Here is a 57,671-nt window from a genome sequence, read left to right on the forward strand (position 1 = left end):
TGATAAATGTGCATATAAAAAAGAGGACGTTGGGTTAAGACTTTTCCGAAATGAGGGTATCAACAAATTTCAGCAGGGTTATTCACGGTAATTGTTAATTTTGTTTAATTTTTTTCTCCAGTTCTTTTAAAATGTTTTGTAGCGAGGGATCTTTTTTCGATTCTTTGGCGATTTTTTCATGGGCATGAATTACGGTGGTGTGATCTCTTCCACCGAACTGCTCTCCTATTTTGGGCAGGGAAAGGTCCGTCAGTTTCCTTGATAGGTACATTGCTATTTGTCGTGGATAAGCCACTGCCCGGGTTCTTTTTTTGGTTTTTAATTCTTCTTGCCTTATATTAAAATATTGAGCTACGACTTCTTGAATTGATTGAACGGTTATAGGTTTGGGTTTCGGTGCCGGAAGAATATCTTTCAATGCTTCGGCTGCCAGTTCCGGTGTTATTTCTTGGTTATTTAAAGAACTTATGGCTATAACTCTAATTAAGGCGCCTTCTAGTTCTCTGATGTTGGATTGTATACGATTTGCTATAAAGGAAATGGTTTCGTCCGGTATTGTATATCCTTCCAGTTGGGCTTTTTTCCTAAGGATGGCTATGCGGGTCTCCAGGTCCGGTGGCTGAATGTCGGTAATCAAACCCCACTCAAAGCGGGACCGTAACCTGTCTTCCAAGGTTGGTATTTCCTTGGGAGGTCGATCGCTGGAAATGATTAGTTGTTTATTTGCTTCATAAAGGGTATTAAATGTGTGGAAAAATTCTTCCTGAGTTCGTTCTTTGCCGGCAAGAAATTGTATATCATCTATTAATAATATGTCCATGCTGCGGTATTTGGTTCGAAATTCCACCATTTGATCGTCTTTAATGGCATTAATAAGGTCGTTGGTAAATTTCTCCGACGTTACATAGGCCACGGTTAAACTGGGGTTATTTTCCCGGATAAAATGCCCGATTGCGTGCATCAGGTGAGTTTTGCCCAGTCCCACTCCGCCGTAAATGAAAAGGGGGTTGTATGCCCTGGCAGGCGATTCGGCGACTGCCAGGCAGGCCGCGTGGGCAAATCTGTTACTATTTCCCACCACAAAGGTTTCAAAAGTATACTTGGGATTGAGGTAAGAGTTAATAAGATCATCTAGATTGGCCGGGTTGAAAGCCTTTTTGTGAAAAGGAAGGGAGCTGGTGGGAAGCTGCTCTCCTTCCAATAAAAACTTCAGTTCAATCTCTTTATTTAATATTTCTTGCAAAGTACTTTTTATTAAGGGAGCGTATCTATTATTCAGCCAATCCCGGGAAAAATGATTGGGCACTTCTATGTAAAGGACGTTATCAAGGAAGGCCAAGGGGTGCATGGACATTATCCACGTATTGAAGGAATGAACATTAAGTTTATTTTTTAAGTAAGCTACGGTATTTTGCCAGGCCTGACGTATATTATGGTCAAGCAACTTACTAACCTCCAAGTTATAATTTTATTGCTTGTTTAACAATAAATTCACAAAGCTATAACAAGTTATCAACAATTTTATCCACAGTCTGTGAATAATTGTCCACCAGTGGATAAATGATATCAGATTTTACAGGGGTTATCAACAGCGTTTTTCCCAGTGTGCATTGTAACGCTATAAACAGGTTATTTCTTGACGGGGAGTTGTTAATAATATATAATAGTTACCGTATACACCTAGTATTTTCCAGTGTTTAAGTTGAGGAGGTGTGCTCTTGAAACGGACGTATCAACCTAAGAGACGCAAAAGAAAAAAGTTGCACGGGTTTTTAAAGCGGATGTCAACGAAATCCGGGAGAAATATTATAAAAAATAGAAGAAGAAAAGGTAGAAAGAGGTTGACTGCTTAAGGCCGCTTTATTGGGAGTGGCCTTTTGTTAATTGTAAAGAAGGCTTTTCGTGCATAATTCCGCTTGATAACAATTGTAGGTTAGGTTACCATGGCCCAATTAAAAACAATTAAGAGGAATAAAGAGTATAAGAGGATCTTTCAAGAGGGCATATCTGTGGCCGACAATAAGTTTGTTTTAATTGCCAGAAAAAGTAGCAGCGATGGTTTAAGGTTTGGTTTTTCCATAAGTAAAAAGATTGGTAAGGCAGTTGTCCGGAACAGATTAAAGCGTTTATTAAAGGAAGTATGCCGGCTAAACCAGAATATTTTTATATCCGGTTATGATTATGTAATTGTCGCCCGCAAGGGAAGTGCAGGTACCGACTTTTATGAGGTGAAGGAGAGGATAGACAAACTGGCCCGCCGGTTAAAGAAAAAGTTTTCTTAAAGGTGTGGTGATTAAATGCGTCGTATTTTAATACTGCTGGTGTTGTTTTACAGAAAAGTGATTTCTCCCATGATGTTACCGCGGTGCCGTTATTGTCCTACTTGTTCGGAATATGCCTTGCAGGCGATAAGTAAATATGGTGTATTGAAAGGTTCGTGGTTGGCATTGAAGCGAATTTCCAGGTGTCATCCATTTTCCCCCGGAGGATATGATCCCCTTGTTTAAGTAGTTAAGGAGGCGATGGTTTGGGTAGCTTGTTTCAGTCTTTGGTTGATGCAATGACGCAGCTTATTCACTGGCTTTATGGCTTAACTGTTAGTTTGGGAATTCCCAGTTATGCTTTGGCCATTGTTCTTCTAACTTTATTAATTAAAATTGTATTATTTCCCCTTACCCAGAAGCAAATGGTGTCAATGCGTAAAATGCAGCAAATTCAGCCCAAAATAAAGGAAATTCAGGAAAAATACAGGAAAAAGGACCCTCAGAAAATGCAGCAGAAAATGATGGAGCTGTACAGGGAACATAATGTAAATCCCATGGCCGGTTGTCTCCCTGTTTTAATTCAAATGCCCATTTTGATAGCCCTTTTTCGTGCCTTAAGTAATAAAAACTTTAATTTTATAAATGATCAGCATGCCGGGTTCTTCTGGATAGAAAAACTGAATATGGTTGACCCGTATTTTATTTTGCCTGTTTTAGCCGCCATTACAACATATATGCAAACAAGGTTAACTACTTCGCCTACCGACCAGACGCAGCGTATTATGTTGTATACCATGCCCATATTTATCGGGTGGATTAGTACCACTGTGCCGTCCGGATTGGTGTTATACTGGATTGTTTTTAATATATTGGGATATGCCCAGCAGCTCCTTGTTAATAAGCAGACAGAGGAGGCGAAGGAAGGTGTGGCGGAAAAGTGACGGAAGTGGAGAAGACCGGTAAAACTATCGAGGAGGCAGTGGAAAGTGCGCTGGCAGAGTTAGGTGTGTCCAGGGAGGAAGTTGAGGTTGATGTTTTGGAAAAGCCGAGCAGGGGATTTCTTGGTTTAATTGGGGCCAAGCCGGGAAAGGTCAGGGTAAAGGTTATTGAAAAACCTGTCCGAAAAGCCCAGCAGCTATTGGAGCGGATTTTTGAGATAATGGGTTTAACAGTAAAAATGGACGTGGTGGAAAATGACCAGGGGTTATTAATAAGTATGCAGGGACCTGATTTGGGTATTTTAATTGGTAGGAGAGGCGAAACTTTGGATGCGTTGCAGTACCTGGTAAACCTTTCCGCCAACAAGAATCAGGAAAACAGGCAGAGAATTATTTTGGATGTTGAGGGCTATCGTAAGAGACGGGAAGAAACTTTGCGGAAATTAGCCATAAAAATGGCCAATAAAGCCAGACAAAAGGGACGTAGCATTGTTTTGGAGCCTATGAACTCCATGGAGAGGAGAATTATTCATACTACTTTGCAGGGCAGGAGTGATATTTATACTTTCAGTGAAGGAGAGGAGCCGAACCGTAAAATAGTTATTTCCCCCAGGAAATAGTGAAAAATTAAGGTTTTAGGTTATAAAATAACCCAGCCCAGAGTGTACTGTGGCTGGGTTTTTTAAAAAGTTTGGAGGGAAGAATGTGATTGAAGATACCATTGCGGCCATATCCACTCCCCTGGGTGAAGGTGGTATAGGTATTGTTCGAGTAAGTGGAAACGAAGCTTTTAAAATAGCAAAACGTATATTTAAACCGGCAAGGGGTGGTGACTGGACCAGGGGTAAGGGGCACAGGCTTATATACGGGTATGTATATGATCCCGACGGCGGTAAGGTGGTTGATGAAATTCTTCTGGGGGTAATGCGTGCCCCGCATACCTATACCAGGGAAGACGTGGTGGAATTTAACTGTCATGGTGGAATAGTTCCTTTGCGCAAGACTTTGGAACTGGTGCTTAAATACGGTGCCAGGCTGGCCGAGCCGGGGGAATTTACGAAGCGTGCCTTTTTAAATGGACGTTTAGATCTTGCCCAGGCGGAGTCCATTATTGATATTATTAGAGCTAAAACCGATGCGGGGCTGAATGTGGCCTTGGGCCAACTTAGAGGGAGATTATCTGCAGCTGTTGGAGAACTACAGGATGAATTACTGGACGTGCTGGCTAATGTTGAAGTTAGTATAGATTTTCCCGAAAATGATGTTGGTGAAGCTTCATGGGAGGAGTTAGGGCAGAGGATTGCAGTTGTTGTTAATAAGCTGGAAAAATTGCTTAAAGAAGCCGATGTTGGGAAGGTTTACCGGGAAGGTATACATACCGTTATTGTAGGAAAGCCAAATGTGGGGAAGTCTTCCTTGCTTAATGCCTTGCTCAGGGACCGCAGGGCTATTGTTACAGAAATTCCCGGGACGACGCGGGATATAATTGAGGAAGTTTTAAATATGCGGGGGATACCCGTACGTTTGGTTGATACGGCTGGGTTGCGGGAAACTGACGATGTGGTAGAACGTATCGGAGTGGAGCGGTCCCGGCAATTGATAAAACAGGCTGACCTTATATTGTTTGTTCTTGATGTTTGTGACGGCATTGAAAGTGAAGACCGGGAAATTATTGATTTAGTCAGGAACATGAGGGGAATTGTTGTTTTAAATAAAATTGATATTTGTGAAAGCAGGAATTTAAAGTCCCGGGTAAATGAGTTATTGCCTCAATGGCCGGTGGTAGAAATTTCTGCCTTAAAGGAGGAAGGCCTTTCCCGGCTGGAAGATACCATTGAAGAAGTAGTACTTGGGGGAGGGATAGCTGCCTCAGATAACGTTTTGGTAAGTAATGTACGGCATAAGGAAGCGTTGTTGAGGGCTGAGCAATATTTAAGTGACGTAATAAATGGAATGGAAGAGGGAATTCCGGCGGATTTACTGGCCGTGGATATAAGGGGCGCTTGGGAGGCCCTGGGCGAAATAACCGGTAAAACTGTTTCCGAAGACCTGGTGGATAAAATTTTTGCTGATTTCTGCGTGGGGAAGTAAAATAAATTTTATATTTTTTGGCGGGATTTAAAGGGATTAATATACCGTTCTGGGATTTGGATTTTTCAGGGAGGTGAGGTTTGTGAGGTACAATGCCGGTGAATATGACGTGGTTGTTATTGGTGCCGGGCACGCGGGGTGTGAGGCCGGTCTGGCAGCTGCAAGGATGGGTTGTAAGACCCTGGTTACCACTTTAAACCTTGATAATGTCGCCCTTATGCCATGTAACCCGGCCATGGGCGGGCCGGCCAAGGGCCAGTTGGTTCGAGAAATTGATGCCCTTGGCGGTGAAATAGGACTGAATACAGACCGTGTGGCCATACAAATGCGCATGTTGAATACTGCCAAGGGCCCCGCCGTGCGTGCTTTAAGGGCCCAGGCAGACAAAAAAAGGTACCAGGCCAGTATGAAAAGTGTGCTGGAAAACCAGCCGGGATTGGATTTAAAGCAGGTTTTGGTGGAGTCCATAGAGGTTACCAATGACCGGGTAGCTGCTGTAGTGGGAAGCACCGGTGCCGTTTTTAAGTGCCGGGCCGTGGTTATTACTACAGGTACATATTTGCGGGGCAGGATTATCATTGGGGACGTTTCTTTTGCCGGGGGCCCCAACGGCCAGTTTCCTTCCATAAAGCTCGCTTCCTGTCTCAGGGAACTGGGCTTTAAAATGGGCAGGTTTAAAACGGGCACTCCGGCCAGGGTGGACCGCAACAGTATTGACTTCAGCAAAATGGAAATTCAGCCCGGCGATGATAAGATTTATAATTTTTCTTATGTATCGCCGAAGAGGCCGAGAAGCCAGGTTCCCTGCTGGCTTACTTACACCAATGAAAGAACACATGAGATTATCCGTGAAAATTTGCACCGCTCTCCTCTTTATACCGGGAAAATTGAAGGGCGGGGCCCGAGGTACTGTCCTTCCATAGAGGATAAAGTGGTTCGTTTTGCCGATAAGCCTGCCCACCAGGTTTTTGTTGAGCCGGAGGGGCTGGATACTACGGAAATGTACGTGCAGGGCATGTCCAGCAGCCTGCCGGAAGATGTGCAGTTGAAAATGCTCCGGACTATTCCCGGTTTGGAAAGGGTTGAAATTATGCGTCCCGGCTACGCTATTGAATATGATTATATAGATCCAACGGAATTAAAACTGTCTCTAGAGACAAAAAAGATAAAGGGACTTTTTACCGCCGGCCAGATTAACGGGACTTCCGGCTACGAAGAGGCTGCAGCCCAGGGGATCATAGCAGGTATTAACGCGGTAAAATATATCAGAGATGAGGAACCCTTTATAGTTTCCCGTTCCGAGGGCTATATCGGCGTGCTTATAGATGATTTGGTTACCAAAGGTACCAATGAACCGTACCGGCTTTTAACTTCCCGGGCGGAGTACAGGCTTTTGCTGCGGCACGACAATGCTGACCTGAGATTTACTGAAAAAGGCCGGCAGCTGGGTCTGATTTCCGATGAGAGGTACAGGTATTTCTTGGAGAAGAAGAAACAGGTGGAAGATGAAGTGGAGCGCCTGGGGAGGACCATGGTTCCCGTTAATGAAGAGGTAAAAAGAACTTTAAAAAATTTGGGGACTGCCGAAATAAAGAAACCTACATCCCTGGCGGGATTGCTGCGGAGGCCTGAATTGAGTTATGACGATATTTTAAAGCTTCCCGGCGAGCATCCTTCCCTTTCGGACGAGGTTAAAGAAGAAGTGGAAATTCAAATCAAGTACGAAGGATATATTAAAAAACAAATGTCTCAGGTGGAAAAATTCGAGAAGCTGGAAAAAAAGCGTATTCCTGAAGATATTGATTACGATTCCATTAAGGGCTTGGCTACCGAGGCGAAGCAAAAATTAAAAGAAATAAGACCCAGTTCCGTGGGACAGGCGGCCAGGATTTCCGGCGTCAACCCGGCGGATATATCGGTTTTACTGGTTTATCTGGAGCAGGTGAGACGTGGTGCCAGGAATGGACATGCCCGGTGAAATGATTTTTTATTTAAAAAAAGGCGCGGGCGAGCTGGGACTTAGTTTATCTCCCCGGCAGGTGGATTTATTTATTGAATATTACAGGTTACTGCTTGAGCATAATGAAAAGGCCAACCTTACCGGTATAACAGCACAAAAGGATGTGGCCCTGAAACACTTTGTTGATTCCCTTTGTTGTGGTATTGTTGAAGATTTTTCAGGTTTTAAAACCGTTGTGGATGTAGGTTCCGGCGCTGGTTTTCCCGGCCTTCCTCTAAAAATAGCTTATCCCCAAATACAGCTATTTCTTTTAGATTCTCAGAAGAAAAGAATAGAATTTTTAAGAAAGGTTGTCAGGGCACTATCTTTGGTTGGGGTTGAGATTTTCCATGAGCGGGCTGAGAATTTCGGAACTGATAGGGGTAACAGGGAGAGATACGACATATGTGTAAGCCGGGCTGTAGCTCCCCTGGGAACGCTGGCGGAACTGTGCCTGCCTCTTGTCAGAGTTGGCGGTAATTTTCTGGCCCTTAAGGGCCCGGGTGTTGAGGATGAAATTAACAAAGCCGGTAACGCCATTGATGTATTGGGGGGGAAAATCAGGTGTATTCAGAAATTTAATTTACCTGTTAGCGGAGATGGAAGAAGCATAGTTGTTATTGAGAAAAGTGCTCTCACCCCGGCCAGGTATCCCAGAAAGCCCGGGATTCCGGCCAAGCGCCCGCTTTAAATATTTATTTGGTTTTTTAAACCAGTAAGTAAGCTCACTTATGAAGGACTTCCACAATGATTGTGGAATTATTTTTTGTACATATAAGGTTTTTGGGGTGAGGTGCTGTTTAGTGAGTAAAATAATCGCTGTTGCCAATCAGAAAGGGGGAGTTGGTAAAACTACCACCGCCGTAAATTTAGCCGCCTGGCTTTCCCTTATGAAATACAGAGTACTTTTGGTTGATGTAGATCCACAGGGTAATGCCACCAGTGGTGTTGGGATTAATAAAGATTCACTGGAAAGTTGTATTTACGATATTATCATTGAGGGTTCTGATATAAACGATGTAATTTTACGCGGGGTAATGGATAATTTGGATGTGGTCCCCTCCAGTATTGAATTGGCCGGTGCTGAAGTTGAACTGGTGGGGCGGAAGGATAGGGAACTGGTTTTAAGGAGGGCCCTGGAATCTGTCCGGGAGAAATATAGTTATATAATTATTGATTGTCCTCCTTCCCTGGGGCTGTTAACTATTAATGCTTTAGCGGCGGCGGACTCAGTGCTGGTTCCTATCCAGTGTGAATATTATGCCCTGGAAGGTGTAGGGCAACTTATGAATACCATTCGCCTGGTACAACAGGGATTGAATAAGAATCTGCGCTTGCAGGGTGTTGTTTTAACTATGTTTGATGGCCGTACGAACCTTTCTATTCAGGTTGTTGATGAAGTTAAAAAATATTTTAAGGGAAAGGTTTACCGCAGTATTATTCCCAGAAATGTGCGGCTGAGTGAAGCTCCCAGTCACGGCAAGCCCATTATGCTTTATGATAAGCGGTCGCGGGGTGCTGAGGTATATCAGGAACTGGCCAGGGAAGTGATTGGCATTGGGTAGCAAAAAGAGGGGCCTTGGCCGGGGCTTGGGTGCGCTGATTCCCACCGGGCCGGAAGAAGAAAAATCCGGCGGTGAATTAAAAGAAATAAGGGTAAAGGATATAATACCAAATCCGGAACAACCAAGGATGTTTATTGATCGTGAAAAATTGCAGGAATTGATTGAATCAATTAAGGAACATGGTGTTGTTCAGCCGGTGGTTGTGCGGCCGGTTGGCGATGATAAGTATGAGCTTATTGCCGGGGAAAGAAGGTGGCGGGCGTGTAAGGAACTTGGTATGGAGTATATTCCGGCCCTGGTTAAGGAATATGATGATCTTCAGGCTTCAGCCGTTGCCCTTATCGAAAATATTCAGCGGGAAAATCTTAATGCCTTGGAGGAGGCCCAGGCTTACAGCCGTTTGATGAATGAATTTGGCTTAACGCAGGAGGACGTTTCCCGCAGGCTTGGAAAGAGCAGGCCCTTCATTGCCAATATGGTGAGACTTTTAACTCTTCCGGAAGAAGTAAGGGAAATGGTAAGGGAAGGTTCCATATCTGCAGGGCATGCCCGGGCCCTGGTGGCGTTAAGAAATAAGGATTTACAGATGGCTGCCGCTTTAAAAATTGTAAGGCGCCATCTTAATGTCAGGCAAACGGAACAAATGGTAAAGAGGATGCTGGAGGAAAGGGAAAATAATGATGCCCCCAAAAAAACCAGGGACCCCGAATTGAAGGATTCGGAAGAAATAATAGAAAAAAATTTAAGGGTTAAAGTATCTATTAAAAAAGGAAAAGGTGGCAAGGGAAAAATTATTATAAATTTCACCAGCGAGGAAGATTTTAACAGGTTGGTGGAATTTTTAGCTGGAAAAAATGTTTCACGTGAAACAATTTAAATGTTTCACGTGAAACATTTTTTATTGGGGTGATCGTGCCGGTTAAAATCTTAGACTGCAGCAACCAATTGGGTAACAAAAAGGCTTCCGGAAAATATCTTCAGAAGCCTTAATTATTTTTTAAAAAGTTTTCCGCCTCTGTTAAAGCAACCCTATATACTTCTTTTAAGGAAACGTTGTACCGTTTAGCTGCTTTCTTGCAATCTTCGAATTCAGGAGCGTATTGTACCGGCCGGCTGTCATCTCCCAGCGTTGCAATTTTAATATTTATATCTCCATATGGAGTAGGTAGCTTAATTACTTTGCGACGGGCTACAATTCGGGATTCCCTTCTGTAACGCACCCCGAGGGTTGTACTTTCTTTGAAAAGTATGTTTATAAATTCCCTGTCCTTGCCGGGAGGGCATAAAACCTTGACCTGGATTCCCCACCGTCCCTTTTTCATAATCACATTTTGAATATAGACATCCAGCGCGCCGGCTTTAAGTAAAGTTTCCTGCAAGTAGGGAACAAGTTCCGGGTTCATATCGTCAATATTGCATTCCAGTACATCAATTTCTTCCCTAATTCCCGGCAAATTAAGTTCACTGGTGCCCAGCATAACCCGTAATGCATTGGGGATACCCAGGTCGTTGCTGCCAATTCCATATCCTATTTTTTCCACCCACATCTCTGGAACCTTAAAATCGTTAACCAGGGTTTTAACAATGGCTGCACCGGTGGGGGTGACCAGTTCACCGTCCACGGGGCCCCAGCGCACGGGAAGTCCCTTTATCAATTCCGCAGTGGCCGGTGCGGGAACCGGTAGCATTCCGTGTTCACACTTTATATACCCTCCGCCCATGGGCAGAGTATTGCAATAAATTTTGTCCGGCTGTAATATATGGATAGCTATGGCAGCACCGACAACATCCAATATTGAATCAACGGCACCAACTTCGTGAAAGTGAATTTTATCTACGGATGTTCCGTGCACCTTTGCTTCGGCGCGGGCCAGGTTGTCAAATGTTTTTAATGCTGTTTTCTTTATTCCGTCAGGTAAGGTGCTTTCTTTAATAATGCGTTCTATATCCCTTAGGTGCCGCCGGGGCTGGTTTTCCTTTACTTTAATTTCTACCCGGGTTCCTGTCAGGCCGCAACTTTTGGCAGGAATAATCCTGAAATCGTACCCGCCCAAATCAAGCAAATTTAATTTATCCAGTAATTCATTCCTGTCCAAGCCTGCATCCAGTAAGGCTGATAAAAACATATCCCCGCTTATACCGGCAAAACAATCAATAAATAAAACCTTCATTTTCCCACCTTCAACATATAAATAGAACGGGCTAAAGCAGCCGCGCCAAAGCCATTATCGATATTTACCACTCCTACTCCCATGGCGCAGCTGTTTAACATGGACAACAGCGCAGCCAGCCCTCCAAAATTGGCGCCGTACCCGACGCTGGTGGGTACCGCTATTACCGGCTTGTCCGTCAATCCCCCCACCACACTGGCAAGGGCCCCTTCCATTCCGGCCACAACGATAATTACCATGGCATTATGCAATAACTGCTGGTTATTCAATAAGCGGTGAATTCCCGCCACCCCTACGTCGTAAAGCCGCTTGACGGGGCAACCCATTATCTCAGCACATACCGCTGCCTCTTCGGCAACGGGTAAATCAGCGGTACCTGCACTGACCACCAGTATATAATTGTGGTTGCTTTTTACGGGAACGTGTCCCTGCACAATACAGCGGGCCATGGAGTGATATTCAGCTTCAGGACATCTTTTTTTAACGGCGTCAAATACTTCTTTATTAGCCCTGGTGGCAAGAACTGCTCCGTGGTGTAAAGATAATTCATAAAATATTTTCGCCACCTGCTCGGGGCTCTTGCCCTGGCAAAAAATCACCTCCGGAAAGCCCGTGCGGAAGTGGCGGTGGTGATCAATTTTTGCAAATTGTAGATCCTGATAAGGGAAAAATTCCAACTTGGTTAAAGCTTCTTCCACATCGACATTTCCTGCGGCAACTTGTTTTAATAAGTTCCTTAAAAAGGTTCTGTTCAAAAGTATTATCACCGTCCTTTCAACCGCCGGAGGATCCCTTTTAAGCATGGCAATTTCCCGGCAAACTTTATTATAACGTAAAACTTTTTTCAAATATAGAATTCTTTTCGCTGAAATATCCATGAGCAAAAAGTTAAGCAAAAAGGGACATTATAGTAAAAGTTGACTCATATGCGAATACTAGTAAAAAAGGGGAGATTATGATGTTTGCCAACAGAAAAGAAGCAGGGGCCAAACTGGCCAAAAAACTGCTGAGAAAAAATATTAAAAAAGGCATAATTATGGCCATTCCCCGGGGCGGTGTAGTGGTGGCGGCAGAAATAGGAAGGGAACTGAACTTGCCGGTGGATTTAATAATTCCACGCAAGATAGGGGCCCCCATAAACCCCGAAATGGCGGTGGGGGCGGTAACCCAGGACGGTACGGCCATATTCGATCACAATGTTTTGGGAAAATTGGGTTTAAAAGAAAAGGACTTGAAGGATACGGTGAACGAGGAAATAAAGGAAATAAAGCGCCGCATGATAAAGTACCGGGGCAGCGAAGAATACCCTGATTATTCAGGCAAAGAAATTATCCTGGTGGATGACGGCGTGGCCACAGGCTCTACAGTTCTGGCCGCCATAAAATCCCTGTACAAGCTTTTTAAGCCGGAGCGCCTTATTTTGGCCGTTCCCGTAGCACCGCCGGAAGTAATGGCCAGGTTAAAGAAGGAAGTGGACGAGGCCGTATGCCTGGTAGAGCCGGAAAATTTTTACGCCGTAGGACAATTTTACGATGATTTTAGACAAGTTAAGGATGAAGACGTTATAGAACTTCTAAATTCTGCAGCGAAAGTAAACTAGCCAGGAAATGCTTTTACGCGCCGGGATGATTGGGGAGAGGATTTCACTTGTCGTTTATAACCAAATTTGTATAAACCGTTTAAATTTGCGGTAAGCTAAAAATAACGATATCTCAAATCGAGGAGGATAACACGTGAAAAGAAAAATAGCAGTGGACGAATCCCTCTTAAACGTGAAGAAAAAGTTAACTCAGGAAGGTTATGACGTGGTAGGCGCTGCTGAATATGAAGGGGCAGATGCAATTGTAGTAACAGGCCTGGATAATAACATGATGAATATGCAAGAAACCGACACCAAGGCACCCGTTATAGATGCCAGCGGCAAGAGTCCGGAAGAAATAGTTTCAGAAGTAAAAAGTAAATTAGAAATTTAAAGGGCCCGGAAAAATAACTCCCGGACCCTTTAAATTTTAAACCTCCGTTACCTCATTTTGCAAATAAACTGCCAGGGTATTATGAAATCCTTTAACAATCATATCTGCCATCCGCATTACCAGGTTCAGCCTGGTATTTTGCAAAACCAGGTATTCCATGAATCCACCCACATTAACTATGCCGGTAATGTGAATGTGACCCACAGGAGGGAGATTTTTATTAACTCCGGCCCCCGGCTGCAGAGAGCCGTCACCAATGGTTATGCAACCTACATTTTCCAAACTCCCAAGGCATGCGTCTACGGCAATAATAAAAGGGTCCCTAAAATTTTCTTGAATCTCTTTTAGAGTTTCTCTAATATTGTTGGCGTGAACAGGTTTGTCCAGTGTACCGTATACCTTAAAAAACTTCTGCCCTGAGGACAGCATTTTGGTGCCCACCAGGGGGCCCAGGCAATCCCCGGTGGAACGGTCAGTACCAATACATAATAAAATTACGGGGCGATTCTGCAAAATTTTGTAGCTTTCCAGGCGCCTGGCCAATTCCAGGCTGAAATTACTGACCGCCATGGGCTCCTCTATATGAATACGCGTCTTTTTGGGCAACAGCAGTTGATTTTCAACATGGTTGATTATACTCATATTTATTCCTCCCGGCAAAAACAAAACTAATATATTTATTTCCAAATGTGCCTGGAATTATTCTAAAAGTCTTATTATTTAACTAATAAACATAAAAATATATCAACGGCTATCAACGGCCAGTTGAACAGTAATCAGGGGGGTGATTCACTGAGGCCAGTAAAATCCGGATCTCTATATTTCAAGGTAATTGCCACCTATATAGGTTCCATAATCGGGGCCGGATTTGCTTCCGGGCAGGAAATTATGCAGTTTTTTATTATGTACGGAGATAAGGCTATGTATGGGGTGCTAATAAGCAGCATTTTATTTGCTTATCTGGGTGCCCTTGTTTTATATCTTTCCAGCAAACTAAAAACCAGCGGTTATGAGAGATTATTTTCTTATGTACTGGGAACCAGAATAAGTAAATATATGGATTTTATAAGCCTGGTCATGCTGGTGGGAGGACTGGGAATAATGCTGGCAGGCAGCGGGGCTATCTTTTCCGAACACCTGGGTCAATCCAAATATGTGGGAATTACATTAGCTGCCGCCATAACCTGCCTGGTAATTTTGGGCGGGTTACAGGGAGTTCTCATGGCCAATGCCTTTTTGGTACCTGTTAAGGTAACGGTAATAATAGCTGTTTGCATTTGGGCAATAATGCATGCCGGTCCCCTTCCACAGGATTTTTTTCAAAATGTTTCAGCAAATAAAGTAGCCGGGCACTGGATGTGGTCGGCGGTGCTTTATGTTTCATATAATATGATTGTGCCCGTTGCCGTGTTATCGTCCCTGGGGCAGGCCATAAGCGAGAAAGAAGGTATATTGAGTGGAATAACCGGTGGAATAGGCCTCGGTATAACTGCCGGCATAATAACCCTGGCAGGTCTTGTCTTCTACCCGGCAATAATTCATTACCAGGTGCCCCTTCTTTACCTTGCCCAGCAGGCAGGAGAACACTGGCAGAAGTTCCTGGGTTTTTTAATTTGGCTTGCCATTTTAACAACGGCCATAGCTGATGCCCATGGTTTTGCAAGCAGGCTGGCACCGTTGAACAGTAAAAAATACAAAATAATCGGCGTGGGAATTACCTTACTAACCATACCCCTGGCAGGGGTGGAATTTCCAAAACTTGTAAAAAATCTTTACCCGCTGTTCGGGTATGCAGGGCTGGTGCTTGTTTTTGCTCTCTTAATTACACCGGTATACAGGCGTTTTTTTGTACATTAACCTGTATCATGCAGGTTTTTTATTTTTCAGGGTGAATAACATTTAAAAACATATTACCTGCAAAATTCGGGAGAGGCGTTATATGAATTGGCTGGACTGGATATTCATAATAATTATAGTTGTTTCAGCGATCAGGGGACTTAGAGTGGGATTTTTTGCCGGTATATCCGGTACTGCAGGATTACTGGGGGGAATCTGGGCGGCCGCCCGCTTTCACGGACAATTGGCAGATTACCTGGCCGCCCGGTGGAATTGGGATGATAAAATAGCGGAAATTCTGCTTTCCTGGGTTTTACAAATTTACCCGGATTTTTTACCGGCGGCCGGCGGCTTGCCGGACAGTATTATTTCAACCGGTACGCAAATAATTTACCCCGCTGTGGATACTATTTTAAGCATCATTGCCTTTGGAATGATTGTAACTGCCGTTTACCTGGTGGCGGGAGGAATTTTGCGCCTGGCGTCCCTTACCATTTCCCGTACCATATTTTTTCCCTTTGACAGGCTGGGCGGGCTGGTATTGGGGCTGGTTAAAGGAGGTTTGCTGGCAACAGCCATTTTAGTGATCTTATTATGGCTGAATACACCTCTTTCCTTGCTTTTATCGCCGGCAGGGGGCCCGCAAATTCTAGTTGTAGCCCTGGAAAAATCCAAAATAGCTCCTTTTATGCTGAATATAATTAAGGTTTTTAACCTGACGCTTCCGGGCTTAAACATGAATACACTTATTTGAAATTCCGGGCTCGATAATTTTAGGGAAAGGGTAAATACTATAGGAGTATGGATGGAAAAAATTTAACTTGCGGGGTGAAGAAAATGAGCACACCGGATTTGGAATATCAGAGAAAAAATGTTTGGTCTGTGGTCAGCGACAGGGAAAAAGAGGCAATTATGCACTTTGCCGAGGACTATAAGGCATTTTTAAACAATGCTAAAACCGAAAGGGAGGTAGTTCAGGCCTCCGTTTCCATTTTAAATGACGCCGGTTTCCGTGACCTTAGACAGGTGCAGGGAAAACTGGGGCCCGGAGATAAAGTATTTGCGGTAATTAATAATAAAGCCCTGCTGGCAATAGTGGTGGGGGCCAGGCCTATCTATGAGGGATTTAACTTGGTGGGGGCACATATCGACAGCCCACGCCTGGACCTTAAGCCGCAGCCGGTAGCTGAAGAAGAGGAACTGGCTCTATTTAAGACCCACTATTACGGCGGCATAAAGAAATATCACTGGCTGGCCGTGCCTTTGGCCTTGCACGGCGTAGTGGTAAAGGGTGACGGCAGGGTAGTGCCGGTTGTAATAGGTGAAAATCCTGCGGACCCTGTATTTACCATTGCCGATTTGCTGCCGCACCTGGCCAAGGACCAAATGGAGAAAAAACTTGCAGAGGTATATACCGGCGAAGATTTACGTGCCCTCACGGGAAGCGTTCCCATAAAGGGTGATGAAAAAAATAACGAGAGGAATAAAGTAAAAATTGCCGTTCTGGATTTATTATACAGGCAGTACGGTATTGTGGAAGAGGACTTGATAAGTGCGGAACTACAGCTGGTCCCCGCCTGGCCGCCGAGAGATGTGGGACTGGACCGGAGCATGATTGGCGCATACGGCCAGGACGACCGGGTGTGCGCGTATACAGGCCTGCGGGCCCTTACGGAAGTGCACCAACCTCAAAGAACATCAGTTCTTCTCCTGGCAGATAAAGAAGAAATTGGAAGTACGGGTAATACAGGAATGGAAAGTTTCCTGCTGGCCAATGTAATGGCTGAAGTGGTATATTTACTCACAGGGAATGATTCCAGCTTGATGCTGCGCAGGGCGCTGGCAAATTCCCGAGCCCTGTCTGCCGATGTAAATGCTGCCTTAAATCCTAACTTTTCAAATGTTATGGAAAAGGATAATGCCTGCAGGCTTGGCTATGGGGTGGCCGTTACCAAGTATACGGGGTCGGGAGGCAAAAAGGGCGCCAATGATGCCCATGCTGAATTCCTGGGTATGATTCGCAGTGTATTCAATACCAATAAGGTGGTCTGGCAAACCGGAGAACTGGGTAAAGTAGATCAGGGCGGGGGAGGAACCATCGCCTACATGCTGGCAAAATACGGCATGAATGTGGTAGATTGCGGAGTTGCCCTTTTAGGCATGCATTCGCCCATGGAGGTGGCCAGTAAAGGAGATATATTTATGGCTTACCGCGGCTATAATGCCTTTTTTAATTCTTTTTAAATTTTAAAGGTTCGGGGGTGCGCCACGTGTTTGTAAGATATTATGTGGGGGATGTGGTAAAAATGCGCAAACCCCATCCCTGTGGGGGAGAGGATTGGGAGGTAATGCGCACCGGTGTGGATTTTAGAATAAAGTGCCTTACTTGCGGCAGGGTACTGATGATTCCAAGGCCAAAGTTTGAAAAAAGCGTTAAAAAAATAGTTAAGCGTATACATACTTAACTTGTAACTTACCAGCTTTTATGTTATACTAACCTGGTACAATTAAAGATTGTTTCCCCCTGCTCCACCTTAAGGTTGGGGCCGTTAGTCCGCAGGGAGGAGGTGAATGGCAGTTGCGCGAGTACGAAGTTCTGTACATCTTAAAGCCCGATCTGGATGAGGAAACCGTAACGTCCAATATGGAAAGGTATAAGGGCGTTGTCGAACAGCATGGCGGTGAAGTAACTAACCTGGAAAAGTGGAGCAAAAGGAAATTGGCCTATGATATTAAAAAGTATAAAGAGGGCCTCTACATACTGATGAATTTCAAAGGAACTCAAGAAATTGCTCAAGAAATTGACCGCTTGTTGAAGATTAACGAGTCTGTGCTCCGCCATATAATTATCCGGGAAGACGATGAATAGGAAGGTATTGATATTTTTTAAAGGGAGAGTATTGCCGGGGCGGTGAATAATCTTGTTTAACCGGGTGATATTGATCGGTCGCCTTACTCGGGAGCCGGAACTAAGACATACGCCCGGCGGAACGCCGGTGGCCAGTTTTACCCTGGCAGTGGACCGGGAATTTGTCAACCGTCAGGGGGAGCGGGAAACCGATTTTATTAATATTATAGCCTGGCGTAAACTGGGGGAGACTTGCGCCAATCACCTTTCCAAGGGCAGGCTTGTTGCTGTGGAAGGGAGATTACAAATTCGTTCCTATGATGATAGCCAGGGTATCCGGCGTAAAGCGGCAGAGGTAGTTGCCAATACCGTTAAATTTCTTGACGGCCCGAGGGATGGACAACAATCCGGCAGTTCATTCGATTCCGGTTCTCAAGACGATTTTGAAGGTTTCGGCAGCGAGATAAGTTTTAATGAGGATGAAGTTCCGTTTTAAGGAGGATTGTTGAATGAGGCGAGACAGAGGGCGTCGTGGCAAAAAACGGGTTTGCAGTTTTTGCGTGGATAAAATAGAAAAGATAGATTATAAAGATGTTCCCCGCCTTAAAAAGTTTATTACCGAACGTGGAAAAATTCTCCCCCGGAGAATTTCTGGAAATTGTGCCCACCACCAGCGCATGCTTACCCGGGCCATAAAGCGGGCAAGAAATATGGCTTTAATGCCATATACCATTGAATAAAAAAACAATAAGCGGTCAAAAAAGGAACGCTGTTAAGGCGTTCCTTTTTTAAGGTGTATTTGAAGGAAAATACCATTTTTTACAGAAATTAAATACAGTTACATACAATTTTTCCCATAATATAAAGGAGGCCCTCTAAATGTTTCCGGCTGACCAAAAACCTGGTATTGCCAAGAATATTAAAGTTATAGAATGGTTAAAAGCAGATCTTATGGCTTCTGCATCCTCGCTGTTTAAAGCCATGCTGCGTGGAAGTGAAGAAAGACTCTTAGATGCTCTGGCCAGTATCGTATTAACCTGTTATATTTTAGGTAGGAGGCTGGGAATAAATTATTCCCGGCTGGATTTAAGAGTGGAGGCCAAGTTGCGCCAAAGTATAGACGAAGACCACGAAGTGGAAAAGTGGTACGGTGATCTTTCGCATTTACTGAGGTATTTTGTAGAAAAAAAGAGGTGATCCCTTGCAGCCCAATTTCGGCAACCGAACCTGGCATGAACTGGGATTCATAGTTTTTGTTGAAGTATTGCTGGCGCTGCTGGCAATGTACGTCCCTGTCCTACACTTTCCTGCGTTACTGCTTTTTCCTTTACCTGTTGCACTTACGGTCCGCAAGTACCACCTGGCTGTATCTTTATGGTGTTTGCTGGCGGTAACACTGGTAGTTTTCTTTGTTTTTAAAAAACCCCTGGCCGTGCTGTCCTTTACTGTGGAAGCAGGAATAATTGGAGTGGTTATAGGCCTCTTATTTAAAAATTATGTTTCTCCCGGGCGCAGCTTAAAAATTTTAACCGGGCTGGCGGTCATTATTACCCTGGCCATGCTGTTACTGGCCTATGGGGTAAGTGGGATTCACCCTTTTGTAATTGAAGAAAACCTTATTACCGATGTTGACCAGTTAAATGAACTGTATAGTGAACTGTATAATGATTTGGGTTTATTAAGTCAAGAGGAGCAACGGCAAGTAAGAAAAAATATTGAAAATATTATAGAACTTATGGCAGTGCTCGTGCCGGGCAGCATGGTAATCTGGGCCATAATAAGAACAGTATTCAGCTATTTTTTGGCCGACAGAATGTTTCGCCGCCTTGGCTACAAGATGGAGAAATTACCGCCGTTTAGCAGCTGGCAATACCCATGGTACATTATATGGGGATTAATAATTGGACTGGCCTTATTTCTTGCCGGGGATGAGTGGAACCTGATATTAGTGGGTAACATCGGGAAAAATGTGCTCTACGTAATGGCTTTTTTATTCATAGTTTCAGGTTTTTCCGTTTTTACATATTTTATCAGGAGATGGAAGGTGCCTGCTATAATAAAAGGGATGGTCGCTTTTATAATTATCCTGTACTGGCCGTTAATCATGGGCTTCATCTTAATTTTAGGCATATTGGATACCATAATAAATTTGCGCAAAATAGGGGTTAAAGGTGAATAAGGAGGCTGAATTGAAGAAGTGAAAGTCATTTTAGTGGATGACGTTAAAAAGTTGGGGAAAAGGGGCGACGTTGTAAATGTTGCCGACGGATATGCGCGCAACTTTTTGATACCAAAGGGGCTGGCAGTTGAGGCTACTCCGGGAAGAATGAAAGAGCTGCAGAAGCAAAAGGAAAAAGAGTCTGAACTCCGGGCCCAGGAGGAAAAACAGGCCCGGGAACTTGCCGGAAAACTGGAAAATATAAAAGTAACCATACCGGTAAAAGTAGGGGAGGCCGGCAAATTGTTCGGAGCGGTGAGCAATAAGGATATAGTTGAGGCTTTAAATAAAAAACACAACATCAAGCTGGATAAAAAGAAAGTCATCTTGAAAGAACCCATCAAGTCGCTGGGGACGTATCCCGTGACAATTAAGCTGCACCCCAAAATACAGGCCAAGCTGGACGTAACAGTGGTAGAAGAATAGGTATAGGGTGAGCATAATGACGGAAAAAACTCCTCCCCACAATTTGGACGCCGAGCAATCGGTATTGGGCTCGCTTCTTATAGAGCCGGGCTCAATTCACCGCGTGGCCAGGTTTCTTCAGCCGGAAGATTTTTACCTTGAACCTCATAAACTGGTTTACCAGGCAATCCTGAACCTGGATGAGGCCGGTGAGCCGGTGGACCTCCTTACCGTTACGGAATATCTCAGAAAAAAAGGAGACCTGGATAAGATAGGCGGGGCCGCCTATGTAGCTGCCCTTGCCAATGCCGTGCCCACTGCGGACCATATCGAATATTACGGGCGCATAGTTGAAGAAAAGGCCCTTTTGCGGAATTTAATTCACCTGGCCACAAGAATCTCCAGCATGGGCTACCAGGGCAGCGAAGATGCCGAGCGCCTGATGGATGAGGCAGAGCGCATGCTGGCGGAATTGGGAAGCAGGCGGGCATCGTCTGTGATTAAATCACTGCGGGAAATCCTGGTGGACAGTATTCAAAACCTGCAAAAAAAGTATGAACACAAAGGTGAAGTGACGGGGGTGCCCACCGGCTTCAGAGACCTGGATAAAATGTGCTGCGGCCTTCAGCCGGGCGACCTGATTATTGTTGCTGCCAGGCCGTCCATGGGCAAAACCAGTTTTGGCCTGCAAGTTGCTTATCATGCTGCCAGGAAATTGCAAAAGGGAGTAGTGATATTCAGCCTGGAAATGTCCAGAGAACAGCTGGTTCAGCGCATACTTTGCGCCGAGGCGGGCATAGACCAGCACAAATTGCGCTCCGGTCTTCTCAGTGAAGATGACTGGAGCATTTTAATGAGCAAAGGGCGGGAAATGGCAAAGGTTCCTTTATATATTGATGATTCGGCAATTTTAACGGTCCGGCAAATTCGCTCCAAGGTCCGCAGGCTGCAGGCGGAAAAGGGAATTTGCCTTATAGTTATTGACTACCTGCAGTTAATGCAGGGCGGCCGCAGGGTGGAAAACAGGCAGCAGGAAATAGCCGACATTTCCCGGTCCTTGAAAGGATTGGCCAAGGATTTAAATGTACCTGTGCTGGCACTGGCTCAATTGAGCCGTTCCGTGGAACAGCGGCATGATAAAAGGCCTATTATGTCCGATTTAAGAGAGAGCGGCAGCCTGGAACAGGATGCAGACGTGGTAATGTTTATTTACCGGGATGATTATTACAACCCGGAAAGTGAAAAAAGGGGTATATCGGAAATAATAATAAGTAAGCAGCGTAACGGTCCCGTAGGAACGGTAGAATTGGGCTTTGTCAAGGAATACACCAAATTTTTAAATCTCACCAAGCGTGAAGAAAATTAAGTTTGTATACAGAATATTTTGTGATTATCCTTGACAATGACCGGGGTGTTTGATAATATTCGTATGTTGTCAAAATAGAGTAGCGTAGTGTTCGAGAAAGTATTTGGTATGTAGTTATACAGTCAATTTATTGGCTCAAATAATGATTGTTTGGGTTATTTTTATGTCCGGGATTACAGGAGGGGAATAAGTTGCAGCAAGTATATGACGTTATAATTGTAGGTGCCGGGCCAGCAGGAATATTTGCAGCTTTAGAATTGGTAAATAATAACAATAAAGCCAGGATATTAATACTGGAAAAAGGGCGCGATATTGATAAACGTGTTTGCCCTTCCCAGGCAGGTAATACTGAATGCAGGCGCTGTAATCCCTGTTCCATCGTTTGCGGGTGGGGGGGCGCCGGGGCTTTTAGCGACGGTAAGCTTACCCTCTCCACGGAAATTGGCGGTAGCCTGGAAGAATATATTGGTGAGGATAAATTACAGGAAATGATAGATTACGTAGACCGTGTCTACGTGCGTTTCGGCGCTCCCCGGGAAATTCACGGGCTGGAGCACGAGGAAGAAATTAACGAATTCCAGCGCCGTGCCCTTCAGAGCGAGCTGAAGCTCATCCCGGTGGCCATAAGGCACCTGGGAACCGGCCGGTGTATGGAAATATTAAAACGTATGTATGAACATTTGGTTTCCCGCGGTGCTGAAGTGCGTACCGGGGTTACGGTGGATTCGCTGGCAGTGGAGAATAACCGGGTTCAGGGAGTGGTTACTGAATCAGGTGAAATTATCCACGGCCGGTATGTAATTGTCGCACCGGGCAGGGAAGGTGCTGAGTGGTTGACAAAACAGGCCAGGCAACTAAATTTGCGCATGGCCGTTAACCCGGTGGATATTGGCGTGCGCGTAGAGGTACCTGCCACGGTAATGGAAAGGTTGACCCGTGTTTTTTACGAGGCTAAGTTTATATATTACTCCAGGGCTTTTGATGACAGGGTGCGCACCTTTTGCATGAATCCCAACGGCGAAGTAGTGATGGAAAATAATGAAGGGCTGGTTACGGTTAACGGTCACAGTCACGCATATAACAAAACAGAAAACACCAACTTTGCAGTACTGGTAAGTAAAACCTTCACCGAACCGTTTAAAGACCCTATTTCCTACGGAAAATATATTGCAAGTCTGGCCAATTTGCTTGGTGGCGGGGTAATTGTGCAGCGTTTGGGCGATTTAATTGCAGGACAGAGGACTACCGAGGCAAGGATGAAAAAATGCCTGGTCAGGCCGACCCTTGCCAGTGCAACTCCCGGAGACCTCAGTTTGGTATTTCCTTATCGTCACTTGGTGGCAATCGTTGAAATGCTTAAAGCACTGGACGAGGTGGCACCGGGGGTTTATTCTCGCTATACACTGCTTTACGGAGTAGAAGTAAAATTCTATTCCTCCCGCCTTGCCCTCAGTAAAAACTTGGAGACAGAAATTGAAAACTTATTTGCTGCCGGGGACGGTGCAGGGGTAACCAGGGGTTTGGCCCAGGCATCTTCTGCCGGTGTATTGGCCGCCCGGGAGATACTTACCAGGTTATAAGGGGGTTACTTAATGCCAACTGTAGTTTTAATTGGGGCCCAGTGGGGCGACGAAGGGAAAGGAAAGGTTACTGATTTCCTGGCACAAAAAGCTGACGTGGTAGTGCGCTACCAGGGTGGCAATAATGCCGGTCACACGGTGGTGGTGGATGATAAAGAGTTTAAGTTGCATCTTATTCCGTCAGGCATTTTGTATCCGGACAAGCTGTGTGTTATAGGTAACGGGACGGTTATCGACCCGGCAGTGCTTTTGAATGAATTAGAGGGGCTTAAAGAGAAGGGAATTAATACTGATAATCTCCGTATTAGCTCCAAGGCTCACGTAATCATGCCCTACCACCGGAAAATCGACACCGTCGATGAGGAGCTCAAGGGCAGCCGGAAAATAGGCACTACCGGCCGGGGAATCGGGCCGGCATACATGGACAAAGCTGCCCGGGTAGGTATCAGGGTGGCCGACCTGGTGGATGAAGAAGAATTTCCTGGCTTGCTTAAAGATGTCCTGGAACAGAAGAACAGGCTTTTAAGCGAGTATTACGGGGTTTCCGGCTATAACTACGATGAAGTTCTGAAAACCTACCAGGGGTATGCCAAAGAGATTCGCAAGTATGTGGATGATGTTTCTATACTGGTTAACAAAGCTGTTGACCAGGGCAAGAATGTACTGTTTGAGGGGGCCCAGGGGACCCTTCTGGATTTGGATCACGGTACCTATCCCTTTGTAACCTCCAGTCACCCTGTGGCGGCAGCGGCTTGTTTAGGTACCGGTATCGGGCCGACGAAGATTGATAAAGTTATAGGTGTGGCTAAAGCTTATACCACCAGGGTTGGGGGAGGCCCGTTCCCTACTGAATTGCATGATGATGTGGGAGAATATATTCGCAGGCAGGGGCGCGAGTTTGGAACAACAACCGGGCGCCCCAGGCGCTGTGGCTGGTTTGATGCGGTGGTGGCCCGTTATTCGGTCCGCATCAACGGACTAAATTCCCTGGCCATTACCAAGCTGGATGTGCTTACAGGCCTAGATACCGTTAAAATTTGCACTGCCTATAAGTATAAGGGTGAAATGCTCTCTGAATTCCCGTCCAGCCGCAAAGTTTTGTCTGAGTGCGAGCCTCATTACGAAGAATATCCGGGCTGGAAAGAAGATATATCCGGAGCACAAAAATATGAAGACCTGCCGGGTAATGCCCAAAAATACCTGGAGCGCCTGAGTGAAGTGTCAGGTGTTCCCGTGGATATAATTAGTGTAGGTCCTAAGCGTTCCCAAACTATCATTATGAAGGAAATTTATTAGAAAATTGTTATAGAAGTCCAAAATTTAAGTATTGACTGCCTGGCTGATTTAGTGTAAGATATAGCAGTGTGAGCGGCAATACGCCGCTTGAGGTGGGCCATTAGCTCAGTTGGTAGAGCACCTGACTTTTAATCAGGGTGTCCCAGGTTCGAGTCCTGGATGGCTCACCATGTGGCCCCATGGTCAAGTGGACTAAGACACCGCCCTTTCACGGCGGTAACCCGGGTTCGAATCCCGGTGGGGTCACCACGTAAAGGCCTTGCCAAACCGGCAGGGCCTTTTATTTTTCCCGCAGGTTTCATGCCGTCGTCAACCGGGCAAACGACAGTTGAAGCTGGAATTGTCTCAAAAAGGGAATTAGATAAAATTGTCGAATAATTGTTAAGAGGAGATTTGCAATGAAGAAAGTATTTTTGTTTATATTTGTCATTATGCCCTTTTTACTTACCGGATATTCCCTTGTAAACAACGGTTTGCAGAAAAGCAGCAGTTATGTTCCGCCCATGCTGGTCATAATGTACGATGATGGTCCCGTGGAAGATTATGAAATTGCCTTTCCGGTACACCAGGCCCAGGGAGTTCCGGGCGTGGTTTGTATAAATTCTTCAACTGTGAATACTGAAAATAACTTGAGCATTGACCAGCTGAAGGAGATGGAGGGTGTGGGGTGGGAAATAGTAAATCACGGCAAGTACCATGCTGCCTTGGATAACAGGAAGGTAATAAAAAATATTAACGCGGGAGATACCAGAATTTATATAGACCGGCCGTACCGGATAAAGAAACAATATAAGTATCTGCTTTACAACGAAATCACCGGGAAAAAAGAGATCGTCAATATTGTTAACGTGCAGGCGGAAAGGGGAAACAGGAAAAGGGGTTACGTGGAAATAGAAGGCGGCGCCCAAAATTCTTATCCGAGGTGGAGTACCTGCTTAAGGCTGACCGAGGATTCCGCCGTGGAGGAAATTTTGGAAGGGAAAAAAGAACTTATCAACATGGGATTTAATGTAACCAATTATACCTATTCTTATAATGCTTATGAAGATTGGTCAAAAAAAATCGTTTCCAAATACCACAATGCCGCCAGAAGTAATTCCGGTGGCAAAATATTGTTCAAACGAATTAATAAAAAGCCTTTAAGTGAATATGCCTTGTATTCAACCAATTTTGAAGTTGATAAAATAACTGATAAAAGACTGGAATTTCTATTGGGGCAGACTGCCAAAAAGGGAGGATTAACAATTCTCTGGGCCCATACCTGGTCGGACAACTTTACGCAAGAAAGGCTGCATTATATTATCGAACTGGCCAAAAGTAAAAATATACAAATTACAACCCTGCAAGAAGCCCTGGACAGGTTCGCTGCTGCGACGGCAAAGGATTAAAACTTTAAGCAGGACAAATCTGTTGATACCCGCGAAATTATGAAAAATTGGCTGAATTGATCATTTTTCGAAAGCATACGACCGGCCTATTTTGGAGGTTAAGAGTGAAAGCTTAAACCTGAAACAAATGAAAATAAAAGTAATATTGTTAAGCTGCCGGGAAAAAATGGATAAATTGCTTGAAGCCGTAGGAATCAAAATAAATGGAGTACTTTTCAGCGAGCGGGCAGTTAAAGAACTGGATATTCTATTTGACGGGCTAGGAGCCTGCCTGGCAAGACTACGGGTAATGAGGCGCTGCGGAAACATGTAAAAGATGAAGCTGAAAAATATGCCGGGCTTGCCCGGGAATTTGCTATTATGCACGAAGAAAGGTTTATTAAAGGCATTTGCTTGCCCAGGTCTTCCAGCATATATTTAAACATGCTGAGCGGTTTGAGCGGTATCTTTTATAATTTAGGGCAATTGGCCGATTAGGTTATCTTCCGGTTAAATAAAATCCTTGCATAAATAATCCGGTAACTTTATAATCTTTTTGTAAAGAGTTTAGTTAGTAAATTAATTGGGGGGAAATAATTTGGCCAAACACATTTACACTTTAAATCCCGTATCCTTGCAGCACCGCAAGGAAAAAACCGGCTGCGGGGAATGCCAGACTTCCTGCCAGTCCGCGTGCAAAACTTCCTGTACCGTGGGAAACCAGGTGTGCATTAACAAACAGGAGAAATAAACTAAAAAGCCTGATCCCGTATGGGATGAGGTCTTTTTTTTGTTGGAGCAGCGGAGAACACCGGCCATAAAAAAGCAGGGAGGAAAAGTATGATTCACAGCTTTACCTTTGACGAGTTGAATATTGTATTGGACGTGCACAGCGGGGCCGTCCACATAGTTGATGAAATAACCAGTAAAATATTGGAATACTATCCTCATACCGGCCAGCGTACAATAATAGAAAAGCTGTCCCCTGTGTACGGCCGCGGGCAGGTGCAAGAAGCCCTGAAAGAAATAGAAGACTTGGTGGAAAGGGGGCTGCTTTTCAGCCCCGACGAGGTCGGAAGGGAATATAAGCCTGATGAAGATACCGTAATTAAGGCAATGTGCCTTCACCTGGCCCATGACTGCAACCTGCGGTGCCGCTATTGTTTTGCCGGGCAGGGCCCCTTTGGGGGAGACCGCAGCATGATGTCGTACCGGGTGGGGACGGCTGCCCTCGATTTTTTGTTGGAATATTCCGGCCCGCGCAGGCATGTGGAAGTTGACTTTTTCGGCGGTGAGCCCCTGTTGAATTTTGATGTACTGAAAAAGCTGGTGGATTACGGGCGGAACAAGGCGGCAAAGGCGGGCAAGGAAATAAAGTTTACCGTAACCACCAATGCGGTATTACTAAATGACGAAGTGGCCGATTACTTGCACCGTGAAGGGTTAAGTGTCGTGCTCAGCCTGGACGGGCGCAGAGCCGTTCATGACGCCATGCGTCCCTTTACCGGCGGCGCCGGAAGCTACGATATTGTAACGTCAAATATTTCAAGGTTTATCAGTCATTATAACCATGACGATTATTATATACGGGGAACCTTTACCAGGTACAACCGGGATTTTGCCTCGGATGTTTTACATATGGCCCGGCTGGGCTTTAAACATCTCTCGGTGGAGCCGGTGGTCGGCGGGCCCGGTGAAGATTATTCCCTTCGCGATGAAGATTTGCCTGAACTTTATAGCGAATACGAAAGGTTGACCCGGGAACTGCTGGCCTTGCGGCAGCAGGGCAGGGGAGTTGATTTCTTCCATTTCAATATTGACCTGGAAGGCGGCCCGTGTCTGAAAAAGCGCCTTTCCAGTTGCGGGGCGGGGAATGAATACGTGGCCGTTACCCCCGGCGGAGAAATTTACCCGTGTCATCAATTTGTAGGGCAGGAAGAGTTCAAGCTGGGAAATGTTTTTGACGGCCGCTTGGATGAAAAAATAAGGAGACAATTTCGGAGTGCCCATATTTATAACAAGGAAGGATGTTCTTCTTGTTGGGCCAAGTTTTATTGCAGCGGCGGCTGCCACGCCAATGCCTTTTTTGCCAACGGCACCATTTACAGGCCTTATGGAGTGGGCTGCAAATTAATGAAGAAAAGGCTGGAATGTGCCCTTTATCTTAAGGCAAGGGAAATCCTGGACAGGAACCAAATAATTGATTAATTGAATTTAGCCCCGGGAGAGTGGAAATGTGCCGTTTTTTAAGGTTTGGCAGGAAATGCCCGGACTTGCAGGGCGAGCTTTTGGCGCCGGGCGGGTTTACCTGGCAGCATCTCTAATCCTGTTCATATCTGTATGCGCCCTTATTTTAAATGGATTCGCGGTGTGGGTTGTTTCGGCGGATGACCATCCGTTAATGTCCGTACAAAATCGCAGTATTGCCAAAAAGGCCGTAGAGATGGTCTTAAAAAAACAGGCGGAACGTTACGGCTGCCCTGTGGCTATTGAGCAGGAAATTGAAATCAGGCCGTTTTGGGGGACAGGCAGGGAACTTCCCCCTTATTTTTCCTCTGTGGATAATATTTTAGACTGGCTGGAGCAAAATTTAAACTTCGTAACGGACGGCGCTGCTATTGTTATAAATGGAGAAGAAAAAGTTTATGTGCGGGATATAAAAACCGCCCGGGGAATTCTGGGCAGGATAAAGGACAAATACCGCCCCCGGGGAGCCAGCGACGTCAATTTTGAGGAAAAGGTTGAGCTGGTGGAAAAGAGAGTGCCTGTTGAAACCCTTGCCACTGTGAACGAAGCGGTAAAATTTTTAACCACCGGCGGGGAGGAAATAGAAACCTACCGGGTGCAAAAGGGGGACACTCTCTGGGGCATTGCCCGGGAAAAAGGTTGCAGCCTGGCCCGGCTGTTGGAACTTAACAAGGGAATTGAGCCCCGCTTATTGCAGATCGGGCAGGAAATAAAATTAAACAGGCAGAGACCGGCTTTGAATGTAGTAAGCCGGTATGAGCAGGTAGTGATGGAGGACTTGCCGTATCCGGTAATTGAAAGGGAAGACAGGAACCTGGACTACGGCGAAATAAAAACGGTTCAGCCGGGTATCCCGGGTAAAATGGAGGTTACATACCGTATCGTAGAAAAAAACGGCAAAATACAGTATAAATGTGAAGTTAAGCGGGTGATTAAGCAGAGGCCCCGGCCGGAGATAATAGCTACGGGCAGTGAGATGTTATTGTCTTCCCGTTCCGGGCGGGGAATATACAGGCCGGTAAAAGGAAGAATTTCTTCAGGTTACGGAATGCGCCAGGGCCGCATGCATTATGGAATTGACATTGCTGCCGGCTTCGGCAGCCCGGTGGTGGCCATGGCGGCAGGTACTGTGCAATTTGCCGGTTACCGCGGGAGTTACGGGCTGGTTGTGGATGTGGACCATGGAAACGGCATGATAAGCAGATATGCACACCTTTCCGGTGTTGTTGTGTCCCCCGGGGAAAAGGTTGGCGGCGGCCAGTTAATCGGACAGGTGGGTTCCACAGGTAACGCCACGGGCCCGCACCTGCATTTTGAAGTGCTGGTGGACGGTGTGCCTGAAGATCCGGAAGAATACCTAAATTTTTAATTTGAAATTGCAGCGGTTTGATACTACAATAAAAAGGGAGTCACAGCGGGACAAGGAAGTGATTAAAGATGGGTTTTTTTATCAATGCTGCCAAAAACAAAAAGCGCCAGAAAATGGTATTTTTGATCACTGCCATTTTCGTGGTCGCGGGCCTGGTTGGCTCCACTATCATAGGTATTTTTGCCGGCCGCTCCCAGGAAGATTATGCCCGGGCCGGCTATCAAGCGTCGCAAACTCCCGGGCAAAGGGTGGCCGACCTTGAAGACCGTTTGAAGAAAGATCCCGGGGATGTCGAGATTTTGGGTCAATTGGCCGAGGCCTATTATGATAACGGGCAGGTAGACAAGTCCTTTGAAACATATAAAAAGGCCCTGGATATTGACCCTGACAACAGCCGGCTGAGAACATCTCTGGCAATAAAATATTTTTTGCAAGATAAGCCCGAAAATGCCGTGGCTCAAATGAGGGAAGAAATAAAGCAAAATCCCGGCAATAATATGGCCCACTATTACTTGGGGCAGTTTTTGGCCTATGGATTAGGTAAATATAACCAGGCAATTCAGGAACTGCAAATTTTTTTGGACGGGGTTGGCGACTCCAAGGTCATGGCGGCGGAGGTAGCCAAGGCCAGGCAAATGATTGAAGAATTTAAGGATAAAAGCTAATAGTGTTCTACAGAGCCAGGTTTTTAAACTGGCTCTTTATATTTAAATGCCTATTACATAATTTACCAGCAAGTTAGTTGACTAATATGAGGTGTATTTTTTATGCCGCGCTGTAGTCCTTTGCCTGATTACGATTTTCCACAAGAAACCGGGATTTTCCGGAAAATTATATTACATGGTTTGGCGTTACTTATTTTGATTACAACCTTTGCATTAATCCGGATTCCCGGAACTGTAAAGGGATATCTTTATACCTTGTTCCGGGAAGCAGTTAAAGTTGACATAATGCTTCGGACCCGTGATTGGAACACTTTGGAGAGCAGGCATTTTGTGATACGATATAAGCCCGGTGAAAAGGAAAATGCACGGCTGGCCCTGGATACGGCTGAGTTTTTCCTGGGTCCTGTGGCGGGAAAGTACGATTTTCCGGTTAAAGATAAAATACCTTTAATTCTTTATTCTTCCCGGGAAGAATTGAACGCCAGTTTTGGCTGGCCTTCCAGTGAAAGGGCCATGGGGGTTTACTGGGGAGGTGTAATTAGAATCCTTTCCCCTGATGAGTGGATAAACTGCAGCAATTTTAAAGAAAAAAGGTCCATTTTTATGTCGAGCGGGCCCATGGTCCATGAACTTGTGCATTTGGTGGTGGATTACCGGAGCAAAGGCAATTATCCCAGGTGGTTTACCGAAGGTTTGGCCCAGTATGAAGAATACCGGCTCACCGGCTTTCGCTTTAAAGGTCCGGGGGCCGGTTGGGCCCGGAAAGTATATCCCCTGCGCAAACTGGACAGGGATTTCGATTCCTTGCCCAATCAGACCCTGGCTTACCGCCAGTCTCTTTCTGCCGTGGAATATATATTGGAAGTCTATGGAGAAGATAAATTGCATAACATTATTAATGGTTTGGCCCGGGGCTGGTCCATGAACCGGGCCATGGCCGATTCCCTGGGTGTTGGTATAAAAGAATTTGAGAAAAATTGGCACCGCTGGCTGAAAGATAGGGAAAAGTAAGGGATTCGGGTTAAAGCAGGATCTTAAAGGCAGGCGTTGAATTTTTAGTATTGTGTAGCTTAATTGTGAAATTTGCAGGGAGGAAATCATACAATTATGCATAGATTGGTTATTACGGGAGGCAGGCCGCTCAAGGGCAAAGTTCGTATCAGTGGAGCTAAAAATGCTTCGCTGGCGCTTCTTTGTGCCACTGTTTTGGCTCGTGATACGGTAGTGTTGGAAAATGTGCCTGATATCAGTGATATCAGGGTAATGATTAATATATTGGGTGAAATTGGCTGTGAAATAAATTGGGAGTCCCCGGGGGTTCTTAAGATTAATGCGCCCGAACAGTTAAAGGGACAGCCTCCTTGCCGCCTGGTAAAGAAGCTGCGTGCTTCCAACCTTTTGCTGGGGCCCCTTTTGGCCCGCTACGGTGAAGCTGAAATTGCTTTGCCGGGCGGGTGTAATATAGGTGTCAGGCCCATGGATTTACATTTTAAAGGCCTTTCTGGGCTTGGCGCTGAAATATCCATCGACCGTGGTACGGTTAAGGCCAGGGCAAACGGGCTGAAAGGTTGCAGGGTTTATCTTGACTTTCCCAGCGTAGGTGCTACGGAGAACATCATGATGGCCGCCTGCTTGGCCGGGGGACAAACAGTGATAGAAAACGTGGCCAAGGAACCGGAAATCGTAGACCTGGCTAATTTTTTGAACTGCCTGGGGGCAAAAGTCCGGGGTGCCGGAACAGATGTTATTAAGATCGAAGGCGTCAGGGAACTGGGCGGGTGCCTGCGCTACGGGGTAATTCCGGACCGTATTGAGGCCGGTACATTTATGGTTGCTGCTGCTGCAACGGGTGGCGAGGTGGAATTGGAAAATGTAATACCCCTGCACTTAGAGCCCGTTTGTGCAAAATTAAGGGAAGCAGGGGCGGAGATAATTGAGACCGGAGAAACTTTGAAAGTCAGGGTTAGGGGCCAGTTAAAGTCCATCGATTTGAAGACCCTTCCTTACCCGGGCTTTCCCACCGATATGCAGTCTCAATTTATGAGCATGTTGAGTATCGTTCCCGGGACCAGCATAATTATCGAAAATATTTTTGAAAACCGGTTTCAAGTGGTGGATGAATTAAAAAGAATGGGGGCAAATATTAAAGTTGAAGGGCGGGTGGCCATTATAGAAGGAGTTGAATCCCTGCACGGTACCCATGTTGTGGCTACAGATTTACGGGCAGGGGCTGCACTGGTTATAGCCGGTTTGATTGCTGAAGGAGATACCGAAATATCCAGGGTGGAATATATAGACCGGGGCTATCATTTGCTGGAGGAAAAAATGAGAAGCATAGGGGCCCAAATATGGAGAAAATAAGGCGGTGTGGGCGTGCACATAATTATTCTGGCAGTGGGTAAATTAAAAGAGAGGTACTTTTTGGAAGCTCAAAGGGAATATATAAAACGTATACGTCCTTACGCACGCCTGGAAATTAAAGAAGTGGCCGAGGAAAGTATAGGGGAAAATGCCGCCGAAAGCACACTAGAAAAAATAAAAAATAAGGAAGGACAAAGGCTTGTACGGGCTTTAAGACCCGGTAGCTTTATAGTTGCCCTCGACAGGCAGGGAGAACAAGTTGACTCGGTAGGCCTGGCCGGGAAAATCAAAAATCTCGGAGTACAGGGAAAAAGTCACATTACCTTCATTATCGGAGGGCCCCTCGGATTAAGCGGAGATGTATTGCAAAGGGCCCACTGGAAGCTCTCTTTTTCCCGCCTTACCTTTCCCCACCGCTTGATGAGGATAATACTTCTGGAACAAATTTTTCGATCATTTAAAATAATCCGTAATGAACCTTACCACCGGTAAACGAGGCTTGTATTTACAATTGACGGCCAACGGCAGCTATTCTTGCTATGTATCACCTGTAGACTGAAATTAGTTGGTTAGTTAAAATAATAGGTGAGGTTTGTGGGGACAAGTATACGGTTTATGGGCCTTTTATACATAATCAAAATTGCGCTAGCGGCCTGCTGTAAAACCGGGGCGGCGGGTAAGGTTACTGGTTTTGATTAATGTGAAATTTTAAAAAAGTAATATGGTCAGGAAGGAATAATCCAAAAAGTAACGAATTATATTCAATAATCGCGAAAAGACCAAAGCATTCCGTTACAGAGGGTAAGTGTGCACTATAAAGTAAAAAAAGGAACAAGTGTAACATGTAAAAACGAAGGCCCTTCAATAAATAAAGGGGGTGAAGGTGGTCTAAAAATATAATTATTTGAATGTAAGATTTATATTTAGTAAAAAGGAGGTTTTGTTTGTGGCTTTCGAACCAAAGCAACCACAGAAAGAATTAAAGTATGAAGAGTTGCGAATTTATACTGATGAAGAATTAAATAATTATACGGATGAAGAACTTAAAAATTTCAAAATCAAGCATGATATTCCCGACCTGGAAGAATTGGAAAAAGGGCCGTGGCCCAGCTTTGTGTCCGATGCCAAGCAGGAAGCCCTGCACAGAAGGAAACTGGCCGACGACCGGATGATGATTAGCAGGGACTGCGTAGAGGACTTGCTTGGCCAGCTTCAGTTGTCCTTTGAGGACGGGGAAACCCACTGGAAGCACGGCGGTATTGTCGGTGTTTTCGGCTATGGCGGCGGTGTTATCGGCAGATATTCCGACGTTCCGGAAAAATTCCCCGGCGTTGCTCATTTCCATACCGTGCGTGTCAACCAAACAGCCAGTAAGTTCTATAATACGGACTACCTGAGGGCTCTCTGCGATCTCTGGGAGTACCGGGGAAGCGGTCTGCTGAACATGCACGGGTCCACCGGCGACATTATCCTTTTGGGAACCACCACCGACCAGCTGGAGCCCCTCTTCTATGACTTGACCCACGAGCTGCAGCAGGACCTCGGCGGTTCGGGCTCAAACATGCGTACACCTTCCTGCTGTATCGGTAAAGCCCGCTGCGAGTGGGCCTGTATAGATACCCAGGACCTGTGCTATGAAATGACTCAGTACTACCAGGACGAGCTGCACCGTCCCATGTTCCCCTATAAGTTCAAGTTGAAGTTTGACGGCTGCCCCAACGGCTGCGTGGCCTCCATTGCCCGTGCCGACATGTCCTTTATCGGGACCTGGAGGGACGAGATCAGGATTGACCAGGAGGCCGTAAAGGCTTATATCGCCGGGGAACTGGAGCCCAACGCCGGCGCCTTTAAGGGGAGAGACTGGGGTAAATTCGACATCCAAAAAGAAGTTATCGATCTCTGCCCCGCCCAGTGCATGTACATGGAAGACGGCGAGCTGAAGATCAATAACGAAGAGTGCACCCGCTGCATGCACTGCATCAATGTCATGCCGCGTGCCTTGAAGCCAGGAAAGGATACCGGCGTTACCATCCTGTGCGGAGCAAAGGCTCCCATCCTGGAAGGTGCTCAAATGTCTTCAGTGATTGTTCCCTTCATGAAGGCTGAGCCGCCTTACGATAACATTAAGGAACTGCTGGAGAAAGTATGGGATTGGTGGATGGAAGAAGGCAAGAACCGCGAGCGCTTGGGCGAGCTCATACTGCGTAAGGGCCTGCCGACCTTCCTCGAGGTTATCGGCGTTCCGCCTGCACCGCAAATGGTCAAGGAGCCCAGGTCCAACCCGTACATCTTCTGGAAGGAAGAAGACGTGCCCGGTGGATGGGACAGGGATATTAAAGATTACAGATCCAGACATAAGAGATAGGAGGTTAGTTTCATGGCATTATCTTTGGGGAAATTGGGAAAATATAATCCAGATAAACCGCAGGAAGACAGGATAACAGATATTGGCCCGCGGCATTTCTGGCAGTATTTTCCTCCTGTGATACAGAAAAATTATGGTAAGTGGGCTTACCATGACATTTTGGAGCCCGGTGTGATGGTACACGTTTCCGAAACCGGGGACAAGGTTTACACCGTGAGGTGCGGTGGGGCCCGGTTTATGACTGTACAATTTGTCCGGGAAATCTGTGAAATTGCCGACAAGTACTGCGACGGCTATGTGCGTTTCACCACCCGCAACAATATCGAATTCATGGTTGACAGCCTGGAAAAAGTGGAGGCCCTGAAGAAAGACCTCATGAGCCGGAAATACCCCTCCGGAAGTTACAAATTCCCCATCGGCGGGACCGGTGCGGGTGTTACCAATGTGGTTCACACCCAGGGTTATATCCACTGCCATACTCCTGCTACTGACGCTTCTTCCATGGTCAAGGCGATCATGGATGAACTTTACGATTACTTCACCGGCATGACCCTTCCGGCTAAGGTCAGGGTTTCCATGGCCTGCTGCCTGAACATGTGCGGTGCCGTGCACTGCTCGGACATTGCTCTCTTGGGTTATCACCGCAAGCCGCCCATTATCGACCATGAAATTTTGGACGACGTCTGTGAGATACCTCTTGTTATTGCTGCTTGCCCGGTAGGGGCTATTTCTCCCGATAAGACCGAGAGCGGCAAGAAGACGGTTAAGATCAAAAACGACCGCTGCATGTTCTGCGGTAACTGTTACACTATGTGCCAGGCACTGCCGCTGTCAGATAAAGAGGGCGACGGCGTAACGGTGCTGGCCGGCGGCAAGCTGTCCAACCGGATCAGCGAGCCCAAGTTCTCGAAGGTAGTTGTTCCGTGGCTGCCGAATAACTTCCCCAGGTTCCCCGAAGTGGTTGAAACCGTTAAGAAGATTATCGAAGCCTATGCCTCCGATGCCAGAAAGTACGAGCGCCTCGGGGATTGGGCCGAGCGCATCGGCTGGGAGAAGTTCTTTGAGAAGTGCGATCTGCCCTTTACCGAGCACCTCATCGATGATTACCGCTTAGCCTATGACACCTACCGGACCAGCACGCAGTTTAAGTTTACGGAAGCAGCCTGGAAGGCTTCCAAGGCAGCAGGAGGGATTGATTAAGATTTACCTATTATAAGGGAGATGTTACTTTATGGAAGAAATTAAAAAAGCCATTCTTGAATTTGCCGAAACCAGTAAAAAAACCAAGTTCTATTTTAAAGATATGGAGAAGGCCGTTAAAAAGGTAGTTCCGAATGCCAAATCCAGGGAAATTAAAAAGGCCGCTACTGAACTGGTCAATGAAGGGACACTAATCTATTTTTCCACTGGTAGCAGTACCATGTACGGCTTAAAGGGAAGGGGAATTACGGAAGACCCGGAGTAAACGCCCGGCAGTTGGAGAGGTTGCCGTCCGCTTCGGATGGCGGCCTCTCTTTATCTTGAATTTTAAACGGAAAGGCGGGTAACATGAAAACACCACAGGATTCCCAAAAATTCATTGAAGAACAGATAAGGCTCCTGGACGAAAACCCCGGGTGTGCCAATGCTCAATATAATCTGGGTGTTTTCCTTATGCAGCAGGGGAGATTGGATGAGGCTATTCCGTTTTTTGAAGAGGCTATTGCCAACAGCGGCCGGATGTTTGAGGCTTATGTCAATTTGGGATATATTTACTTCAAAAAAGGAGACCTGGAAAAAGTTGTAGAAGCCAACAAAAAGGCCGTGGAAATAGAGCCCAGGTACGCCCGTGGATACGCAAATCTCGGGTTTGCCTATTTACAGATGGAAAAAGCTGATGAGGCTATTGGGGCCCTTGAGAAGGCCATCGAGCTTAACCCTAAAATTGCCCAGGCGTGGAGTAATTTAATTAATGCTTATCTCCAGAAAGATGATGTGGAAAAAGCAATAGAAACCGGTGAAAAACTGCTTGAATTTGCACCGGACTTCTCTCTGGGGCATAATAATCTTGCCTTTGCCTACTATGTGAAGGGGGATTATGCAAAGGCCATAGAACATGTCGACAGGGCCGTTGAACTGGGCTTTGAGGTTCACCCCGAATTCTTGAAAAGATTAGAGCCTTATCGTTCCAAGGAACAATGATGTTTGCAGATTTGTTTCAGGCATATGAGCTGCTGGCGGCAAAGGCGGATAGTGCTTTCCGGAAGGTGAAAAAAGATTACGGTCCCTGTATCAAGTGCGAGATTGGCTGCTCTGATTGTTGTTATGCCGTGTTTGGCCTTTTTCTTATAGAATCCGTTTATCTCAAGTATCACTTTGATCAGCTGGACCGGGGGCTCAGGCGGGGGGTCCTTTTAAGGAGCAATAAGTCGGACAGGGACTTGTTGAGAATAGAAAAAAACTTGCAGCCGGGTAATAATGCCCGTACGCGGGCCTGGTCCATGGAAAATGAAAGGGTAAGGTGCCCGCTTTTGGGCGGTGATCAAAAATGCCTGCTTTACCCGTTCAGGCCCATTACCTGCCGGGTTTACGGCATTCCAACGGTATCCGGCGGAAAGGTTCATGTCTGCTGGAAGGCAGGGTTCGAAAAAGATAAATCTTATCCTGCTTTTAACCTGGACGGCATTTATAGAGAACTTTACTGGCTGTCGAGAAAGCTGCTGGGGCGAGCCGGACAGAGAAACATGGAAAGGGCGTCTCTTTTGTTGTCTGTCTCCAAGTCCATAAAGACACCCATTAAAGACCTTATAAAGGGAATATAACGGGTTTCCGGGGCCACTCAGGGTCTTTTTTTATTGCCGCAGCAAAAAGGCACTTCCTTCTTCCCGGTTTGTGCAGTCCGGGTATAGGGAGTGCCCGGCAGGGGCAGGAAATTATTTGCATTTTTCCAAAGCTTCTGCTGCCACTTGGCCTATTGTCTTTTTGCTTATATTACCATTTTGATATAAATTAATCTCCTGTGCATCATTCCGCATGCATTCCAGTTCCTTTTTTGCCTCCGGTGCTTTCAGGTTGCCCAGGAGCTGTGCCGCATAACCCCGCACTTCGGGGCTGGAATCTCGCAGGAAAGGCATAAAATAATAAGCCGACTTTTGAACTGATTTGGGATTTGCCTCTGCAATTCTTCCGATGGCCCTTAAGGCCCTGGGGCGGAATGCTTCGTCCTCCAGGAGCTGATATAAAGTGGGGATGTACCCTGCATAAATATCAGGTAAATTGGCAATGATTTCTCCTATAGCATCTATGGCTCCCCAGCTCGATGAGCCGGGACTAACGGTGGCTGAGAATAACCCCTGAAGAAATTTGGAGATGGCTCCCGGATCTTTTCGGGCAATGATTACCGATACCCTGCCCAAAATTTCCGCTGCCCGCATGCGGGTCAGTTCATCGCTGGAGTAGAGAAGACGCTGTAAGTCCCTAATAATTCTTTTATCTTGTTCGGCCGCATCCAGCAGCGGCTCCACTTTATATTTTCTTACCAGTTCTTCCAATTCTTTTCTTGCCAATTTCTTTTTTCCGGCAGGTGCTGTTACTGTTTCAACTGAAGGGGCAGCGGCCCCGTCCAGCTTTTTTTCAACACCTTCACGGGTGACCTCTTGAATGTCCCGGTGAAGCCTGATGAAGTAAAGGGCCCCGGAGACTTTTCTACCTCCGTAAGACCCGCCCGGGACAATAAGGTGGCCCTCATAATCATAGTTCTCCACCAGCTGTTCCAGATAGTCCTCTTCGGGCAATAAGCCCCACGCCAGATCCCAATCCATGTTGCAGCCAAAAACAAGGGCCTCAATAAAAGCAGAGCCCAGGTTATGCCCGGTGGCGTCATATGCATAGACGGCGCCACAGGCACATGATCCCACGGGCATTTCTCCAGGCCTTCGTATATTCAGCTCTTTCGGTTTTTCAATTAGACTTCCACAAAAAGGACACGTGGGCCTTTTCACAAACTCTTTTCCAAAGGATACTTTTTTCGCGTCACTTTTCATAGGAGATCAAAATTGCGCCCCTTTCCCCAATTTATAAATTAAGGTACCTTAGCGTCCAAGGTACCTTGAAATCAATCTATTATTTATTCACATCCCGGAATTTCTAATGTTGCACAATTAGTTCCCGGGCCGCAGGACTTGGTTGTAACTTTTGGCTTTTTACCGTCTTTTCCGCTTCCCATAATATAATTTGTTTTACTGATTACCCGCTCAAAGGAATCGGACTGGCACTCGGGACATTTTATCTCCACTTTTTCATTGGGATTGATGAAGAGCTTTTCAAACAGGTTGCCGCACTTCAGGCACCGAAATTCAAAGATAGGCATTATGCATCTCTCCCCGGGATAATAAAAATAATTATACACTTCTACCTTCCCACTTACCTTAATTAGTATATCAGCGCGAGTGGATACATGTCAAATATTGAACTTTTATAAACTAAGAGCCGCCCTGCCTGCCACTTACCTCCTATGGACAACACCATTGGGGTTGCAGTATAATATGGATCAACAGTGGGAAGAGGACAGTTGGGAGATCTAAGCAGGTTTCCTGCGATTTACATGGGATTTAACTTAAGAACAAATGTAAAAATTTTTTACGTAAAAACTATTTTTGTAGAAGGAAAAAGTTTGAGATGTAACGAACTTATTATTGTCCTGGCCGGCCGGGCTGTGACTGGTTAACTGGCTAAAAAAATTATTAAAGAAACCCTTTTGCCCTGTAGTTTGGCTGGTGCAATAAAGCCGGTAACGCCCTCCATTTCCAGTGCTAGCAAATCAGGGGAATACGAGGAGGGGGCAGTAATCCCCCTTAATTTATTGAGGCGTACACTCAATAAAGGCGAGCTGTGGGCAGCCCCGTTATCCTGGGGGGGAATTTTTCAAGCCAAACTTGGCTTGAAAAATTCCCCCCCAAAAAAGGAGAGGAGTTAATCGTAACGGGGTTGTCACATTAAGTTCAATAAAAGTTTAAAATTTCTAGGAGGTGAACATTTGTGTTCAAGGTAGAAATCGATGTTGAAAAGTGTGAAGGTTGCGGCGAATGTGTTGATAACTGCCCGGCCGAAGTTTTGGAAATGCAGGATGACAAAGCTGCGGTCGCAAATCCCGATGAGTGCCTGGGATGTGAGACCTGCACCAGCGTTTGTCCTTCCGGTGCTGTAACCGTAGAAGAGGTATAGGTACCAGCAGGGTAAATGTAAAAGCATCATAATCGTGCACCGGAAACGGGCGGGCTGACCGGGCGCGCATAACGAGGGCAGGTTGCCCGCCGTATTCCGGTGTACTCCCGCAAATCATGATAAGGCCGTGTGGGAAATTTATTCCGTACCGGGCCGGAGGAGGTGTTTGTGTGAAGCTCCTGATTGGTCAGATTCTTCCGTATATTACGATAACTATATTTGTATTGGGAGTTTTTTATCGCTTGGGTCGCTGGGTGGGGGCACGGATTGTGCATAATATCACTCTTTCCGACCCGTTCCTCAGAACAAATGGTCAAGTGGCTTTAAAAATAGGGACGGAGGCGTTTTTATTCAGAAGTATTTTTATTTTCGATAAGGCTTTATGGGCAGGGGCATTTATCATGCATTTTGCTCTTCTAAACGTTTTAGGGGGGCATATTGTAGGGTTTGGGTTACTGGGAGAGCAATTTGCTTTTATCCCTGGCATTACTCCTGAAATGAGTAAAGACATGTCCAACTTCCTGGGTACCGTTTTTGGAATTGTATTGTTTATTTCTATTGCCTATCTCCTCATCAGGCGCTTTGCCATAGCCGGGGCTAGAGCTGTAAGCAACCCCAGCGATATTCTATGGCTGGTTTACTTATTATTAATTGTCGGCGTGGGTAATATAATGCGCCTGTTCCCCCAGTACCACATAGAGTACGAGCTGGTTCGTGATTATATTGTTGCCCTTGCTACATTCCAGCCGGTTCTTAACATGGAACTGCTTGACAGTGTTTTCTTCCTGATTCACTTCTTGCTGGTGCAAATTTTACTGATTTTGTTCCCGTTCAGCAAGCTTATGCACCTGTTCGGGATGTTTGCCGAGCGCTGGATTGTCAACCGTGTCTATCATGATCCCGCTCCCGGATTGCCCAATATTGATGTTGCCGCTGCCCGCAAGGCGGGTTTAGGATTGCCTTCCGGCGGCGAGTCAGCTCAAGAGGGGGTGTAAATTAGATGCCTGAATATAAAGGTATGGTGCAACCAGGACGGGCCAAGCCGGAAGATATGCGCAAAATTCATATAGAGCCCGTTCCTGACGAGCAAAAGCCGGAGAAAGCATTAGAATACCTGGATTATATACGTAAGAAATTCAGGTCCTTTGTAATGGCCATGGAATGCTGCACTAAGTGCGGGCTTTGCGCCGAAAACTGTCACACCTACCTTGGAACCCGGGACCCCAATAACATTCCCACCAACCGCGCGGAATTAATCCGTAAAATTTATCGGCGTTATTTCACCCTGGAAGGCCGCTGGTTCGGCAAGCTGGTCGGTGCCGAAGATATAAGCCTGGATGTCATTGAACAATGGTACTCTTACTTCTGGCAGTGCAGTGAATGCCGCAGGTGTGCCCACGTTTGTCCTTTCGGGATCGATACCTGTGAAGTTACCATGGCGGGCAGGCAAATACTGCACTGGCTGGGTATAACTCCCAAGCTGCACGCCGATGTGGGCGCCGCTATGGAAAGGGTGGGCAACCATACCGGGCTGCCCAAGCCGGGCATAATTGATACCCTGGAGTTTCTGGCCGAAGAGTGCAAGGACGAGTTCGGTGTTGAAATTGAATTCCCGGTGGATAAGCCCGATGCCGATATAATGTATGTCCCGTCTTCAGCTGACTTCCTTTTGAACCCGTATACCCTTATGGGTGCGGGAATGTTCTTCACTTATATCGGCGCCAACTGGACGATTCCCAGTACCGTCACTGAGGCCGGTAACTTCGGGCTTTTGTTTGACCAGTATTATACCCAGCGGCACAATGTAATGCGCCTCTTGAATGCCGCCCAGGAACTTAATGTCAAGAAAATTGTCTGGGGCGAGTGCGGCCACGGCTGGCGTGCCGCCAAGATGTACATCCCCAGCCTGGCGGACCGGCCGGTTCGCTGGGACATAACCCACATTCACGATGAGGTTGCTCACCTGATTCGCACCAACCAGCTTAAACTGGATCCCTCTAAAATCACCAGGCCCGTTACGCTGCACGATCCGTGCAACTACGTGCGTGCCTGCGGTCTGAATGAAAACATGCGAGTCATCATTAAGGCCTGCGTATCCAACTTTATTGAAATGACCCCCAACGGGGCTGACAATTTCTGCTGCGGTGGCGGGTCCGGCATCTTGTTTGATGACAAGGAAATGTACCAGCGCAGGATCCTGCTGAGCAAGGTTAAGGCGGACCAGGTAAGGGCCACCGGTATCGGTAAGAACGGCGACGGCATCCTGTGTGCACCGTGTTCCATTTGCAAGGCACAGCTTTACCCCATGGTTGAGGAGCACGAACTGGGAGTGGAAGTTAAGGGCCTTATCGACCTGGTGGGCATGGCCCTGGACTGGAAGTAAAATATCATTCTTCTTTACATGCACATAGTAGCGGTGGGGGTACCCCCACCGCTCTCTATTGAGGAACTTTTTTCAGAGACTAAGGCGGGATAAAGATGCAGCAAGTAATTAATGTACCTCGCTTGGTGGTGGGAGCACCACAGGGCAGATCAGGAAAAACAACCGTTACCATGGCTTTATTGAGCGGACTGGTGAAAAAGAAACTAACAGTACAGTCCTTTAAAAAGGGGCCCGATTTTATCGATCCCAGCTGGCATTCCCGGGTAACCGGGCGCCCGTGCCGCAACCTGGACCGTTTTTTAATGAATGAGGAAACCATCAAGCAATCCCTGGCCAGGGGAGTCAGGGGGGCGGATATAGCAGTGGTGGAAGGAGCCATGGGACTTTTTGACGGGGTTGATCTCGAAGGCAACGGCAGCACGGCGGAAATTGCCAGGATAATCGCCGCGCCGGTGGTTCTGGTGGTTAATACCACCAGAATGACCAGAAGTGTGGCCGCCATAGTGAAAGGCTGCATGGAATTTGACCCCAGAGTAAAGGTGGCAGCGGTGATTTTGAATAAAGTTGCCAGGCCGAGACACGAACAAATGCTCCGTAAGGCCATAGAATACTACTGCGGCATACCGGTATTGGGTGTCATTCCCAAGGGTAAACAATTTGCCATTCCCGACAGGCACCTGGGACTCATACCTGCCGGTGAAGACGATGAACTGGCGGCCGGGATTGATCTTGCCGGCGCTGAGGCCGGGAAGTACCTGGACCTGGACGGGCTGTTGGAGCTGGCAAAAAAAGCGGAGCCATTAACTGTTGATGTTCAGGGCGAGGATAATGCCGGCATGGCGCGCTGGAGCGTAGACAGCCTGCCTTCCGGAACCGGTGCCCGGGTAAAAATAGGAATATGTATGGACAGGGCTTTCAGTTTCTATTATCCCGAAAACCTGGAGGCACTGAGTGCCGCCGGAGCCGACCTCGTGGCCGTTGACACCTTAAGCGACGTGGATTTGCCGGAGCTGGACGGCCTGTATATAGGGGGCGGCTTTCCGGAAATATTTCGGAAGGAACTGGAAAATAACGCAAAATTACGGAGGCAAATAGCCATGGCCATTGATGACGGCATGCCCGTTTATGCTGAGTGTGGCGGGCTGATGTATCTTGGCCGGCGCATAATATGGCAGGGTGAAAGCCATGAAATGGTAGGGGCCCTGCCCTTTGACGTGGAAATGCTGGAGAAGCCCCAGGGACATGGTTATATTGTCCTTAAAGTGGAAAAGAAAAATCCTTATTTCCCCGTGGGCTCCACGCTGAGGGGCCATGAATTCCACCATTCCAGGGTTGTTAATATGGATACGTCCCGCCTGCAGGTTGCCTGGCGGGTAACCCGCGGCTACGGAATTGATGGCAGGGGGGACGGGCTGGTTTACAAGAATGTTTTGGTTTCCTACACTCACCTGCATGCCCTGGGAGAGGCCGGATGGGCACCGGCCCTGGTCAAAAAGGCCGTGGAATACCGCAAAAAGCGCGCGTAAAAAAGCCCACCCCATCAAGGGGTGGGCTTTTTGTTTGAATCCTTCCTGTAGCGGAACTTTTTCCTGGTTTCAAGTCTGAATCCCAGGGTAAATCCCAAAATAGCCACGAGGACCAGGAAAATGACAAAAAGAGCGGTGGCGCTCACATGAAACAACTCCTTTTAACCGAATAGTTAATATTTCTTTTTCCTGCCGCCATTATCCTGTTCCGAAATTAAATTTATTTACATACATCCCTCACCTGGAAGGAAAACTATTATAACAATACCATATTTAAGGGGGATAGGGCCATTGCAGAAAATCTATAAAAAATATTTTTTGCAAATAATACTGATAACCTTTCTACTGGGGGGTACCTTTGCTTTATCTCTTTTTGAGCGGTGTGCACAGGCTCAAAACCGCACCCTTTACTGGGGAAGTACCGGCAGGGACGTGGTCAGGGTCCAATACCGGTTAAGCCAGTGGGGATATTATAACGGGCCCATTGACGGGGTATACGGAGCTAAAACCTGGCAAGCGGTAAAATTATTTCAGGCCCGTAACGGCCTGAACCCGGATGGAATTGTCGGGAACAATACATGGGCATACCTGGGCTTCACCGGAATCAATAAAGGAGCGGCAGCTACAGCGGCCACTTCTTCCCGGGCCGGCGTTTGGGACAGGAACGGGGTTTATTTGCTGGCCAAGGTTATTGCCGGAGAGGCCCGGGGAGAGCCGTTCCTGGGTAAAGTAGCCGTGGGCGCCGTTATTCTGAACAGAGTACAAAGTTCTGCCTTTCCCGACACCCTGGCCGGCGTTATCTACCAGCCTTTTGCCTTCGAGTCGGTGATGAATGGCCAGTATAACCGGCGGGTGGATGCGGAGTCCCTCAGGGCTGCCAGGCTGGCGATGAGCGGCTGGGACCCCACCAATGGTGCCCTGTTTTTCTGGAACCCGGCTAAAAGAGTAAGTCCCTGGATTTGGAGCAGAAACATTACCATGCGGATAGGTAAACATGTTTTTGGTTTTTAAGGAGGGAAAAATAACAGTGCGAAAATGGATGTTTGCGCTACTGGCCGGTATACTGGCCGTTGCCGGGGCCGGCTACTGGGGATACCAGCAGTACATGGCCAGGCAAAGAGCGGAAACGGCACTGGCCAATAATTATAACCGGGCCTTTTATAATACGGTAGACCACGTGCAAAAACTGGAGGTGCTGCTGGCCAAGAGCCTGGTGGTAGCAGACAGGGAGCAGAGCGACAAAATATTTAATGAGATATGGCAGCAGGCTACCGCCGCCCTGGGTAATATTACCCAACTGCCGGTATCCGATGTTGTTATAGGTAGAACGGTCAAGTTTCTCACCCAGTTAGGGGATTTTTCCAAAAGGATGAGCGAAAATGCCGTGGAGGGAAAGACATTAACCGGCGAGCAATACACCAAACTACAAAAACTTTACCGCCAGGCTGGGGACCTTAACGGTGAGCTGCTAGAGGTAGCATCAAAAGTTACGGATGGGAAAATAAACTTTCGGGAGATGGCAGGAAGGACCCGGACACAGCTGGGCCGGGAAGGAAGGCACCTGGCCGGTGCCAATTTCCAGACCATTGACGAGAAAATGCAGAATTATCCCACTTTGATTTACGACGGGCCTTTCTCAGACCACCTGGAAAGAAGAAAGCCAAAGGCAATAGGCGGCAAAAAAATTGATGAGGCTACGGCAAAAGCCACGGCGCTTAAGTTTATTGACGGGAAAGAGGAAAGGAATTACGTGGCCCAGGTTACCGGAAGGGTTGAGGGAAACATACCGGCCTACCGGGTGGAACTAACGCCCCGAAAGAACGGTAAAGTTGCGGGCCGGCCGGCTGTAATGGATATATCCCGGCAGGGAGGGAAAGTAATCTGGAGTATAACTCCCAGGGAAATCGGTGAGGCCAATTGGAGTGTGGACAGAGCCCGCCAAAAAGCAAAAAGGTTTCTGGAAGAGCGCGGCTACAAAAATATGGTGGCCAGTTACTATCAAAAACATGACAATGTGGTAACTTATAACTTTGTTGCCAGGGAAGGAAATGTAATAGTTTATCCTGATATGATTAAGGTAACCGTAGCCCTTGATAATGGTGAAGTGGTAGGAACCGACTTCAGGGGATACCTGATGTCCCGCCACAAGCGAAATCTTCCCGGGCCAAAACTTTCGGAGCAAGAGGCCAGGGCTCTTTTAAGTCAGGAACTAAAAGTAAACAAGAAAGGACGTCTGGCGGTTATTCCCACGGAAACGTACGATGAAAAATTAACCTGGGAATTTCAGGGTACAATGCAGGGCAACACATTCCTGGTTTACATTAACGCCCTGACCGGAGAAGAAGAAAGAATCCTGCAAATGTTCCAAAACGACAGCGGCACGCTGACAATGTAGTAGTGATGACAAAAAGTGGGGCAAATGCCAGGAGAGGGCACATGAAAGTTCGTTGACACCTTCAAGGCACCATGCTATAATCTTAATACGCGTTTCTGGTATTAAAAAAGCACGGCAATGACAGGGAAGAAGGGTGCCGTTAATCATTCAGCGAGCCGGGGGAAGGTGGGAGCCCGGCTGAGGAAAGTACCCGGGCCGCCCTTGAGCTGCGGGCTGAAACCTTTTGGGGGAAATTTTCCAAGCCAGGACTGGCTTAATAAAGGTAATTTTTCCGTGGAAAAATTCCCCCAAATTTTGGGGGAAATTTTCCAAGCCAGGACTGGCTTAATAAAGGTAATTTTTCCAAGCCAAGTCCGGCTTAATAAAAAGTAATTTTTCCGTGGAAAAATTCCCCCAAAGAGGAGTAAGCTTTTTGCCGGTTAGCCCCCGTTAACGGGCCGGAGGGGACTGCATGCGCCTTATGCACGCAGTCAACTTGGGTGGTACCGCGAGCAAAAACTCTCGTCCCAAAGGACGAGAGTTTTTTATTTAAGGCCGAAAGGGGTGACAAATTGAAGAAAAAGGAAATACTGGAGCTTCTCGAATCCAACGCCAAATTAACCCCCGAAGAAATAGCCATCATGCTCAACATGCACCCGGAAACCGTAAAAAAAGAATTAAAATCAATGGAAGCAAATAAAATCATTTTAAAATATATGACCCTGATAAACTGGGAAAAAGCAGGGGAAGACAAGGTCGAAGCCATGATAGAGGTGCGGGTTACCCCGCAGCGGGACGTGGGCTACGATTCGGTGGCCGAGCGTATTTACCGTTTTCCGGAAGTTCGCAGCGTCCGGCTGATGAGCGGCACCTACGACCTGGCGGTATTCGTGGAAGGGAAAACCATGAAGGAAGTGGCCAACTTCGTAGCCACCAAGCTGGCCACCATAGACGGAGTAATAAGCACCACCACTCATTTCGTGTTAAAAACATACAAGCAGGACGGCGTAATTATGGAAGACGGAGAAGAAGACAGGAGGTTGGTGATCTCACCGTGAAAAGTTCCTGGAGCGACAAGCTGAGCCCGGCGGTTAAATCCATACCGCCTTCAGGAATCAGGAAATTCTTTGACCTGGTGGTGGAAACCAAAGGGGTAATTTCCCTGGGAGTTGGCGAGCCCGATTTTGTAACCCCGTGGCATATTCGCGAGGCCTGCATTTATGCCCTGGAAAGGGGCTATACCATGTATACCTCCAATTACGGCCTGCTGGAACTAAGGGAAGCAATTGTGCAGGATGTGCTGGAAAATTACGGCGTGAAGTATGATCCCCGGTCGGAAATCCTCGTTACCGTGGGCGTCAGTGAAGCCCTGGACCTGGCCATGCGGGCCGTTCTCTGCCCGGGTGATGAAGTACTGATTCCCGAACCTTCCTACGTAAGTTACGGGCCCATTACCATACTGGCCGGGGGGAGGCCGGTAATGATGCCCACCACCATAGAAAACGGGTTCAGGCTGACCCCCCAGCAGGTGGAAAAGGCCATAACACCCAAGACCAAAGTATTACTTCTTAGTTACCCCAATAATCCCACCGGGGCCGTTATGGACAGGGAGAGCCTGCTGGCCCTGGCTGAAATAGCCAAAAGCCGCGATTTAATTGTGATATCAGATGAAATTTACGATAAGTTAACTTATATCGGAGAACATACCTGCATGGCATCCCTGCCGGGGATGCGGGAGAGGACCATATTATTAAACGGTTTCAGCAAGGCTTACGCCATGACCGGCTGGCGGGTGGCCTATGCTGCCGGCAATGCCGATTTCATCGGGGCCATGACCAAGATCCACCAGTATTCCATGCTGTGTGCACCAATCACCGCCCAAATGGCTGCCCTGGAGGCACTGAAAAACGGGCGGTCCGCCATGAAGCAGATGGTCAGGCAATACAACCGCCGGCGCCACCTGGTGGTGCAGAGTTTCAAGGATATGGGCCTGCCGTGTTTTGAGCCCGGGGGCGCCTTCTACGCCTTTCCACAAATTTCGGTCACCGGCCTGTCCTCGGAGGAATTTGCCGAAGAGCTGCTTAAGGAAGAGAGGGTGGCGGTGGTGCCCGGCAATGCCTTCGGTGAGGCCGGAGAGGGATTCATTCGTGTGTCCTATGCGGCCTCAGTTGACGATTTAAGCGAGGCCTTCCGGCGCATGGCCCGGTTTGTCCGGCGCCGGGGAGTATTCCCCAAGAAAATTAAGGGGCCGTTTAGCATTGATTTGGTCCACAAGGAAGGAATCTGTCAAAACCTGTAGAATATCATACAATGCAGTCAATTGAAAATCAATTCACCTTGCTATCACTTATTTTGCGCGGGCATTTTTTTACGGCGGGCACGGTAGGATGGTCGTTGGTTTGTCCGGGCTCTGGATTTACTCGGGAATATGGTGGCGGGTCTGGAAAAGACTGCCCGCTTTCAGGCCATGACAATGCCCGGGCATCCTCAGGGCCCGGTGTCCATAGCCAGGAGTTCTCCGCCCTGGTTATTTTTGTTTTTTAGAGGGCCAATTTATGGAAGTTTTTCGATAAGTGATCCCATAAGGGAGTATGCCTTAAAAGAAGGATGGGATAGTATATGATTTGGGATGTGGAGCACGAGTGCATGGACAGGGAGCAACTTCGCTCCCTGCAATTAAAGCGGTTAAAGGAAACTGTGGACCGGGTATATCACCGGGTTCCCTATTACCGTAATCTTTTTGACGAGGTGGGCGTCAAGCCCTCGGACATTAAAACCCTGGAGGATGTAAGAAAGTTACCCTTCACCACCAAAGCAGCCCTGCGGGATAACTATCCTTACGGGCTGTTTGCAGTGCCTTTGAATAAAGTGGTGCGCCTGCATGCCTCCTCGGGCACCACGGGAAAGCCCACGGTGGTGGGTTATACCAAGAAGGACCTGGAAACGTGGTCCGAACTGGTTGCCCGCATTGCTACCCAGGCCGGGGTTACCGCTGAAGACGTGGTGCAGGTAACCTTCGGCTACGGTCTTTTCACCGGCGCCTTCGGGCTGCACTACGGCCTGGAAAAGGTGGGGGCCACCATTGTGCCGGCCTCGGTGGGCAATACCGAGAGGCAAATTATGCTCATGCAGGACTTCGGCACCACTGCCCTGGTGGGAACGCCGTCCTACTGCCTCCACCTGGCCGAGGTTGCCCGGGGAATGGGCATCGACCCGGCATCCCTGAACATCCGCGTAGGCCTGTTCGGCGCGGAGAGCTGGAGTGAAAGCATGCGCGGGGAACTGGAAAGGGCCTGGGGCGCCAAGGCCACCGACAACTACGGTCTCAGTGAAATAATAGGGCCCGGGGTATCCGGGGAATGTACGGTGGAGCCGGGAATGCACATCAGCGAGGACCACTTCCTGGTGGAGGTAATTGACCCGGAAACCGGAGAGCCCCTGGATTACGGTGAAGAGGGCGAACTGGTAATCACCACCCTCACCAAGGAGGCACTGCCCCTAATCCGTTACCGCACCAGGGACATTACGGTACTAAATCCGGAAAAGTGCGCCTGCGGCCGCACCACTGTCAGGATGCATAAAGTACTCGGCCGCACCGATGACATGCTCATAGTGTCCGGGGTAAATGTATTCCCCTCGCAAATAGAAACAGTTTTAATGGACATTGACGGCACTACACCCCACTACAGGATTATAGTGGATAAAAAAGGGTACCTGGATTACCTCGAGGTCCAGGTGGAAGTAACCGAAGAAATGTTTACCGGTAATTTCCGCGACCTGGAGGCGCTGGAAAACCGCATTCGCGACCGCCTGCGCAGCGTGCTGCAGATAAATGCCAGAGTCCGCCTGTTAGAGCCCCGCTCTTTAGAGCGCAGCACCGGCAAAGTTAAGAGGGTGTTTGACTACAGGAGGTGCAACACATGAAGAAACTGCTTTCCGGCAATGCCGCCATTGCCCGGGGAGCCTTCGAGGCCGGGGTTGCCCTGGCTGCAGGGTATCCCGGAACACCCAGCACGGAAATCCTGGAAAACTTTTCAAAGTATGAGGGAATATACTGCGAGTGGTCCCCCAACGAAAAAGTGGCCCTGGAAGTGGGTATTGGTGCTGCCCTGGCCGGGGCCAGGGCCCTGGTAACCATGAAGCACGTGGGAGTCAATGTGGCTGCAGATCCCCTGATGACCGCGGCCTATACCGGGGTGAACGGGGGCCTGGTGCTGGTATCCGCAGACGATCCCGGCATGCATAGCTCCCAAAATGAGCAGGACAACCGTTATTTTGCTAAATTTGCCAAAATTCCCGTTTTAGAGCCTTCCGACAGCCAGGAGGCCAAGGACATGGTGCTGCAGGGCCTGGAAATAAGTGAAAGCTGTGATATTCCGGTTATGTTACGGGTTACCACCCGGGTAGCCCACTCCCAGTCCTTCGTTTCCCTGGGAGAGCCGGCACCCCGGAGTGCCCGTCCCTATAAAAAGGATGCCCGAAAATACTTGATGGTTCCCGCCTTTGCCCGCATGCGCCGGGCTGACCTGGACAAAAGGTGGCAAAAGCTCCGGGAGTACAGCGAAAACACCCCGGTGAACAGGGTGGAATGGCGGGACAGGAAGATAGGGGTAATCACCAGCGGCATAAGCTACCAGTACGTCAGGGAAGTCCTTCCCGGTGCTTCGGTGTTTAAGCTGGGAATGACCAACCCCCTGCCCCTGACAAAAATAAAGGAATTTGCCGCTGCAGTGGAAAAACTGTTTGTGGTGGAAGAGCTGGAGCCGTTTATTGAAGAACAGCTGCGGGCCAATGGCATCAGCGTCACTGGCAAGGAATTATTTCCTGCCACAGGAGAGTTTTCCCCGGGATTGGTGCGGCGTAAATTTGTGGAAGCAGGGGTGCTGCCGGCAGACGGCGGTGAAAGAAACTTCGAGGATATGCCCGCCCTTCCGGGCCGCCCGCCGGTACTGTGCCCCGGGTGCCCGCACAGGGGAGTGTTTTATACTTTAAGAAAAATGAAACTCACCGTAACCGGGGATATAGGTTGCTATACCCTGGGCGGGCTGCCGCCCCTGGAAGGGATAGACAGTTGTGTCTGCATGGGGGCCAGTATCGGCATGGCCCACGGTGCCGAAAAGGCCGTTCCTGAAATGCGGGGGCGCACCGTTGCCGTTATCGGCGACTCTACATTTATGCACTCCGGCATTACCGGCCTTTTGAATATAGTATATAACAAGGGCACTTCAACGGTAATTATCCTGGATAACCGTACTACTGCCATGACGGGGCACCAGGACCACCCCGCCACCGGGCGTACCCTTATGGGGGAGGAAGCTCCGGAAGTGGACCTGGAGGCGCTGTGCCGGGCCCTGGGTGTTCCCGATGTAAAAGTGGTGAACCCCCTGGATCTGCAGCAGCTGCGGGAGGCCGTTGAGACCGCAGTAAAAGATCCCCGCCCCTCAGTGATTATTGCCCGCAGGCCCTGCGCCCTGCTGAAGAAAGAGCCGGCGGGGCCGCCGGTGAAAGTGGACCCGGATGCCTGCGAGGGATGCAAGGCATGCCTGCGCCTCAGTTGTCCGGCCATATCGGTGCAGGATAAACAAGCTTATGTAGACCCCATTATCTGTAATGGCTGCGGGGTATGTACCCAGGTGTGTAAGTTCGGGGCCCTGGTGAAAGGTGGTGAGGCCGGTGCTTAAGCCGGTGGATATATTGCTGGTAGGTGTGGGGGGCCAGGGGACCATCCTGGCCAGCAAGGTAATTTGTACGGCCGCCCGGCTGGCCGGCTACGACATTAAGATGTCGGAGATTCACGGCATGGCCCAGCGGGGCGGAAGCGTGGTCACCCAGGTAAGGCTGGGGGAAAAGGTGCACTCCCCCCTTATTGAAGAAGGCAAGGCCGGCGTGATTCTGGCCTTTGAACAGCTGGAAGGCCTGCGCTGGCTGCCCTGGCTCAAAAAGGGCGGCATAATGATTGTTAACAAACAGGCCATATCACCGGTGCCGGTACTGGCCGGGCTGGCGGAATACCCGGCCAATGTCCTGGAATATATTCAACAAAAAGCACCGGGTTCCGTGGTGATAGATGCCCTGGAAATGGCCATCGCCTGCGGCAATGCCCGAACGGCCAATGTGGTACTGCTGGGTACCCTGGCCCGCAAATTGCCCATCTCCAGAGAAATGTGGGAGCAGGCTCTGGAAAAGGCCGTCCCGCCGAAATTCCTGGACGTGAACAAAAAGGCCTTCGAGGCCGGCTATAATATATAACTAACCAAGTTGTCTGCTCCTTGCAGGAGACCAAGTGGTTATTGTTAAATAACCACTTGGTTGAATTTTTTAAGTTTCATTTTTGGACCTGAGGAGGTTTGGCTGTTTCCTTGTAAAAATGAAATTGTTGAAAGTGGAAAGGCACCCGGAGCAGGAGTTGCTTGATAACCTTAAAAAGGTATCGTTATTAAATAATACCAATTTTTACCCCTATAAAAATTGTTATATTTCCCTTGAAAAAATAAAAACAGAGTATTTAACGCCCGTGCAAAATTATATTTGGACCGAATCCTTAAAAAAAGTCAGGTTTCTCAAATGGGCCTTAGAGGAACATGGTATTGATATTTACAATCTCAACGGGTATGTAACGTTATACTTGGAGGGGGAAAAGGAGCCCGTTGACCTTCTGCCCCCAATCATTGAGGAGTCCATTGAACGGGACGGTTCAGTGGTAAATTTGGTGTGCGACGGCATGCACCGTGTTTACATGGCCAGGCTGGACTGGATCGTGCCGCAGGTGGTGTTTATAAGAGGTATCCCCAAAGAATGTCCCTATTATGCCTGTCCTATACCCAACGGGTGGGACGGCGTAAAAGTATATGAGCAGCTCCCGGGTGAATTTCTTAAAAAGTGGCATAGGGTAAAAGAGCACAGGAATCTCTACAGGAATTTCAATTCAGCATTTCAAAATGTGGGCGGCCCGAGAACTTCAAAGGCAAGGGGATAGATAATGCTGAGTTTTGTCCCGCTTTATTACGGCGACAAATTAAAAATAATAAACCCCAACGGCTTTGTGGGAGTAATTACCCTGTGGTCGAAGGTTGAATTCGTATATGGCAAGCTGGCGGAACAAAACGTTGATTTAAGCCCGGAAACATCGCCCATAGCAGCCATCGGTAACTTATACGGCAACGGCTTGAAGCAGCTTTTACGCAACCTGCTGTATAACCCCCAGATAACCCACCTTTGCGTGTGCGGCAAAAACCGCTCCGGGTCGCTGGAAGAGCTGGTAAATTTCTTTGAGCTGGGGGTTGAAGATTATGATTTTTTAGGAATCCGGGGAAAACGGGTTAAAGGGACAAAAAGAATTCTGGATAGCTTGATAGAGCCGGGCCTCTTCAGGACAGTTCCCGAGATCACATATGTTGGTGATTTGACCGGCGAAAGTTCCGTAAAACAGCTGGCAAATTATTTTGCCAACCTGGAGCGGCCGGTGCCGGGCGGGACGCTGTCGCGGGTGAAATTGGAACTCCCGCCGCAGAAAGTAAGCCGTTTCCCCAGTAATCCCCGCAGTCATACCATTGTCAAGGATAAGCCCCTGGAGGCCTGGAAGGAATTAATATTCCGCATTGTCAGGTTCGGACATTTGGTGCACCTGAAAAAAGGCGACAGGCAGGAGCTGCAAAATGTGAAGGTAATAGTTGAAGAGCCGGCGGAAGAGCCCGCCGAAGAACTGGAAAAATACGGGTTTGAGTTAACCAGGTTTCATGAATACCAGAGGGAAATATTAAACCCGGCGCCGCCGGCGGGTGACACGAGCTATACTTACGGAAACCGGATTCGGAAGTACTTTAACAACGTTGATTCCCTGCAAGAATGTATTAAAAGGCTTAATAATGATTATCAAGACCGCCAGTGTTTTATAACCCTTTGGGATACGGAAAATGATTTGAAGCATGGAAAGAGTAATCCCTGCCTGGTTTCACTGTTTTTCAGGGTTTTTGAAGACAAGCTTACCTTGACGGCTTCTTTCAGGACCCATAACGCGCTGGATGCCTGGCTGGAAAATTTTTACGGCTTGATGGCGGTGCTTAACCATGTAAGCAAGGAAACCGGGTTTGAGCCCGGGGCAATAACCGTTTTCAGTCACTCCATATCCGTAAACGTAGAAGAATACGAGCGGGCAAAAAGTATTGCCGCTGAAAAGCGGCTGGAAATTGAATTTGACCCCAACGGTTATTTTCAAATAAGTGTTGAGAAAGGAGAAATAGTTGTAAGACATCTTTTTGACGGGGTAGTTATTGATGAATACCGGGGAAAGAAGGCAGAGAGATTGCAGCTTTTGTTAGCTCGCAACCGTGTTGTTTCCGACATCGGCCACGCCATGTATTTGGGCAGGGAAATTGCACGGGCCGAGTTTTGCCTCCGGCGGGGAGAACCCTATGTGCAAAAATAATTAGGTCCAGCACTCAAAAATTTGAGTGCTGGACGGATTTAATAATTTTTACCATCTTTGTCTTTTTGTGGCGGGAAAAAGGGGTTATAATATTGACTAATGTTGAAAGATATCGGGAGGTTAACCAGGATGTACATCGTAGAAAAAATATGCAATGAATTGCGCCAGGCGCTGGTAAAGGCAGTTGAAAAGGCCGCACACACAGGGGCCCTGCCCCGGCTGGAAATTCCCGATTTCCTGGTGGAAGTGCCCCGGGAAAAAGAGCACGGGGATTTTGCCACCAACCTGGCCATGATGCTGGCCAGGCCCGCCCGCAGCGCTCCCCGAAATATTGCCGGGATACTGGCGGATAACCTGGAACTGGACAAAAACCTGGTTAAGAATGTGGAAATAGCGGGCCCGGGCTTTATAAATTTTTACCTGGATCCCCGCTGGCCCCTGGAGGGCCTTCCCGTCATCCTGGAGCAGGGTGAAAATTACGGGCGGGTAAACCTGGGCCGGGGCAAAAAAGTGCAGGTGGAATTTGTAAGCGCTAACCCCACCGGCCTTTTGCACATGGGCAACGCCAGGGGGGCCGCCCTGGGAGACAGCCTGGCCGCCATCCTGGACTTTGCCGGCTATGAGGTTACCCGGGAATATTACATAAATGACGCCGGCAAGCAAATTGAAAATTTCGGGCTGTCCCTGGAAGCCCGCTACTTTCAACTCCTGGGGCGCGAGGCCCAAGTTCCCGAGGACGGTTACCACGGGCAGGACATCATAGATACGGTTAAGGGCTTTATAGACAAATACGGTGATAAATACCTGGATGCCGGCGAGGAAGAGCGGCGCAGCGCCCTGGTGGAGTATGCATTGAAAGAAAAATTGGGGGCAATCAGAAAAGTCCTGGAAGATTTTGGCGTAAAATATGACGTGTGGTTCTCCGAACAGTCCCTCCACGACGGGGGCAAGGTGGATGCCGCCCTTGAGCGCCTCAAAGAGCGGGGATACACATACGAGCGCGACGGGGCCCTCTGGTTCAAGGCCACTGGTTTCGGGGTGGAAAAGGACGAGGTTCTGGTGCGGAAAAACGGTATCCCCACTTACTTTGCCGCGGACGTGGCCTACCACATGGACAAATTCGAGCGGGGGTTTGACTGGGTGATAAATGTCTGGGGGGCCGACCACCACGGTCACGTTTCCCGGATGAAGGGCGCGGTGGCCGCCCTGGGCTATGACCCGGACGCCCTGAGCGTAGTGATAATGCAGCTGGTACGGCTTTTCCGGGGCGGTGAAATAGTGCGCATGTCCAAGCGCACGGGGCAGTTTGTCACTCTGGACGAACTAATGGAGGAAGTGGGGAAGGACGCGGCCCGCTATTTCTTTATTATGCGCAGTGCGGACAGCCACCTGGATTTCGACCTGGACCTGGCCAAATCCCACACCAATGAAAACCCGGTATATTACATTCAGTATGCCCATGCCCGTATATGCAGCATTCTGAGGCAGCCGGCCGCCGGGGAGATTATTGACCGGGCCCGGCAAGAGCCGCCCGCGGAAAAGCTGGCCAGCGAGGCCGAACTTGCCCTGGCCAGGCGATTGGTGGATTTTCCCGAAGAAATTACCCTGGCCGCCGGGCAGCTGGCCCCGCACAGGATTGCCCGCTACCTGCACGAAGTGGCAGGGCTCTTGCACAGTTTTTATAATGCCCACCGCGTCATCACCGGTGACAAAGACTTGAGCGCCGCCCGGCTGGCCCTGGTGGACGCCACCCGCATAGTCCTGCGCAACGGGCTAAAATTGCTGGGCCTTACTGCACCGGAAAGGATGTAAAAGCATTATTAAGGGGGAAATCCATTGCGGGAAATCATACTCTCACTGCTAGCGGGTTTTATACTGGGACTCGTTTTTTGCCGGCTTAAGCTGCCCGTTCCCGCCCCTCCCACCCTGGCCGGCGTAATGGGCATAGTAGGAATTTTCCTGGGTTATCTTATGGCCACAAAATTTTTGGGGTGGGGAGATTGAAGAATTTTCTTATATTGACACTTACCATGCCCGTTTATAGAATAGATAAGGTAGTTGTAAAAAAGGAGATAAAAGCACTTCTAATCACACAACAGAAATTGGCATCTGGAGGGCTTACCAAATGACCAGGTTTATATTCATCACGGGTGGAGTTGTATCATCGCTGGGAAAAGGAATAACTGCCGCCTCCCTGGGGCGGCTTTTAAAAATACGCGGGCTGAAAGTGGCAATACAAAAACTGGACCCCTATATTAACGTTGACCCGGGAACCATGAGCCCCTACCAGCACGGCGAGGTTTTTGTAACCGAGGACGGTGCCGAAACCGACCTGGACCTGGGACACTACGAGCGCTTTATAGATGTTAACGTCAGCAAGAGCAGCAATGTTACCACCGGGGTAATTTATTCTTCGGTGATAAACAAGGAGCGCCGGGGAGATTATCTGGGGGCCACCATTCAGGTTATCCCCCACATTACCAATGAAATAAAAAGAAGGGTTCTTAAAATAGCCGAAGAGCACCATCCGGATGTAGTAATCTGCGAAATAGGCGGGACCGTCGGGGACATTGAGTCCCTTCCTTTTTTGGAGGCCATTCGCCAGCTAAAAAGCGATCTCGGGCGGGACAGGGTGATGTACATACATGTTACCCTGGTGCCCTTTTTGAAGGCTACCAATGAATTAAAAACCAAGCCCACCCAGCACAGCGTTAAAGAACTCCGGAGCATTGGCATACAGCCTGACGTGATAGTTTGCCGTACGGAAAAGCCTCTGTCCGAGGAAATCAAAGATAAGCTGGCACTGTTTTGCGATATAGATAAGGATGCCGTAATCG

Annotated in this window: 62 protein-coding genes and 2 tRNA genes (1 of these 64 running past the window's edge); 57 read left to right on the plus strand and 7 right to left on the minus strand. The window is 47.7% G+C overall.

What is annotated here, in order from left to right; all coding sequences use genetic code 11:
• Positions 1-94: 94 nt before the first annotated feature.
• On the minus strand, positions 95-1,444 hold the full coding sequence (gene dnaA, locus ACX4JR_RS00005) for a chromosomal replication initiator protein DnaA (protein ID WP_476059008.1): 1,350 nt from the start codon (positions 1,442-1,444) through the stop codon (positions 95-97).
• Between the two features lie 274 nt (positions 1,445-1,718).
• Between dnaA and rpmH the strand changes: the two genes are divergently transcribed.
• The 10 genes from rpmH to ACX4JR_RS00055 all read left to right on the plus strand — a co-directional run bounded on the left by rpmH (position 1,719) and on the right by ACX4JR_RS00055 (position 9,734).
• The gene (gene rpmH, locus ACX4JR_RS00010; RefSeq protein ID WP_476059009.1) at positions 1,719-1,853 is read left to right on the plus strand and encodes a 50S ribosomal protein L34; all 135 of its coding nucleotides are present in this window, start codon (positions 1,719-1,721) and stop codon (positions 1,851-1,853) included.
• 90 nt (positions 1,854-1,943) lie between these two features.
• Positions 1,944-2,282 (plus strand): ribonuclease P protein component, encoded by a 339-nt coding sequence (rnpA, locus tag ACX4JR_RS00015; RefSeq protein ID WP_476059010.1) that lies wholly within the window; start codon positions 1,944-1,946, stop codon positions 2,280-2,282.
• Positions 2,283-2,297: 15 nt separating this feature from the next.
• Positions 2,298-2,507, plus strand: coding sequence for a membrane protein insertion efficiency factor YidD (gene yidD, locus ACX4JR_RS00020; protein WP_476059011.1), 210 nt, complete (start codon positions 2,298-2,300; stop codon positions 2,505-2,507).
• A gap of 29 nt (positions 2,508-2,536) precedes the next feature.
• On the plus strand, positions 2,537-3,205 hold the full coding sequence (locus tag ACX4JR_RS00025) for a YidC/Oxa1 family membrane protein insertase (protein ID WP_476060595.1): 669 nt from the start codon (positions 2,537-2,539) through the stop codon (positions 3,203-3,205).
• Positions 3,202-3,822, plus strand: a complete 621-nt coding sequence (jag, locus tag ACX4JR_RS00030) for an RNA-binding cell elongation regulator Jag/EloR (protein ID WP_476059012.1) — start codon at positions 3,202-3,204, stop codon at positions 3,820-3,822. The genes ACX4JR_RS00025 and jag overlap by 4 nt, the downstream gene beginning before the upstream one ends.
• Positions 3,823-3,907: 85 nt before the next feature.
• A complete protein-coding gene (gene mnmE / locus ACX4JR_RS00035; RefSeq protein ID WP_476059013.1) occupies positions 3,908-5,293 on the plus strand; it encodes a tRNA uridine-5-carboxymethylaminomethyl(34) synthesis GTPase MnmE in 1,386 nt (461 codons plus the stop codon).
• Positions 5,294-5,375: 82 nt separating this feature from the next.
• The gene (gene mnmG, locus ACX4JR_RS00040; protein WP_476059014.1) at positions 5,376-7,271 is read left to right on the plus strand and encodes a tRNA uridine-5-carboxymethylaminomethyl(34) synthesis enzyme MnmG; all 1,896 of its coding nucleotides are present in this window, start codon (positions 5,376-5,378) and stop codon (positions 7,269-7,271) included.
• Positions 7,255-7,983: a 16S rRNA (guanine(527)-N(7))-methyltransferase RsmG gene (gene rsmG / locus ACX4JR_RS00045; RefSeq protein ID WP_476060596.1), complete on the plus strand. Its 729-nt coding sequence runs from the start codon at positions 7,255-7,257 to the stop codon at positions 7,981-7,983. Before mnmG ends, rsmG begins: the two co-directional genes overlap by 17 nt.
• Before the next feature lie 112 nt (positions 7,984-8,095).
• On the plus strand, positions 8,096-8,857 hold the full coding sequence (locus tag ACX4JR_RS00050) for a ParA family protein (RefSeq protein ID WP_476059015.1): 762 nt from the start codon (positions 8,096-8,098) through the stop codon (positions 8,855-8,857).
• Entirely contained in the window at positions 8,850-9,734 is an 885-nt protein-coding gene (locus tag ACX4JR_RS00055) for a ParB/RepB/Spo0J family partition protein (protein ID WP_476059016.1), read from the plus strand. Before ACX4JR_RS00050 ends, ACX4JR_RS00055 begins: the two co-directional genes overlap by 8 nt.
• 109 nt (positions 9,735-9,843) lie before the next feature.
• On the opposite strand, the gene larC is transcribed toward ACX4JR_RS00055, so the two are convergent.
• Both larC and larB read right to left on the minus strand, forming a co-directional pair.
• Positions 9,844-11,028, minus strand: a complete 1,185-nt coding sequence (larC, locus tag ACX4JR_RS00060) for a nickel pincer cofactor biosynthesis protein LarC (RefSeq protein ID WP_476059017.1) — start codon at positions 11,026-11,028, stop codon at positions 9,844-9,846.
• Positions 11,025-11,783, minus strand: coding sequence for a nickel pincer cofactor biosynthesis protein LarB (gene larB / locus ACX4JR_RS00065; protein WP_476060597.1), 759 nt, complete (start codon positions 11,781-11,783; stop codon positions 11,025-11,027). Before larB ends, larC begins: the two co-directional genes overlap by 4 nt.
• Positions 11,784-11,983: 200 nt before the next feature.
• Here larB and ACX4JR_RS00070 point away from each other — a divergent pair, with 200 nt between their 5' ends.
• A complete protein-coding gene (locus tag ACX4JR_RS00070) occupies positions 11,984-12,628 on the plus strand; it encodes a phosphoribosyltransferase (protein ID WP_476059018.1) in 645 nt (214 codons plus the stop codon).
• A 133-nt stretch (positions 12,629-12,761) separates the two neighbouring features.
• Positions 12,762-13,001, plus strand: coding sequence for a YkuS family protein (locus tag ACX4JR_RS00075; RefSeq protein ID WP_476059019.1), 240 nt, complete (start codon positions 12,762-12,764; stop codon positions 12,999-13,001).
• 36 nt (positions 13,002-13,037) lie between these two features.
• On the opposite strand, the gene yyaC is transcribed toward ACX4JR_RS00075, so the two are convergent.
• On the minus strand, positions 13,038-13,643 hold the full coding sequence (gene yyaC, locus ACX4JR_RS00080) for a spore protease YyaC (RefSeq protein WP_476059020.1): 606 nt from the start codon (positions 13,641-13,643) through the stop codon (positions 13,038-13,040).
• A 261-nt stretch (positions 13,644-13,904) separates the two neighbouring features.
• On the opposite strand from yyaC, the gene ACX4JR_RS00085 reads away from it, so the two are divergent.
• The 29 genes from ACX4JR_RS00085 (at position 13,905) to ACX4JR_RS00225 (ending at position 37,725) form a co-directional block, all read left to right on the plus strand.
• Positions 13,905-14,858 carry a YkvI family membrane protein gene (locus ACX4JR_RS00085; protein ID WP_476059021.1) on the plus strand — a complete coding sequence of 318 codons (954 nt, stop codon included), beginning with the start codon at positions 13,905-13,907 and terminating at the stop codon, positions 14,856-14,858.
• Between the two features lie 82 nt (positions 14,859-14,940).
• Positions 14,941-15,591, plus strand: a complete 651-nt coding sequence (locus ACX4JR_RS00090; RefSeq protein ID WP_476059022.1) for a CvpA family protein — start codon at positions 14,941-14,943, stop codon at positions 15,589-15,591.
• A 47-nt stretch (positions 15,592-15,638) separates the two neighbouring features.
• Positions 15,639-17,081 carry an aminopeptidase gene (locus ACX4JR_RS00095; protein ID WP_476059023.1) on the plus strand — a complete coding sequence of 481 codons (1,443 nt, stop codon included), beginning with the start codon at positions 15,639-15,641 and terminating at the stop codon, positions 17,079-17,081.
• Between the two features lie 26 nt (positions 17,082-17,107).
• Entirely contained in the window at positions 17,108-17,302 is a 195-nt protein-coding gene (locus tag ACX4JR_RS00100) for a DUF951 domain-containing protein (protein ID WP_476059024.1), read from the plus strand.
• Positions 17,303-17,415: 113 nt separating this feature from the next.
• Positions 17,416-17,706 (plus strand): 30S ribosomal protein S6, encoded by a 291-nt coding sequence (rpsF, locus tag ACX4JR_RS00105; protein WP_476059025.1) that lies wholly within the window; start codon positions 17,416-17,418, stop codon positions 17,704-17,706.
• Between the two features lie 52 nt (positions 17,707-17,758).
• Entirely contained in the window at positions 17,759-18,181 is a 423-nt protein-coding gene (locus ACX4JR_RS00110; RefSeq protein WP_476059026.1) for a single-stranded DNA-binding protein, read from the plus strand.
• Positions 18,182-18,194: 13 nt separating this feature from the next.
• The gene (rpsR, locus tag ACX4JR_RS00115) at positions 18,195-18,425 is read left to right on the plus strand and encodes a 30S ribosomal protein S18 (RefSeq protein WP_476059027.1); all 231 of its coding nucleotides are present in this window, start codon (positions 18,195-18,197) and stop codon (positions 18,423-18,425) included.
• Positions 18,426-18,564: 139 nt separating this feature from the next.
• On the plus strand, positions 18,565-18,882 hold the full coding sequence (locus tag ACX4JR_RS00120; RefSeq protein ID WP_476059028.1) for a MazG-like family protein: 318 nt from the start codon (positions 18,565-18,567) through the stop codon (positions 18,880-18,882).
• Between the two features lie 4 nt (positions 18,883-18,886).
• The gene (locus ACX4JR_RS00125) at positions 18,887-19,864 is read left to right on the plus strand and encodes a YybS family protein (RefSeq protein WP_476059029.1); all 978 of its coding nucleotides are present in this window, start codon (positions 18,887-18,889) and stop codon (positions 19,862-19,864) included.
• An 18-nt stretch (positions 19,865-19,882) separates the two neighbouring features.
• Positions 19,883-20,329 (plus strand): 50S ribosomal protein L9, encoded by a 447-nt coding sequence (gene rplI / locus ACX4JR_RS00130; RefSeq protein ID WP_476059030.1) that lies wholly within the window; start codon positions 19,883-19,885, stop codon positions 20,327-20,329.
• Between the two features lie 16 nt (positions 20,330-20,345).
• Positions 20,346-21,674, plus strand: a complete 1,329-nt coding sequence (dnaB, locus tag ACX4JR_RS00135) for a replicative DNA helicase (RefSeq protein WP_476059031.1) — start codon at positions 20,346-20,348, stop codon at positions 21,672-21,674.
• Between the two features lie 191 nt (positions 21,675-21,865).
• Positions 21,866-23,254 carry an NAD(P)/FAD-dependent oxidoreductase gene (locus ACX4JR_RS00140; RefSeq protein WP_476059032.1) on the plus strand — a complete coding sequence of 463 codons (1,389 nt, stop codon included), beginning with the start codon at positions 21,866-21,868 and terminating at the stop codon, positions 23,252-23,254.
• 12 nt (positions 23,255-23,266) lie between these two features.
• Complete coding sequence (locus tag ACX4JR_RS00145; RefSeq protein ID WP_476059033.1) at positions 23,267-24,550, plus strand: adenylosuccinate synthase; 1,284 nt, start codon at positions 23,267-23,269, stop codon at positions 24,548-24,550.
• Between the two features lie 94 nt (positions 24,551-24,644).
• Positions 24,645-24,720 (plus strand) — tRNA-Lys (locus tag ACX4JR_RS00150).
• Positions 24,721-24,723: 3 nt separating this feature from the next.
• A tRNA-Glu gene (locus tag ACX4JR_RS00155) sits at positions 24,724-24,799 on the plus strand.
• Between the two features lie 149 nt (positions 24,800-24,948).
• Positions 24,949-25,938 carry a polysaccharide deacetylase family protein gene (locus tag ACX4JR_RS00160; protein ID WP_476059034.1) on the plus strand — a complete coding sequence of 330 codons (990 nt, stop codon included), beginning with the start codon at positions 24,949-24,951 and terminating at the stop codon, positions 25,936-25,938.
• A gap of 127 nt (positions 25,939-26,065) precedes the next feature.
• A complete protein-coding gene (locus ACX4JR_RS00165) occupies positions 26,066-26,251 on the plus strand; it encodes a hypothetical protein (protein ID WP_476059035.1) in 186 nt (61 codons plus the stop codon).
• A gap of 264 nt (positions 26,252-26,515) precedes the next feature.
• Positions 26,516-26,668, plus strand: a complete 153-nt coding sequence (scfA, locus tag ACX4JR_RS00170; RefSeq protein ID WP_476059036.1) for a six-cysteine ranthipeptide SCIFF — start codon at positions 26,516-26,518, stop codon at positions 26,666-26,668.
• Between the two features lie 89 nt (positions 26,669-26,757).
• A complete protein-coding gene (gene scfB / locus ACX4JR_RS00175) occupies positions 26,758-28,125 on the plus strand; it encodes a thioether cross-link-forming SCIFF peptide maturase (RefSeq protein ID WP_476059037.1) in 1,368 nt (455 codons plus the stop codon).
• A 28-nt stretch (positions 28,126-28,153) separates the two neighbouring features.
• Entirely contained in the window at positions 28,154-29,533 is a 1,380-nt protein-coding gene (locus tag ACX4JR_RS00180; protein WP_476059038.1) for a peptidoglycan DD-metalloendopeptidase family protein, read from the plus strand.
• A gap of 68 nt (positions 29,534-29,601) precedes the next feature.
• Positions 29,602-30,198, plus strand: a complete 597-nt coding sequence (locus ACX4JR_RS00185; protein WP_476059039.1) for a tetratricopeptide repeat protein — start codon at positions 29,602-29,604, stop codon at positions 30,196-30,198.
• A 180-nt stretch (positions 30,199-30,378) separates the two neighbouring features.
• On the plus strand, positions 30,379-31,209 hold the full coding sequence (locus tag ACX4JR_RS00190) for a peptidase MA family metallohydrolase (RefSeq protein WP_476059040.1): 831 nt from the start codon (positions 30,379-30,381) through the stop codon (positions 31,207-31,209).
• Positions 31,210-31,305: 96 nt separating this feature from the next.
• Positions 31,306-32,559 (plus strand): UDP-N-acetylglucosamine 1-carboxyvinyltransferase, encoded by a 1,254-nt coding sequence (murA, locus tag ACX4JR_RS00195; protein WP_476059041.1) that lies wholly within the window; start codon positions 31,306-31,308, stop codon positions 32,557-32,559.
• 12 nt (positions 32,560-32,571) lie between these two features.
• Positions 32,572-33,051 carry a 23S rRNA (pseudouridine(1915)-N(3))-methyltransferase RlmH gene (gene rlmH, locus ACX4JR_RS00200; RefSeq protein ID WP_476059042.1) on the plus strand — a complete coding sequence of 160 codons (480 nt, stop codon included), beginning with the start codon at positions 32,572-32,574 and terminating at the stop codon, positions 33,049-33,051.
• A 454-nt stretch (positions 33,052-33,505) separates the two neighbouring features.
• Positions 33,506-34,924: a dissimilatory-type sulfite reductase subunit alpha gene (gene dsrA / locus ACX4JR_RS00205; RefSeq protein ID WP_476059043.1), complete on the plus strand. Its 1,419-nt coding sequence runs from the start codon at positions 33,506-33,508 to the stop codon at positions 34,922-34,924.
• A gap of 12 nt (positions 34,925-34,936) precedes the next feature.
• Positions 34,937-36,124, plus strand: coding sequence for a dissimilatory-type sulfite reductase subunit beta (gene dsrB, locus ACX4JR_RS00210; RefSeq protein WP_476059044.1), 1,188 nt, complete (start codon positions 34,937-34,939; stop codon positions 36,122-36,124).
• A gap of 31 nt (positions 36,125-36,155) precedes the next feature.
• Positions 36,156-36,389, plus strand: coding sequence for a dissimilatory sulfite reductase D family protein (locus tag ACX4JR_RS00215; protein ID WP_476059045.1), 234 nt, complete (start codon positions 36,156-36,158; stop codon positions 36,387-36,389).
• Between the two features lie 83 nt (positions 36,390-36,472).
• Positions 36,473-37,105, plus strand: coding sequence for a tetratricopeptide repeat protein (locus tag ACX4JR_RS00220; RefSeq protein WP_476059046.1), 633 nt, complete (start codon positions 36,473-36,475; stop codon positions 37,103-37,105).
• Positions 37,102-37,725 (plus strand): YkgJ family cysteine cluster protein, encoded by a 624-nt coding sequence (locus ACX4JR_RS00225; RefSeq protein WP_476059047.1) that lies wholly within the window; start codon positions 37,102-37,104, stop codon positions 37,723-37,725. Before ACX4JR_RS00220 ends, ACX4JR_RS00225 begins: the two co-directional genes overlap by 4 nt.
• A 111-nt stretch (positions 37,726-37,836) precedes the next feature.
• Here ACX4JR_RS00225 and ACX4JR_RS00230 read toward each other — a convergent pair whose 3' ends face one another.
• Positions 37,837-38,946, minus strand: coding sequence for a DVU0298 family protein (locus ACX4JR_RS00230; RefSeq protein WP_476059048.1), 1,110 nt, complete (start codon positions 38,944-38,946; stop codon positions 37,837-37,839).
• 83 nt (positions 38,947-39,029) lie between these two features.
• Positions 39,030-39,272 carry an FmdB family zinc ribbon protein gene (locus ACX4JR_RS00235; RefSeq protein WP_476059049.1) on the minus strand — a complete coding sequence of 81 codons (243 nt, stop codon included), beginning with the start codon at positions 39,270-39,272 and terminating at the stop codon, positions 39,030-39,032.
• 668 nt (positions 39,273-39,940) lie between these two features.
• Between ACX4JR_RS00235 and ACX4JR_RS00240 the strand changes: the two genes are divergently transcribed.
• The 4 genes from ACX4JR_RS00240 to ACX4JR_RS00255 all read left to right on the plus strand — a co-directional run bounded on the left by ACX4JR_RS00240 (position 39,941) and on the right by ACX4JR_RS00255 (position 44,035).
• On the plus strand, positions 39,941-40,126 hold the full coding sequence (locus tag ACX4JR_RS00240; protein ID WP_476059050.1) for an ATP-binding protein: 186 nt from the start codon (positions 39,941-39,943) through the stop codon (positions 40,124-40,126).
• 170 nt (positions 40,127-40,296) lie between these two features.
• Entirely contained in the window at positions 40,297-41,121 is an 825-nt protein-coding gene (locus ACX4JR_RS00245) for a respiratory nitrate reductase subunit gamma (protein WP_476059051.1), read from the plus strand.
• A 5-nt stretch (positions 41,122-41,126) separates the two neighbouring features.
• Positions 41,127-42,509, plus strand: a complete 1,383-nt coding sequence (locus ACX4JR_RS00250; protein WP_476059052.1) for a (Fe-S)-binding protein — start codon at positions 41,127-41,129, stop codon at positions 42,507-42,509.
• A gap of 95 nt (positions 42,510-42,604) precedes the next feature.
• A complete protein-coding gene (locus ACX4JR_RS00255; protein ID WP_476059053.1) occupies positions 42,605-44,035 on the plus strand; it encodes a cobyrinate a,c-diamide synthase in 1,431 nt (476 codons plus the stop codon).
• Positions 44,036-44,049: 14 nt separating this feature from the next.
• On the opposite strand, the gene ACX4JR_RS00260 is transcribed toward ACX4JR_RS00255, so the two are convergent.
• On the minus strand, positions 44,050-44,181 hold the full coding sequence (locus ACX4JR_RS00260; protein ID WP_476059054.1) for a hypothetical protein: 132 nt from the start codon (positions 44,179-44,181) through the stop codon (positions 44,050-44,052).
• A gap of 145 nt (positions 44,182-44,326) precedes the next feature.
• Between ACX4JR_RS00260 and sleB the strand changes: the two genes are divergently transcribed.
• The 12 genes from sleB to ACX4JR_RS00320 all read left to right on the plus strand — a co-directional run.
• The gene (gene sleB / locus ACX4JR_RS00265; RefSeq protein ID WP_476059055.1) at positions 44,327-45,046 is read left to right on the plus strand and encodes a spore cortex-lytic enzyme; all 720 of its coding nucleotides are present in this window, start codon (positions 44,327-44,329) and stop codon (positions 45,044-45,046) included.
• A gap of 16 nt (positions 45,047-45,062) precedes the next feature.
• Positions 45,063-46,430: a germination protein YpeB gene (gene ypeB / locus ACX4JR_RS00270; RefSeq protein WP_476059056.1), complete on the plus strand. Its 1,368-nt coding sequence runs from the start codon at positions 45,063-45,065 to the stop codon at positions 46,428-46,430.
• A gap of 551 nt (positions 46,431-46,981) precedes the next feature.
• Entirely contained in the window at positions 46,982-47,467 is a 486-nt protein-coding gene (locus ACX4JR_RS00275; protein ID WP_476059057.1) for an Lrp/AsnC family transcriptional regulator, read from the plus strand.
• Positions 47,464-48,708 carry an aminotransferase class I/II-fold pyridoxal phosphate-dependent enzyme gene (locus ACX4JR_RS00280; protein ID WP_476059058.1) on the plus strand — a complete coding sequence of 415 codons (1,245 nt, stop codon included), beginning with the start codon at positions 47,464-47,466 and terminating at the stop codon, positions 48,706-48,708. Before ACX4JR_RS00275 ends, ACX4JR_RS00280 begins: the two co-directional genes overlap by 4 nt.
• Positions 48,709-49,028: 320 nt before the next feature.
• Positions 49,029-50,333 (plus strand): phenylacetate--CoA ligase family protein, encoded by a 1,305-nt coding sequence (locus tag ACX4JR_RS00285; RefSeq protein WP_476059059.1) that lies wholly within the window; start codon positions 49,029-49,031, stop codon positions 50,331-50,333.
• Positions 50,330-52,090 (plus strand): indolepyruvate ferredoxin oxidoreductase subunit alpha, encoded by a 1,761-nt coding sequence (gene iorA, locus ACX4JR_RS00290; protein ID WP_476059060.1) that lies wholly within the window; start codon positions 50,330-50,332, stop codon positions 52,088-52,090. Before ACX4JR_RS00285 ends, iorA begins: the two co-directional genes overlap by 4 nt.
• Entirely contained in the window at positions 52,083-52,658 is a 576-nt protein-coding gene (locus tag ACX4JR_RS00295; protein WP_476059061.1) for an indolepyruvate oxidoreductase subunit beta, read from the plus strand. Before iorA ends, ACX4JR_RS00295 begins: the two co-directional genes overlap by 8 nt.
• A gap of 118 nt (positions 52,659-52,776) precedes the next feature.
• Positions 52,777-53,385: a hypothetical protein gene (locus ACX4JR_RS00300; RefSeq protein ID WP_476059062.1), complete on the plus strand. Its 609-nt coding sequence runs from the start codon at positions 52,777-52,779 to the stop codon at positions 53,383-53,385.
• A 3-nt stretch (positions 53,386-53,388) separates the two neighbouring features.
• The gene (locus tag ACX4JR_RS00305) at positions 53,389-54,834 is read left to right on the plus strand and encodes a thymidylate synthase (protein WP_476059063.1); all 1,446 of its coding nucleotides are present in this window, start codon (positions 53,389-53,391) and stop codon (positions 54,832-54,834) included.
• Between the two features lie 129 nt (positions 54,835-54,963).
• Positions 54,964-56,646, plus strand: a complete 1,683-nt coding sequence (gene argS, locus ACX4JR_RS00310; protein ID WP_476059064.1) for an arginine--tRNA ligase — start codon at positions 54,964-54,966, stop codon at positions 56,644-56,646.
• Between the two features lie 24 nt (positions 56,647-56,670).
• Complete coding sequence (locus tag ACX4JR_RS00315) at positions 56,671-56,838, plus strand: XapX domain-containing protein (RefSeq protein ID WP_476059065.1); 168 nt, start codon at positions 56,671-56,673, stop codon at positions 56,836-56,838.
• A 121-nt stretch (positions 56,839-56,959) separates the two neighbouring features.
• Positions 56,960-57,671 carry the start of a CTP synthase gene (locus ACX4JR_RS00320; RefSeq protein ID WP_476059066.1) on the plus strand. It continues 899 nt past the right edge of the window, so only the first 712 of its 1,611 coding nucleotides appear in the window; it begins with the start codon at positions 56,960-56,962; its stop codon lies beyond the right edge, outside the window.

Source organism: Desulfofundulus sp. JL263-se (assembly GCF_056316025.1).

Excerpts from the sequence above, each read along its gene's own strand:
- rnpA (WP_476059010.1), top strand. The coding sequence starts at position 1,944 with ATGGCCCAATTAAAAACAATTAAGAGGAATAAAGAGTATAAGAGGATC.
- yidD (WP_476059011.1), top strand. The coding sequence starts at position 2,298 with ATGCGTCGTATTTTAATACTGCTGGTGTTGTTTTACAGAAAAGTGATT.
- rsmG (WP_476060596.1), top strand. The coding sequence starts at position 7,255 with ATGGACATGCCCGGTGAAATGATTTTTTATTTAAAAAAAGGCGCGGGC.
- larC (WP_476059017.1), bottom strand. The coding sequence starts at position 11,028 with ATGAAGGTTTTATTTATTGATTGTTTTGCCGGTATAAGCGGGGATATG.
- ACX4JR_RS00070 (WP_476059018.1), top strand. The coding sequence starts at position 11,984 with ATGATGTTTGCCAACAGAAAAGAAGCAGGGGCCAAACTGGCCAAAAAA.
- yyaC (WP_476059020.1), bottom strand. The coding sequence starts at position 13,643 with ATGAGTATAATCAACCATGTTGAAAATCAACTGCTGTTGCCCAAAAAG.
- ACX4JR_RS00085 (WP_476059021.1), top strand. The coding sequence starts at position 13,905 with ATGTACGGAGATAAGGCTATGTATGGGGTGCTAATAAGCAGCATTTTA.
- ACX4JR_RS00090 (WP_476059022.1), top strand. The coding sequence starts at position 14,941 with ATGAATTGGCTGGACTGGATATTCATAATAATTATAGTTGTTTCAGCG.
- ACX4JR_RS00095 (WP_476059023.1), top strand. The coding sequence starts at position 15,639 with ATGGATGGAAAAAATTTAACTTGCGGGGTGAAGAAAATGAGCACACCG.
- rpsR (WP_476059027.1), top strand. The coding sequence starts at position 18,195 with ATGAGGCGAGACAGAGGGCGTCGTGGCAAAAAACGGGTTTGCAGTTTT.
- ACX4JR_RS00120 (WP_476059028.1), top strand. The coding sequence starts at position 18,565 with ATGTTTCCGGCTGACCAAAAACCTGGTATTGCCAAGAATATTAAAGTT.
- dnaB (WP_476059031.1), top strand. The coding sequence starts at position 20,346 with ATGACGGAAAAAACTCCTCCCCACAATTTGGACGCCGAGCAATCGGTA.
- ACX4JR_RS00145 (WP_476059033.1), top strand. The coding sequence starts at position 23,267 with ATGCCAACTGTAGTTTTAATTGGGGCCCAGTGGGGCGACGAAGGGAAA.
- ACX4JR_RS00160 (WP_476059034.1), top strand. The coding sequence starts at position 24,949 with ATGAAGAAAGTATTTTTGTTTATATTTGTCATTATGCCCTTTTTACTT.
- ACX4JR_RS00165 (WP_476059035.1), top strand. The coding sequence starts at position 26,066 with ATGAAAATAAAAGTAATATTGTTAAGCTGCCGGGAAAAAATGGATAAA.
- scfB (WP_476059037.1), top strand. The coding sequence starts at position 26,758 with ATGATTCACAGCTTTACCTTTGACGAGTTGAATATTGTATTGGACGTG.
- ACX4JR_RS00185 (WP_476059039.1), top strand. The coding sequence starts at position 29,602 with ATGGGTTTTTTTATCAATGCTGCCAAAAACAAAAAGCGCCAGAAAATG.
- murA (WP_476059041.1), top strand. The coding sequence starts at position 31,306 with ATGCATAGATTGGTTATTACGGGAGGCAGGCCGCTCAAGGGCAAAGTT.
- dsrB (WP_476059044.1), top strand. The coding sequence starts at position 34,937 with ATGGCATTATCTTTGGGGAAATTGGGAAAATATAATCCAGATAAACCG.
- ACX4JR_RS00215 (WP_476059045.1), top strand. The coding sequence starts at position 36,156 with ATGGAAGAAATTAAAAAAGCCATTCTTGAATTTGCCGAAACCAGTAAA.
- ACX4JR_RS00220 (WP_476059046.1), top strand. The coding sequence starts at position 36,473 with ATGAAAACACCACAGGATTCCCAAAAATTCATTGAAGAACAGATAAGG.
- ACX4JR_RS00225 (WP_476059047.1), top strand. The coding sequence starts at position 37,102 with ATGATGTTTGCAGATTTGTTTCAGGCATATGAGCTGCTGGCGGCAAAG.
- ACX4JR_RS00230 (WP_476059048.1), bottom strand. The coding sequence starts at position 38,946 with ATGAAAAGTGACGCGAAAAAAGTATCCTTTGGAAAAGAGTTTGTGAAA.
- ACX4JR_RS00235 (WP_476059049.1), bottom strand. The coding sequence starts at position 39,272 with ATGCCTATCTTTGAATTTCGGTGCCTGAAGTGCGGCAACCTGTTTGAA.
- ACX4JR_RS00250 (WP_476059052.1), top strand. The coding sequence starts at position 41,127 with ATGCCTGAATATAAAGGTATGGTGCAACCAGGACGGGCCAAGCCGGAA.
- ACX4JR_RS00255 (WP_476059053.1), top strand. The coding sequence starts at position 42,605 with ATGCAGCAAGTAATTAATGTACCTCGCTTGGTGGTGGGAGCACCACAG.
- ACX4JR_RS00285 (WP_476059059.1), top strand. The coding sequence starts at position 49,029 with ATGATTTGGGATGTGGAGCACGAGTGCATGGACAGGGAGCAACTTCGC.
- iorA (WP_476059060.1), top strand. The coding sequence starts at position 50,330 with ATGAAGAAACTGCTTTCCGGCAATGCCGCCATTGCCCGGGGAGCCTTC.
- ACX4JR_RS00300 (WP_476059062.1), top strand. The coding sequence starts at position 52,777 with ATGAAATTGTTGAAAGTGGAAAGGCACCCGGAGCAGGAGTTGCTTGAT.
- ACX4JR_RS00305 (WP_476059063.1), top strand. The coding sequence starts at position 53,389 with ATGCTGAGTTTTGTCCCGCTTTATTACGGCGACAAATTAAAAATAATA.
- argS (WP_476059064.1), top strand. The coding sequence starts at position 54,964 with ATGTACATCGTAGAAAAAATATGCAATGAATTGCGCCAGGCGCTGGTA.